Here is a 57,388-nt window from a genome sequence, read left to right on the forward strand (position 1 = left end):
GCCAGTGGCGAGCTGGATCGGTGTTACGCCGCGGGTGAACTGCGCGGGCACATCGCTGCAGCTGCTCAGGCGGCGCAGAGCGAGGACGAGCTGGCGCGCAACCTGCGCCGCGAGCGCAACCGCCAACAGCTGCGCATCATCTGGCGCGACATCACGCGCCAGGCCGCATTGGGCGAAACCTGCCGCGATCTGTCCGACCTGGCCGACGCCGCCATCGACGAAGCCTACCAATGGCTGTACCCGCGCCACTGCCAGCAGTTCGGCACGCCTGTCGGCAACCGCAGCGGCCAGCCACAGCACATGGTGGTGCTGGGCATGGGCAAGCTGGGCGCGGTAGAGCTGAACCTGTCGTCGGACATCGACCTGATCTTCGCCTTCCCCGAAGGCGGTGAAACCGAAGGTGTGAAGCGCTCGCTGGACAACCAGGAGTTCTTCACCCGCCTGGGCCAGCGCCTGATCAAGGCGCTGGACCCGGTCACCGTCGACGGTTTCGTTTTCCGCGTGGACATGCGCCTGCGCCCGTATGGCTCGGCCGGCGCGTTGGTGCTCAGCTTCAATGCCCTGGAGCAGTACTACCAGGACCAGGGCCGTGACTGGGAGCGCTATGCGATGATCAAGGCGCGGGTGGTGGCCGGCGACCAGGCGGCCGGCGCGCAGCTGCAGGAGATGCTGCGGCCGTTCGTGTACCGCCGCTACCTGGACTTTTCCGCGATCGAGGCGCTGCGCACCATGAAGCAGCTGATCCAGCAGGAAGTGCGGCGCAAGGGCATGGCCGACAATATCAAGCTGGGTGCTGGTGGCATTCGCGAGGTGGAATTCATCGCCCAGGCCTTCCAGCTGATCCACGGCGGGCGCGACCTCAGCTTGCAACAGCGGCCGCTGCTGAAAGTACTGGCCACCCTCGAGGGCCAGGGCTATCTGCCGCCAGCCGTGGTCGCCGAGTTGCGCGAGGGTTATGAGTTTCTGCGCTATACCGAACACGCCATCCAGGCCATCGCCGACCGCCAGACGCAAATGCTGCCGGACAGCGAGACCGACAAGGCGCGGGTGGCCTACATGCTCGGTTACGCCGACTGGCAAAGCTTCCATGACCAGCTGACACACTGGCGTGGCCGCATTGACTGGCACTTCCGCCAGGTGATCGCCGACCCGGATGATGAAGATGGCGAGGGCGAGCTGGTGGTGGGTGGCGAATGGTCGCCGCTGTGGGAGCAGGCGCAGGATGAAGATGCCGCTGGCCGTCAGCTGCAGGAGGCCGGTTTCCAACAGCCCGCCGAAGCCCTGCGGCGCCTGGCCGCGCTGCGCTCCAGCCCACAGCTGCGTTCGATGCAGCGGATTGGCCGTGAACGCCTGGATGCCTTTATCCCGCGGTTGCTGGCCCAGGCTGTGGAACATGACAACCCCGACCTGGTGCTCGAGCGCGTGCTGCCGCTGGTCGAGGCCGTGGCACGGCGTTCTGCCTACCTGGTGCTGCTCACCGAAAACCCTGGCGCCTTGCGTCGCCTGCTGACCCTGTGCGCCGCCAGCCCCTGGATTGCCGAGCAGATTGCCCGCTACCCGCTGCTGCTCGACGAACTGCTCAATGAAGGCCGCCTGTTCAGCCCGCCACTGGCGCCGGAGCTGGCCAGCGAACTGCGCGAACGCCTGACGCGCATCCCCGAGGACGATCTGGAACAGCAAATGGAGGCGCTGCGCCACTTCAAGCTGGCCCACAGCCTGCGTGTGGCCGCCTCGGAAATCAGCGGCAACCTGCCGCTGATGAAAGTCAGCGACTACCTGACCTGGCTGGCCGAGGCCATCCTCGACCAGGTGCTGGCCCTGGCCTGGCGCCAGACCGTGGCCCGCCATGGCCAGCCCAAGCGCAGCGACGGCAGCCTGTGCGACCCGGGTTTCATCATCATCGGCTACGGCAAGGTAGGTGGCCTGGAGCTGGGTCATGGCTCGGACCTGGACCTGGTATTCATCCATGACGGCGACCCGCAGGCGGAAACCGACGGCGCCAAGCCGATCGACAGTGCGCAGTTCTTCACCCGCCTGGGCCAGCGCATCATTCACCTGCTGACCACCCAGACCAACTCGGGCCAGCTGTATGACGTGGACATGCGCCTGCGCCCGTCGGGTGCCTCGGGGCTGCTGGTGAGTTCGCTGGGAGCGTTCGAGCGCTACCAGCAGAACGAGGCCTGGACCTGGGAGCATCAGGCCCTGGTGCGGGCCCGGGTGCTGGTGGGCTGCAAGCAGGTGGGCACGGCGTTCGAAGGCGTGCGCGCCAAGGTGCTGGGCCAGGCCCGCGACCTGGAAAAACTGCGCAGCGAAGTGAGCGAAATGCGCGCCAAGATGCGCGACAACCTCGGCACCAAGGCCACCGCAGCCGGTACCGCGGCCAACGCCTTCGAGGCCGGCGTGCCGTTCGATATCAAGCAGGATGCCGGCGGTATCGTCGATATCGAATTTATGGTGCAATACGCCGCTTTGGCCTGGTCCCACGACCACCCGGCCATACTCCGATGGACCGATAACATCCGCATTCTGGAAGAGCTGGAGCAGGCGGGTTTGATGCCGGCCAGTGACGCGGTGCTGTTGCGTGAAGTGTACAAGGCTTTCCGCTCGGCCTCGCACCGCCAGGCCCTGCAGAAGCAGGCCGGGGTGATCGATGCGGCGCAGTTTGCCGATGAACGCCGTGAGGTACGGCGGATCTGGGGTGAATTGGGTTTGACTTGAGATTGCTGGGGCCGCCTTGCGGCCCATCGCGACACAAGGCCGCTCCTACAGGAGATCGCATTCCCTTGTAGGAGCGGCCTTGTGTCGCGATGGGCTGCAAAGCAGCCCCAAAGGCTCATGCCTCACCACCGGTGGTACACTGTCCGCCACATAGCCTGAATATAAAGAGGGGAGGCCAGGCTGTACCGCAGCCTGTAGCCTCCCCGAGCGTTTCTGGACTAAGCATGAGAATACTGATCATTGGCCCCAGCTGGGTCGGCGACATGGTGATGGCGCAGACCCTGTTCCAGAGCCTGAAACAGCAGCACCCCGACTGCGTGATCGATGTGCTGGCCCCCGAGTGGAGCCGGCCGATCCTCGAGCGCATGCCCGAGGTCCGTCAGGCCCTGAGCTTCCCGCTCGGCCACGGTGCACTGGAACTGGCCACGCGGCGACGCATCGGCAAGTCCCTGGCCGGCCAGTACGACCAGGCCATCCTGCTGCCCAACTCGCTCAAGTCGGCGCTGGTGCCATTCTTTGCCGGTATCCCCAAGCGCACCGGCTGGCGTGGCGAAATGCGCTTCGGCCTGCTCAACGACGTGCGCAAGCTGGACAAGGCCCGCTACCCGCTGATGATCGAGCGCTTCATGGCCCTGGCCTACGCGCCCGGCGCCGAGCTGCCGCAGCCGTACCCGCGCCCCAGCCTGCAGATCGAAGCGCAAAGCCGCGATACGGCGCTGGCCAAGTTCGGCCTGGAGCTGGACCGCCCGGTGTTGGCGCTGTGCCCTGGTGCCGAGTTCGGCGAGGCCAAGCGCTGGCCGGCCGAGCACTACGCCACCGTGGCCGATGCGATGATCCGCCAGGGCTGGCAGGTGTGGCTGTTCGGCTCGAAGAACGATCACCCGGTCGGTGAGCAGATCCGCGACCGGCTGATCCCGGGCCTGCGTGAAGAATCGTCCAACCTGGCCGGCGAAACCTCGCTTGCCGAGGCCATCGACCTGATGTCCTGCGCCCATGCCGTGGTGTCCAACGACTCGGGCCTGATGCATGTGGCCGCCGCGCTGAACCGCCCGCTGGTGGCGGTGTACGGCTCGACCTCGCCAGGCTTCACCCCGCCGCTGGCCGAGCACGTGGAAGTGGTGCGCACCGGCATCGAGTGCAGCCCGTGCTTCGACCGCACCTGCCGCTTCGGCCACTACAACTGCCTGCGCCTGCTCGAACCGGGCAAAGTCATTGCTGCCCTGCACAGCCTGACCGGGCCGGACCTGATCGATACCGTGGCCGAGGTCGACTAAGTGCGGGTACTGATCATCAAGACTTCGTCGCTGGGTGATGTGATCCACACCTTGCCGGCGCTTACCGATGCCGCCCACGCCATCCCGGGCATCCGCTTCGACTGGGTGGTGGAAGAAGGCTTCGCCGAAATCCCCAGCTGGCACCCGGCGGTCGACCAGGTGATCCCGGTGGCCATTCGCCGCTGGCGCAAGAACCTCTGGCAAACCATCAAGAGCGGCGAGTGGAAGACGTTCAAGCAACGTGTACGCGAGCGCAAGTACGACCTGGTGATCGACGCCCAGGGCCTGGTCAAGTCGGCCTGGCTGACCCGCTACGTGAAGGCTCCGGTGGCCGGCCTGGACCGCTACTCGGCCCGCGAAGGCTGGGCCAGCCGCTTCTATGACCGGCGCCTGTCGGTTGCCACCGGCCAGCATGCGGTGGAGCGGGTGCGCCAGCTGTTCGCCATGGCCCTGGCCTACGACCTGCCGGAAGGCATCGGCAACTACGGCCTCGACCTCGAGCGCCTGCAACTGCCGCCGGCCGCCCCCTATGTGGTGTTCCTGCATGGCACCACCTGGGCGACCAAGCACTGGCCCGAAGCCTACTGGCGCGAACTGGCCGAGCGCATGGGCCGGCGCAAGCTGGAGGTGCGCCTGCCGTGGGGCAACCCGGCCGAGAAGGCGCGGGCCGAGCGCATCGCCCAGGGCTTGAACAACTGCCAGGTACTCCCCAAATTGAACCTTGCCGGCGTCGCACGCGTGTTGGCGGCGGCAAAAGCCTGTGTGGCGGTCGATACGGGCCTCGGTCACCTGGCGGCGGCACTCGATGTGCCCACCATTTCGCTGTTCGGCCCGACCAACCCGGGCCTGACCGGCGCCTACGGACGGACCCAGATTCACCAGGCCAGTGACTGGCCCTGCGCGCCCTGCCTGCAGAAGAAGTGCACCTACAAACCGAGCGCCGACGACCTGCGCCGGTTCGATCTGAAACGCGAGTGGCCGCTGTGCTTCACTCGCCTGAATCCCGAGCATGTAGCGAGCCGCTTGAGCGCGTTGCTGCTGGCTGAGGATGTCCGTTGATGCAACTGGCTTTCGTGCTTTACAAATATTTCCCCTTCGGCGGCCTGCAGCGTGACTTCATGCGCATTGCCCTGGAATGCCAGAAGCGGGGCCATCAGATCCGTGTGTACACGCTGATCTGGGAGGGTGACATTCCGCCGGGCTTCGAAGTGCTGGTGGCGCCGGTGAAGGCGATTTTCAACCATCGCCGCAATGAAAAGCTCAGCGCCTGGATGGCCGCCGACCTGGCCAGGCGCCCGGTCGACCGCTTGATCGGCTTCAACAAGATGCCAGGGCTGGACGTGTACTACGCCGCCGACGGCTGCTTCGAGGACAAGGCGCAAACCCTGCGCGGCGGCCTGTACCGCCGCTGGGGCCGCTACCGGCACTTTGCCGAGTACGAACGAGCGGTGTTCGCCAAGGACGCCCATACCGAAGTACTGATGATTTCCGAAGTGCAGCAGCCGCTGTTCATCAAGCACTACGGTACCCCGGTGGAGCGGTTCCACCTGCTGCCGCCGGGCATTTCCCAGGACCGCCGCGCGCCGGCCAACGCCGACGAGATCCGCGCAGAGTTCCGCAAGGAATTCAACCTGGGCGATGACGACCTGCTGCTGGTGCAGATTGGCTCGGGCTTCAAGACCAAGGGCGTCGACCGCAGCCTCAAGGCCCTGGCTGCACTGCCGTCGGCCCTGCGCAAGCGCACCAGGCTGATGGTGATCGGCCAGGATGACCCCAAGGTGTTCCAGCTGCAAAGCGCTACCCTGGGCCTGGGCGAGCAGGTGCAGTTCCTCAAGGGCCGCAGCGACATCCCGCGTTTCCTGCTGGGCGCCGACCTGCTGATCCACCCGGCGTACAACGAGAACACTGGCACGGTGCTGCTCGAGGCGCTGGTGGCCGGCCTGCCGGTGCTGGTCTCCAAGGTGTGCGGCTACGCCCACTACATTGCCGAGGCCGACAGCGGCCTGGTGCTGGATGAGCCATTCGAGCAGGAACAGCTCAATGGCTACCTGCAGCGCATGCTGGAAGACCAACAGGCCCGCGCCAGCTGGTCGCGCAACGGCCTGGCGTTTGCTGAAACCGCCGATCTGTACAGCATGCCGCAGCATGCCGCCGATGTGATCCTGGGGCAGGAGTCCGCATGAAGCTGATACTGGCCGAACCGTTCAAGCGTCTGTGGGCCGGGCGTGATGCCTTCGATGCCGTGGAGGCGCTGCAAGGCGAGGTCTATCGCGAACTGGAAGGGCGCCGCACGCTGCGCACCGAGGTCGCTGGCGAGGGCTTCTTCGTGAAGATCCACCGCGGCATTGGCTGGGGCGAGATCTTCAAGAACCTGCTTACCGCCAAGCTACCGGTGCTCGGTGCCGGCCAGGAATGGCAGGCCATCCAGCGACTGCACCAGGTTGGCGTGCCGACCATGACTGCCGTCGCCTATGGCGAGCGTGGCAGCAACCCGGCCGCGCAGCACTCGTTCATCATCACCGAAGAACTGGCGCCGACCATCAGCCTGGAAGACTTCAGCATCGACTGGGTCAGGCAGCCGCCCGAGCCGCGCTTGAAACGCGCGCTGATCGCCGAAGTGGCGAAGATGACCGGCGGCATGCACCGCGCGGGGGTCAACCACCGCGACTGTTACATCTGCCACTTCCTGCTGCACACCGACCGCCCGGTGACAGCGGACGACTTCAAACTGTCGGTGATCGACCTGCACCGAGCGCAGACCCGGGCGAAAATCAGCCGTCGCTGGCGCGACAAGGACCTGGCCGCGCTGTACTTCTCGGCGCTGGACATCGGCCTGACCCAGCGCGACAAGCTGCGCTTTCTGCGTGGTTACTTCCAACGCCCGCTGCGGCAGATCCTGAAGGATGAAGCCGCGCTGCTCGCGTGGCTGGAGCGCAAGGCGCAGAAACTCTACGACCGTAAGCAACGTTATGGGGATGCACTCTGATGGCGGGGTGGACACTGGCGCCGGGCTACGAACACCTGGCGGCGGACTTCGGCAGCCTCGATGCGGTATTTGCCCTGCAAGGCGAGCGCCTGACCCGCGACCCGCTCAGCGAGGTGGTACGTATCACTCGTGACGGGGTCAATTACTACATCAAGCGTTACACCGGGGCTGGCAAGCACATGCGCCGTTACCTGGGCCGGCCGCGGATCAAAGCCGAATGGCAGAACCTCAAGCAGTTCGACAAGTGGGGCATCCCCACTGCCGAAGTGGTGGCCTGGGGCCTGGAGCGCCATGGTCTGGCCTTTGCCCGGGGGGCCATGATCACCCGCGAACTGCCGCGCACAGAAGACCTGTCGGCGCTGGCCGAGCGCAACGATGCCCGCCTGGCCGATCGCGCCTGGGTCGGGCATGTCAGCAGCCAGCTGGCGCGCCACACCCGGGTGATGCACCAGCACCACTTCGCCCACAACGACCTGAAATGGCGCAACCTGCTGGTCGACGACCAGGGCACGCTATTCTTCATCGACTGCCCCACCGGCGATTTCTGGCGCGGCTTCATGTGGCGGCACCGGATGATCAAGGACCTGGCGTGCCTGGACAAAGTGGCCAAATACCACCTGTCGGCAACCCAGCGCCTGCGTTTCTACCTGCAATACCGTGGCCGCGACCGGCTGAATGTGCGTGACAAGAAGCGCATTCGCCAGGTGGTGAGCTTTTTTGAGGGAAGGGAATGACCGATTACCTGGCCAGCGCGGACCTCGCGCTGCTCAAACGCCATGGCCTGGACGACTTCGAGGCGCTGTGGGCACTGCAGCTGGATGCAGTGGACGAACCAAACACCGGCCGCGGTGGCTGGAGCAGCGTGTTCCGCCTGGAGCTAGAAGGCAAGGGCTACTATCTCAAGCGCCAGAGCGATTACCTGACCCGTACCCTGCACCGGCCATTTGGCGAGCCAACCTTCGCCCGCGAGTTCCGCAACATCAGCCGTTACCAGAAGCTGCAGATTCCGGCCTTGCAGGCGGTGTTCTATGGCGAGCGAAAGAAGGGCGGCACGCATCGGGCGATCCTGATGACTCGCGCCCTGGACGAGTGGGCCGACCTCGACAGCCTGCTGGCCCGCTGGCCACAACTGAGCGATGCTGAACGCAATGGCGTCCTGCAGGCCTGCGGCCAGCTGGCGCGCACCCTGCACAGCGCCGGCCAGGTGCATGGTTGTTTCTACCCCAAGCACATCTTCCTGCGCCAGCGCCGCGAAGGCTGGGACGCGCAACTGATCGACCTGGAGAAGACCCGCCCCCTGCTGTTCGGCATGCGTGACCGTCTCAAGGACCTGGAGCCGCTGCTGCGTCGCGCCCCGGTCTGGAGCGAGCGTGATGTACGTACCTTGCTGGCCAGCTACCTGGCGCAGCCTGCCGATGGCACGCTGGTCGATACATGGCTGCAACGCCTGACGCAACGCCGTCGTGAAAAAGAGGCCCGCTGATGCGTTTGTCTGAATTGAAAGAGGCCGGGCGCAACCCCGCGTTGCCCCTGAGCATCACCCTGGCCGATGCCGCCGGCACGGCTGACCTGCAATTGCTCAGCCTGCTGCGCGTGCTGCCGGGCCAGCGCTATGTGGGCGCCGGCGTGTGGCGCGGTACCCCGGTGCTGGCCAAGCTGCTGGTCGGTGGTAACGCTGCGCGGCATTTCCAGCGCGAACTGCAAGGCGTGAAGCTGCTGGCCGAGCAGGGCCTGACCACGCCGAAGCTGCTGGCCGACGGCCTCAAGGAAGGCGAGGGTGGTTGGCTGCTGTTCGAATTCCTCGACAGCGCCGAAAGCCTGGCCGATGCCTGGGCGGCAGTGGAAAGCTTGCCGGTGCTGGCCGACGAGCAGCACCTGGTGCTGGGCGAGGCGCTCACCGCAGTGGCGCACATGCACGCCCGGGGCCTGTGGCAGGAAGACCTGCACCTGGACAACCTGCTGCGCCACGGCGGCAAGCTGTACCTGATCGATGGCGCCGGCATCAAGGCCGAAACGCCTGGCCAGCAGCTGTCGCGCCCACGTGTGCTGGAAAACCTTGGGGTGTTCTTCGCCCAGCTACCCAAGCGTCTGGAGCCGTTCATCGAAGAACTGCTGGTGCACTACCTGCTGGCCAACGCCGAGCATGCACTGCCGATGGAAGCCTTGCAGAAGCAGGTGGACAAGGTGCGCAGCTGGCGCCAGAAGGATTACCTGGAAAAGGCTGGCCGTGAATGCAGCCTGTTCAGTGTCGAGCGCAGCCTTTCGGGTCTGCGGGCGGTCCGCCGCGACGAGGTCGAAGCCATGCTGCCGGTGCTGGAGCAGGCTGACGCGTTGATCGACCAAGGCCACCTGTACAAGACCGGTGGTGCGGCCAGTGTGGCGCGCATCGAGGTTGGCGGCCGCACGCTGGTGCTCAAACGCTACAACATCAAGAACACCGCGCACTGGTTCAAGCGCTTCTGGCGCCCGAGCCGGGCCTGGCATTCCTGGATCGAAGGCCACCGCCTTGAATTCCTCGACATTGCCACGCCGCGTCCACTCGCGGTGCTGGAGCAGCGAGTGATGGGGCTGCGAAGCCGTGCCTACCTGGTCACCGAGTATGTCGATGGCCCGGACCTGGCCGAATGCTTCGCGCCCTACGTGGATAACGGCGATGCGCCCGAGGAGCAGGTGGATGCCTTGGTGCATGTGATGCAGCAACTGATTCGCGAGCGTATCAGCCACGGCGACTTCAAGGGCCACAACCTGTTCTGGCACAACGGCCAGTGGTCGTTGATCGACCTCGACGCCATGTGCCAACACGCCACTCAGCTCAGCTTCGCACCCGCCTACGCCCGTGATCGGGCGCGGCTGCTGCGCAACTGGCCGAGTGGCAGTGCGTTGCATCAGCGGCTTGACCGGCTGCTGCCCAAGCTGGCCGAGTAAACCGCCGGCAGTGCCAGCCAGTCGCTGCTGCGGCCTGGCTGGCGCACTCGGATGCGCCACTGGCCTTCCAGCTGGCGTAGCACGGCCCAGGCGTGGACTGCACCCAGGGCCTTCTCGGGCAGTTGCAAATGGTAATGACCGGCAAGCAGGTGCCGACGGACCGGCAACTGATGAGTGCCTAACTGCAGATAGAGTTGCCCCCCGGCATCGTACAGGTTGGTCTCACCTGCCACCGCTTCGCCCTCAACCGCAGGTTGAAGGCGTACGTCTTCCAACAGCTGGGCTACGTCAGGTAACCCGTCATGCCATAGCACGATGGAATCGACTACCCAGTTGCCATTGCGCAGACGCTTGATAGGCAACTGTACATAAGCGTCCGGTTGCCTGGGGTCGAGCACACGCCAGCGATGGCCGTCGAAGTGGACGTTGTACAACCGCCCCTGGCTGTCCTTGACGAAGTAACGGTCCGGGCTTGGCGTGCTGTTGATCTGTTCGTACACTTCCTCGCCATGAACCCCGTCGATCCGGTAGCGCAGCTTGCTCACGTCCACGGCCGCTTCGTGGGTTTTCGGCAGTGGGCGCGGGGGTTGCGGTGGCAGGCCGCGCATCGCCCTGCGCATGAGGGGCGAGCCAGCGAAACTGGACAACCCGTCGGCGCTGTGGCTCAAAGCGGCCATGGCGTGGTGGAAGGTTGCTGCATAATCCTCTTTTTCCAGGGCTTCGAAGCCGTCCCACAGCGAAATCGACATACGGCCGAAAGCCAGGGCTGACATTGTCGGGGCTGGTAGCACGAGGCTTACCATGTCGAGAACCAGGCGCAGCGTCGACAGCCCGTACTCGCCGAGCAGCTCGCGGTTGCTGCGGCTGTTGGTATCGGCCTCGGCGATCATGGCGTGGACCTGGGCCTTGTAAAGGGCATCGAAGAGGTTGCCGTTGATTATTGGCCTTTGCACATATGGCCCGAGGCGGCCCTTGCGCACCAATTTGTCGAGCCGCTTGCCATCAGCCAGAGGCGCGCGCTGGATCATGTATTTTCGCAAGGACGGCGTGCTGCGAAGGGTTTTGAGCAGCGCCCGGGTATCGGAGTATTCACGCCATGCGCGCCGATCGGGTGCGTCCGGCGTATACAGCACCAGCGACGGGTGGTTGTCGCTCTCGGCATTGAGCAGCAGTACCCCTTGCAGCGTGTGCCCGTCGATGATCAGCTGGCGCACCGCGATACGATGCTCGTCGATGGTAGGGCGCCAATTGTTGTCGGGGTGGTCGGTGACGGCTTTGACCCAGCGATAGCCTCGCTCGAGGGTATCGTTCAGAAAGTGCCCGGCATAGCGGGCCTTGGCCGCCTCGGCGCGCATGCGGGCGCGGTGTATGTTGCCGTGGCATTGCATACGCCAGCGCGCACCGGGAGACTCCAGCAGGTGGGTTCGCAGGTAGCGGATGTAGCCACTGCCGGCGTCAAGCTCACGCACCAGGCGCTTTACCCCTTCCGCGGATATTGATTCCAGCGTGGAACCGTCTTCATGGTGTATTCGGGCAGTCAGCCAGTAATCGACGTCGAACCAGCCGATGTTCAACAGGGCCAGCTCGTCCAGGCGGTAGGTGGTGGTTACCAGCTCGATGGTGCCACCGACATGGCGACGGTTGGCAACGGCCACGTAACCCGAAGGTGCCAGCGGGTTGATCAGCGGGCCGGTGCGGTGTGCAAGCGTGACGGTTATGCAGACTTTTTCGGCAGGCAATTCGATGGAGAATTCGCGCCGCAGCGCCTTGCAAAGGCGTTCGCGCACCCATGCCTGCAGGTGGTGACGATTGCCGAATGCCTCCAGGGTCAAAAGGCCGGGTGCAGCAGCCTGGGTGATGGCCCCGGCGAGCTCCTGGATCGTTTGCATTATGTGCGTAAGGCTTTGCGTGGAGCTCTGGCGCAGCCAGGCGGGCAGGTGTCTTTCCAGCAGCAGCGCATAACGGGTGGACAACGCATATTGGCTGCCCATGAGATCAGTCAGTGACTGCTGTTTGGCAAGGGCGGTTTTCAGCGCCGGCAGATCCGGGTTCTGGTCAAGCGCCCAGGCGGCGTGCCAGGCGATGGTGAGCCTTTGATGCTGCGCGTCGATCACGTCAGTGGCCTGTTGTTCGACCAGGTCGCCGGTAAACCACTCGTAGCGCAGCCGGTCGGCACACCGGACCAGTTGCTGGTCCTGCAGGCGGGGAAGCAATTGCAGCATTGGCCGGCTTTGCATGGGGTCGTCCAGGCGCTCACACAGCTCCCTATGCAGTTCGGCCAGGTTAGCGAAGCCTTCAATGCCATGAGAAACGCTGCACAGCAGTGCCTGGCCCGTGGCTGTTGCAGGCTCGGCAACGGCCCCTTCTGGTGCGTCTGCCACCAATACCAGCACGCCGGGTAACGGCAACCGGCCATGGGGGCTTGAACGGTTGAATACCGGCCGATAAACCTGGGCCCGGTGGGTGTCTGGCAGGTGGTTGCGCTGCCAGGGTAGCGGCAGCTCCAGGGAGGTGCGCAGCAGGCTGATGTGGCTGTAGTCCAGGGTCTGGTCGGCGAGGCGCAGTTCCAGTTCGGCCAGAAGTTGCTCATGACGCAGTTCGCGCAGTTGCCGGATGCGGCTGTGGCCTGCTTCGACAGGGTCGTTCCAGAACGCTGCCAGATCACCAAAAAAACGCTGACGCATGGCGGCCGGTTCCGTTTCGCCCGCCAGTTCGGGTTTGCCTTGCTCAAGGGCGATGAGTTGTTGATCGAGCGCTTCGAGGCGCTGCAAAGGTGTCATGGTATGGCTCCTTGGAAAATGGGAGCCAACCATGTCGCGGCAAAAGAGGGCGCGGGTATTACTCGGTTACTGCCGTTGACGAGGGTAGAAACCTTGCAGGCCGAGAGCCGCCGACACCCCCAGGCCGAGCCAGGCCAGGCTGTCCCAGACCCCGTCCCCCAGCAAGGCGGCAAACAGTCCCACGGCAGTGAGCAAGGCCACGACCATCGGCCAGATGAAGATGCGCCAGGTCGGCTGTGACTTGTGGCTCATGCCCGCGCCTCCCGCTTCGTGCGTTGTTTGCCCCACCACAGGTACAAGCCGCTGCCGAGGACGATGATGGTCAGCACATCGAGTAGCGCCCACAGGATTTGCATTGGCCGGCCGCCGTAGTCGCCGAAGTGCAGTGGTTGCGACAGGCCCATGGCATCCATGTACCAGGGGCGTTCGCCGACGGCGGTCACCGCCAGTGTTCGCGCATCGATCAGCACGGGCGTGAGCAGGTGCGAGGTCAGGTGCGTGTCGCCCTTCATGAACACCGCATAGTGGTGCTCACTGGAAAAGCGTGTGCCGGGGAAGGCGATGAAGTCCGGGCGCATGCCGGGGGCGGCTTGTTCGGCGATGGTCAGCAGGCGGGTGGCCGGGGCGCGTTCGGTGAGTGGTGGGGCATCACGGTATGGGGCAACCATGGCGGCCAGGCTGTCGTTGCGCCAGGCGGCGATAACCAGGTCCGACAGTGCGCTGATCACGCCAGTCACGCCTACCGTCAGAGCCCAGGCCAATGTGACCACACCGATCAGGTTGTGCAGGTCGAGCCAGCGCAGGCGTCGTGATTTGCCGTGGCGCACCGTGCCGAAGTCCAGGCGGCGCATGAACGGTGCATAGAGCACGGTGCCGGAGATGACCGCCACGACGAACAGCACGCCCATGAAGGCCAGTAGCAGCTTGCCGGGCAGGCCGGCGAACATGTCCACGTGCAGGCGCAGCATGGTCATCATGAAGCCGCCGTTGGCGGCCGGCATGGCCACGGCTTCGCCGGTGCGGGCGTCGAGCATGAAGGTGTGCGACGAATTGGGTTCGGTGCCGGCAGTGGCGGCGGTTATCGCCACTACGCCGTTGGCTTCGTCCTCGTCGTAACCGAAGTACTGCATGACCTCGCCGGGCCGGTGCTGCTCGGCCTTGATCACCAACTGCTGCAGGTCGAGGTGTGGCGTATCGGCCGGCATTTCCCGCAGTTCGGGGGCATCACCGAGCAGGTGTTCGAGTTCGTGGTGGAAGATCAGCGGCAGGCCGGTGACTGCCAGCAACAGCAGGAACAGGGTGCAGACCAGGCTGCTCCAGGTGTGGATCACCGACCAGCGGCGGATGGTTGGGCTTTTCATCACGGTACCGAATTTTGCCTGTTGGAAGCTGGGGCTGTTGCGCAGCCCTTTCGCAGCGCAAGGCTGCTCCTACAGGGACCGTGCTGGCCGTTGTAGGAGCAGCCTTGTGCTGCGAATGGCCCGGCTTACTCAGAACTTGTAATTGACACTGGCCACCACGTTGCGCTCGTCGCCGTAGTAGCAGTAGTACCCGTCACAGGTAGACAAGTAGTCCTTGTTGAACAGGTTCTTCGCATCCACGGCTACGGTCACTCCGTTGAGGGTGCTGTTCAGGCGGCCCAGGTCGTAGTGCACCGATGCGTCGTAGACGGTGTAGGACCCCACATGGCCCCAAGCGGTGTTGGTGGTATTACCGTAGGTGTCGCCCACGTAGCGCACGCCAACGCCGACCCCAAACCCATCCAGTGGTCCGCTGTGCCAGGTATAGTCAGCCCAGGCAGTGGCCTGGTTGCGCGGCACCTGCGCCATGCGCTTGCCTTTCTCGTCACTGGTGCCTTTGATGATTTCGCTGTCGTTGTAGGTGTACGAGCCCACCAGTTTGAGGTTCTCGGTCACATCCGAAGTAGCCTCCAACTCCAGGCCTTTGACACGCACTTCGCCAACCTGACGGGTCACACCACCCTCGGTTACCGACATGTTCTCCTGCGTCAGGTCGAACACAGCAGCGGTGAACAGGCTGTTGCTGCCTGGGGGCTGGTATTTGATGCCCAGTTCGTATTGCTTGCCTTCGGTCGGTTTGAAGGCATCGGTGCTGTTGACGGTGGAACCGGTGGCAGCCTGGAACGACTCGGCATAGGAGATGTAAGGCGTCAGGCCGTTATCGAATACATAGCTGAGTGCTGCGTTACCACTGAACTTCTTGTCGCGCTGAGTATTGGTGGCGTCGCCTTGGTTGTGAAAGGTGGTGCCGGTGTGCACCCAGTCCTCACGACCACCGAGGGTCAGGCGCCAGTTGCCCAGGGCCATCTGGTCCTGGATATACAGGCCGGTCTGCTGGGTTTTCTGGTCGTAGTCGTACATGTCGAAGTACTGAACGTTCGAGAAATCCTGACCGTAGATTGGGTTGTGGATATTGCTTGGTGGCACACCAGCCGAGCCCCAGCGCCAGCGGGCATTGCTGTCCGAGCGCTGGTGGTCTAGCCCAAGCAGCAGGGTATGGGCAACCTGGCCGGTCTGGAAGTCGGCCTGGAAGTTGTTGTCCAGGGCGAACTGGGAGATATCCTCCTCGACGATACCGGCGGTGCGTTGCACAGTGCCATCGGCGCTTACAGCTTCGTCCGGGCCGGCTGGCCAGATCGAACCACCGGCGGTAATACCCTTGAAGTCCAGTTCGTTACGCGCGTAGCGCAGGTTCTGACGGAACTGCCAGGTATCGTTCAGGCGAGTCTCGAACGCATAGCCCAGGTGGTAGTAGGTGCGGTCGTAGGACTCCCAATCCGGGTCGCCCAGGTTCTTGTGGTGCGAAATCTTGCCTGCGGGGCTATCCAGCTTGGTGCCCTGCAGTGGCAGGAACTGACCGGTGATGCCGGTATCATCGCGGGTATATTGGCTGATGAAAGTCAGCTTGGTGTCGTCGTTTATGTTCCAGGTCAGGCTGGGCGCGATGTTGTAGCGCTTGTCCGGGATGTGGTCGACTGGCGAACCGCTGTCACGCACGGTGCCGCTCACTCGGTACAGGTACTGGCCTGCATCGTCGAGCTTGCCGGTGCTGTCGAAGTTGATCTGCTTGTGGTTGTTGCTGCCAACCTGGGCTTCAATTTCGTGGCTGCTTTCCAATTGAGGCCGACGGCTGGTCATGTCCAGCAGGCCGCCTGGTGGGGTCTGGCCGTAGACCGAAGAGGCCGGGCCGCGCAGCACGGCGATGCGCTCCAGGTTCCAGGGTTCGATCTTGGGGGTGGCGTAGTTGCCCTTGGGCAATGGCAGGCCATCGAGGAACTGGGTAGGTACAAAGCCACGTACCAGCAACCAGTCGCTTCGCGAGTCGGACCCATAGCCGCTGCTCTGCACGCCAGCGGTGTAGCGAAGGGCATCGTTCAGGTTGAGCACCGGCCGGTCTTCCATCTGCTTACGGGTGATCACGCTTACCGAGCGGGGCAGTTCAGCGATGGCTGTGTCGGTCTTGGTGCCTGCTGCTGTCCGGGTAGCGGTGTAACCCTCTACCGGCCCCCAGGCGCTTTCATAGTTGGAAGTCGCATTGATCGCAGTCTCCGGCAACGCCAGTGTCCCTTCCGGCGTAGCCACCAGGCTGTAGCTGCCCACGCTGCTTTGCTGCAACTGCAAGCCGGTGCCGCGCAGGGCAGCCTGCAGGGCACCGAGGCCATCATACTGCCCGCTCACCGGGGCCGAGGTGCGGCCGCTGACCAGTGCCGGGTCGATGGCCAGGGTGATGCCGGACTGGCTGGCGATCTGGTTGAGGGTGGTGGCCAGCGGGGCGCTGGGCAGGTCGTACGTGCGCTGAGCGGATTGCTCGGCGGCGAACAGGGCAGGGCTGGCCAATGGCGCGGCCACGGCGATGGCCAGGGCCATCAGGCTGGGGCGCAGGATACGATCAACAGCACGGGACATGCAGCGGCTCCTCGACGGATAAGTGCTTACTGCTTCCTTGCCGAGCGAGATTTCAAAAGTGACAGGGCGAATCTGAAAAAAATTGAGAATTATTTGGAGTTGGTTTTTGCCTGTATCGGCCCTTTCGCGGGTAAACCCGCTCCCACAGGGATCGCAGGGGCTTCGAGGCTGGTGCAATTCTGTGGGAGCGGGTTTACCCGCGAAGAGGCCGGTGCAGGCCTACTTGGGACCGACGGTCACCCACCACTGGGTATGCCGCTCGACCTTCACCGGCAGCGCGGGCACCAGCGACGACAGCGCCAGATCGGTGTCGGTCAGCGGGAAGCTGCCGGTCACCCGCAGGTTGGCGACCTTGTCGTCTACTCCGAGGTAACCGCTGCGGTACTGGCCGAGCGCGGCCAGCAGGTCAGCCAGGCGTACGTTGTCCACCACCAGCATGCCGCGGGTCCAGGCGTCGGCACCGGCTGGCACCGTGCCGATTCGGCCAAGGCCGTTGGCGTTCATCAGCACCTGCTGACCTTCGCGCAGCACCTGTTCGTCGCCGCTGTTCAGCGGCATGGCGGCTACCGAGGCTTGCAGCACTTCCAGGCGCGTGCCGTCGTCCTCGCGGCGCACCAGGAAGCGCGTGCCCAGTGGGCGAAGGCGGCCATCGTCGGTGCGCACCAGCAGCGGGCGCGGGTCCTGATGGCCGGTTTCGACCGAAATCTCGCCCTGATGCAGCACGATCACCCGTTGCTCGCCGGCGTAGTCGATGTCCACGGCAGTGTGGCTGTTCAGGCTCAGCAAGGTGCCGTCTTCCAGGCGCAGGGTACGCAGTTCGCCGGTGGCGGTACGCTGGTCGGCCAGCCAGTAGCTCGGTGCCAGCGATGGTGCGCCGACCCAGGCCAGCAGCGAGCCCAAAAGAAACATGCCGGCCAGCCCGCCGCCGACCTTGCCGATGCGTCGGCGCAGGCCGGCGCGCGATTGCAGCAGGGCCTGGCGTGCCGGGCCGGCAGCGGCGCTCACGCGCTGGTCCATGGCGCCGAGCTGGCGCCAGGCGCGGGCGTGCTCCTCGCTGGCGGCATGCCAGCGCATGAATTCGCTGCGCTCGTCAGGTGTGCCGCTGCCGTTGTCGAGGCTGAGTTTCCAGGCAATGGCGGCTTCCAGCACCCGGGACGAAACCGGTGCACTGCTCACGTAGGCTCCCCGTACAGGGCCACGTAGCACTGGCGCATGCCCTGGGCGATGTACTGGCGTACCCGCGACACCGAAACCCCCATGCGCTCGGCGATTTCGGCATGGCTCATACCGTCCAGGCGATTGTGCAGGAATGCTGCGCGGGCCTTGCTCGACAGCTTGCCGAGCAGGCGGTCGATGGCCTTGAGGTCCTCAAGGATCAGATGTTGCACTTCCGGGGAAGGTTGTTCGGCTTCCGGCATCAGGGCCAGTTCGGCCAGGTAGGCCTGTTCCAGCGCTGCGCGGCGGAAGTGGTCGAACATCAGGCCCTTGGCCACGGCGGCCAGGAACGCGCGGGGTTCGCGGGGCGTATCCAGTTGTGCACGGCCAAGCAGGCGCACGAAGGTGTCCTGGCTCAGGTCTTCGGCACGTTGGCGGCAGGCCATGCTGCGTTGCAGCCAGGCGAGCAGCCAGCCGCGGTGGTCGCGGTACAGCGCACCGACCAGATCGGCGTGTGGGCTCTGTGCAGAAGACAAGCAGCGTCCCCCCGGAACGAATGCATTAACTAACGATAATTATTCGCGATTGTTGCAGAGGGGAGGGGGTGGGTGCAATGGACGCTTATCGGATGGCCATCATGGAAAAGGCAAGTGGCCAATCGCCGGCAAGCCAGCTCCCACATGAAACGCATTGATTCTGGAACTTGTGCAGTACCTGTGGGAGCAGGCTTGCCGGCGATTGGGCCTGTCAGGTCAATACCAATCTATAGGCCGTGGTTGTGCACGTTGCGCCTGCGCCACCCGCGCAAGCGCTGCTCCAGCTGCAGCGGGCTGTCCAGCTGCTGGCGCCGGGCCTGGCTGAACAGGATCAGCGCCAGCTCGGCCGTAACCAGGGCATCGGCGCTGGCGTGATGGCGCTCCTCGACCTGCAGGCCAAACCGCGCCACCCAGTCATCCAGCCCGGCCTCGCGCAGCACTGTGTCGGGGTTGAGCATCGGCGCCAGCTCGGCAACATCCAGGAAGGGTGACTGCAAGCGATAGCCCAGGCTTTCCTTCAGCGCGCGGGCCAGCATGCGCTGGTCGAACGGCGCATGGAATGCCAGCACCGGGCTATTGCCTATGAAGTCGAGCAGGTCGAGCAAGGCCTCGGCCGGGTCGCAACCGGCAGCCAGGGCACTTGGGCCCAGGCCGTGGATCAGCACGCTGGCGTTGGTCTTCTGCAAAGGCCGGTGCAGGGTACGTTCGAACTGCTGGGCAAAGTCGATGGCGCCATCTTCGATGGCCACGGCGCCCACCGACAGCACTTGGTCACGGTTGGGGTTGAGGCCGCTGGTCTCCAGGTCGAGCACTACCCAGCGCTGCTCGCGCAGGGTACACACCCCCAGTGGCAGGGCCTTGGGCAGCCGGGCCAGGCGCTGGCGCGTGGCATGGTCCAGTTCGGGCGCACTGGGGCGCAGCCAGGCGAACAGGCTCATAGCTGGTACCGCAAGGCCAGGCTGCTTTGCAGGCGCTGGGCCTGGCGCAGGGACTCGCGCAGGATGCGCCGGTCCAGGTGGTTGAGGCTGTCCGGGTCCAGGCGGTTGGAATAGGGCAGGTTGTCGCGGGTCTGGCGCTGGTGCTGCTGCATGCGGGTTTGCTGGATGAAGTGGTAGGCCTCTTCATACGCTGCGCCGTCCAGTGCCTCGATCACGCCCTTGGCCACCAACTGGCGCAGGCGTTCCAGGGTATTACAGGCCCCGATGCCGTTGGCCAGGGCCAGCAGCCGGGCACCATCTACGAAGGGCGTCAGGCCTTGGACCTTGAGGTCGAGGGTGGCGGCCTTGTCGTTGCCCTGGCGGGTCAGCACGAACTCGCGCAGGCGGCCCACCGGCGGGCGCTGGCGCAAGGCGTTGTCAGCCATCATGCGCTGAAAGATGCGGTTGTCGGCCACCTGCTCCAGCAGGCCCTGGCGCAGCTGCTCGCAACCTTGCTCGTCGCCCCACACCACGCGCAGGTCGAAATAGATGCTCGAGCCCAGCAGGTTCTCCGGGCTGGCTTCACGGACAAAACCGGCAAAACGCCGCGCCCATTCACTGCGCGACAGGCATAGCTCGGGGTTGCCGGCCATGACGTTGCCCTTGCACAGGGTGAAGCCACACTGGGCCAGGCACTGGTTGATGTATTGCGCCAGCGGCAGCAGGCGCGTGCGGATAGCGTCGGCTTCGGCGCTGTCGGCGGCTTCGAAGAGGATGCCGTTGTCCTGGTCGGTATGCAGGGTTTGTTCACGTCGTCCTTCGCTGCCAAAGCACAGCCAGCTGAACGGCACGCCCGGGTCACCGCGCTCGGCCAGCGCCAGTTCGATCACCCGGCACACGGTGTGGTCGTTGAGCAGGGTGATGATCTGGGTGATCTGCGTGGAGGACGCGCCATGGGCCAGCATGCGCTCGACCAGTTGGCTGATTTCGCCGCGCAGCGAGACAAGGGTATCCAGACGTGGCGCATGGCGGATGGTGCGTGCCAGGTGCACCAGGTCGACCCGCTGCAGGGAGAACAGGTCGCGCTCCGAAACCACACCGCACAGGCGCCGGTTTTCCACCAGGCATACGTGGGCGATATGCCGTTCGGTCATGGCCATGGCTGCGTCGAAGGCGCTGGCCTGGGGGCTGAGGTAGAACGGCTGCTCCGTCATGTGGCGGACGATGGGCGCGCCCAGGTCGGCATCGGCGGCGGCCACCACCTGGCGCAGGTCGCGCAGGGTGAAGATACCGGTGGGGTAGCGCTGCTGGTCGACCACCACGATGCTGCCAACCTGCTGCTCGTGCATCAGCCGCACGGCGTCGCGCAGGGGCGTGTCGGGGCTGCAGACCACCGGGTGGCGCATGGCCAGTTCACCCAGTGGCGTGTTCAGCGAATACTGGGTGCCGAGGGTTTCCACCGCGCGCTGGCGTACCTGTTGGTTTACCTGGTCCAGCAGGCTGCTGACTCCGCGCAGGGCAAAATCCCGAAACACTTCCGACATCGAGAACACGCGGATGAACGCGGCCTTGTTCAGCTGCAAGCAGAAGGTGTCCTCACCGGCCAGGTGCTCGGTACGGGTCGCTCGCTCGCCGAGCAGGGCAGCCAGCGGGAAGCATTCGCCGCTGGTGATTTCGAAGGTGGTCTCCACACCAGGTTTGACCAGATGCTGGCGCTCACCCACCACGCGGCCCTGCTTGACGATGTAGAAGTGCTCGACCGGCCCATCGGCAGGTTTGACGATGCTTTCGCCGCTGGCATAGAAGCGCAGCTGGCACTGTTCGACCAGGTAGGCCAGGTGGCTGTGTTCCATCTGGTTGAACGGCGGAAAACGCTGCAGGAACTGCAGGGTGCCCTGGATGTTCTGTAGCACTGCTGTCCTGCCCGCCTGGCTGTAGGCGTCCTTTTTGCTCATGAAACTGACCGTATCGCTATGCCGAACTATATATATCTATATATAGGTGCCGGCCATGTTGTTCTCTGCCTCCATGGTCGGCTTGCGGCGGGGTGGTGCCCATTGGACGTAAGTCTATGAGCGCCCCTGTCAAAGACCCGACGAAAGGCAAGCCGGGTTACGCAAGTTCTGCGGTCCTAATGCTGAAGCGGAATTTTTTTGACGAGATGAGCATGCCAGAGCAACACGACATCCTGAGCGACGCCGAGCGCGAGGCATTGGCCGTGGCCGTGGGGAGTGCGCCTGTGGCAGCCAAACCGCTGGTGCTGGTAGTGGATGACAATGCGGTGAACCGTGAGGCGTTGATCCTGTACCTGAAAAGCCGGGGGATCGACTGCGTCGGAGCGGATGGAGCCGAGGAGGCCAGGCTGTACCTGCACTACCAGCCGCGGATTTGCTTGATGATCACGGATTTGCGCATGCAGCCCGAGGATGGCCTGGACCTGATCCGCACGGTTCGCGAATCAGAGCGGGCGGCGTTGTCGATCATCGTGGTGTCGGGTGACACCGATGTGGAAGAGGCGGTGGACGTGATGCACCTGGGGGTGGTGGATTTTCTGCTGAAGCCGGTCGATCTGGACAGGCTACTGGAGCTGGTGAAGAAAGAATTGAAGATCGAGTAGTGCAGGAGTGGGGCTGCTTTGCAGCCCTTTCGCGACACAAGGCCGCTCCTACAAGTACCGCGCCAGACCTCAGCCTTGCGCGGGACTTGTAGGAGCGGCCTTGTGTCGCGAAAGGGCCGCAAAGCGGCCCCCTGTCGCAGATGTCGCTTACAGCCCGTTACGCGCCTTGAACTCGCGGCGACGGCGGTGCAGTACCGGCTCGGTATAACCGTTCGGCTGCTTGCCACCTTCCACCACCAGCTCTACCGCAGCCTGGAATGCGACGTTGTCGTCGAAGTTCGGTGCCATCGGGCGGTACAGAGGGTCGCCGGCGTTCTGCTGGTCGACCACCACGGCCATGCGCTTCAGGCTTTCCAGCACCTGCTCCTGGCTGACCACGCCATGGCGCAGCCAGTTGGCCAGCAGCTGGGCCGAGATGCGCAGGGTGGCGCGGTCTTCCATCAGGCCGACGTTGTTGATGTCCGGCACCTTCGAGCAACCCACACCCTGGTCGATCCAGCGCACCACGTAGCCGAGGATGCCCTGGGCGTTGTTGTCCAGCTCGTTGCGGATCTCTTCGGCCGACCAGTTGGTGTCGGCGGCCAGCGGGATGGCCAGGATGTCGTCCACCGACGCCGGGGTACGCGAAGCCAGTTCACGCTGACGCGCCTGTACGTCCACCTTGTGGTAGTGCAGGGCATGCAGGGTGGCGGCGGTCGGCGACGGCACCCAGGCGGTGTTGGCACCGGCCAGCGGGTGGGCGATCTTCTGTTCGAGCATGGCTGCCATCAGGTCGGGCATGGCCCACATGCCCTTGCCGATCTGCGCACGGCCTTGAAGGCCGGTGGCCAGGCCGACATCAACGTTGTTGTTCTCGTAGGCACCGATCCACTTCTCGTTCTTCATGGCGCCCTTGCGCACCACGGCGCCGGCTTCCATCGAGGTGTGGATTTCATCGCCGGTGCGGTCGAGGAAGCCGGTGTTGATGAACACCACGCGCTCGGCTGCGGCCTTGATGCACGACTTGAGGTTGACCGTGGTACGGCGCTCCTCGTCCATGATGCCGACCTTGACAGTGTTGCGCTTCATGCCCAGCAGGTCTTCGACCTGGCTGAAGATCTCGGCGGCGAAGGCTACTTCCTCCGGGCCATGCATCTTCGGCTTGACGATGTACACGCTGCCGCTGCGGGTGTTCTTGCGGCTGGTGTTGCCATTGAGGTTGTGCAGGGCGATCAGGTTGGTGAACAGGCCGTCCTGGATGCCTTCGGGGATTTCGTTGCCTTGGGCGTCGAGGATCGCCGGGTTGGTCATCAGGTGGCCAACGTTGCGCACGAACAGCAGCGAACGGCCGTGCAGGGTCACGCTGCCGCCGTTGGGCGCGGCGTACTCGCGGTCCGGGTTCATGGTGCGGGTGAAGGTCTTGCCACCCTTGCTCACGCTTTCGGCCAGGTCGCCTTTCATCAGGCCCAGCCAGTTGCGGTAGACGATCACCTTGTCGTCGGCGTCGACGGCGGCAACCGAGTCTTCGCAGTCCATGATGGTGGTCAGCGCCGATTCCATCAGGATGTCTTTCACGCCGGCGGCGTCGGTGCTGCCGACCGGGGTGCTGGCGTCGACCTGGATTTCGAAGTGCAGGCCGTTGTGCTTGAGCAGCACCGCAGTCGGCGCGGCGGCATCGCCATGGAAGCCGATCAGCTGGGCGTCGTCACGCAGGCCGCTGTTGCTGCCGCCTTTCAGGGCAACTACCAGCTTGCCGCCTTCGATGCGGTAGCCGGTGGAGTCGACGTGCGAGCCGGCCGCCAGTGGCGCGGCTTCGTCGAGGAAGGCGCGGGCGAAGGCGATGACCTTGTCGCCACGTACCTTGTTGTAGCCTTGGCCTTTCTCGGCGCCGCCTTCATCGCTGATGGCATCGGTGCCATACAGCGCGTCGTACAGCGAACCCCAACGGGCGTTGGCGGCGTTAAGGGCGAAGCGGGCGTTCATCACCGGTACGACCAGCTGTGGGCCGGCCATGTGGGCGATTTCTTCGTCCACGTTCTGGGTGGTGGCCTGGAAATCGTCGGCTTGTGGCAGCAGGTAGCCGATTTCCTGGAGGAATGCTTTGTAGGCTACGGCGTCATGGGCCTGGCCTTTGCGTGCCTGGTGCCAGGCGTCGATCTTGGCTTGCAGCTCGTCGCGCTTGGCGAGCAGGGCTTTGTTCTTTGGAGCGAGGTCATTGATGATCTTCTCTGCACCCGCCCAGAACTGCTCGGCGACGATGCCGGTCCCTGGGATGGCTTCGTTGTTCACGAAGTCGTACAGGACCTTGGCGACCTGAAGGCCACCGACTTGAACGTATCCAGTCATTGCTTGCCTCACTCTGCTCAGCTATTTCGCTCTTCTGTATTAAGCCTGTAGCGCTTCTCTAAACACGGCACCAGTGCATGCCCCCGAGTTAAGCCCCGAGCGCGGCTGGGTGCGGCCTGCCAGACAGGCTGGCAGACAGTGTGCGTATTTTCACAGGCGCCTTGGCAGACATCCAAACGACGTTTTGTAGTCCGCGCCACGGGATACTACATGAAGCAGTAGGCGGGGCAAAATCAGACTAAAAGCGCCGTTATGCGACCCGTTGGTCGCGTATGGTCACGCTGGGAGTAAGTATGTTCGCAAAAAACAGGTGGATTGTTCCAGATAAATCTTGAAACAGTACACGATTTGTTGTGCCGATTGCCCTGCGGCAGGTTGCCGCGCCTTGCCTATACTGAGTCGACCCCCCGATTTTCTGCCGCACGGCGCGGTCCGACACGAGGAAGGGCTTGTGGATCATCTTGTACTGACTGTGATTGCCCCTGACAAGGCCGGCCAGGTCGAGCGCATTGCCCAGTGCATTGCTGACCACAGTGGCAACTGGCTGGAAAGCCGCATGTCGCGTATGGCCGGGCAGTTTGCCGGCATCTTGCGGGTGGCGGTGCCGGCGGAAAACTATGACGAACTGGTGGCTTCGCTGCAGGGGTTGGTCCGATATGACATTCGCGTGCTGATCGCCGAGAGCGGCATCGAGCCGTCGTGTACCTGGAAGCCGATTGCCATGGAGCTGGTAGGTAATGACCGGCCGGGGATCGTGCGTGATATCACCCGCCTGCTGGCGGATCTGGGGGTGAACCTTGAGCGGTTTACCACAGAGGTGCGGCCGGCGCCCATGAGCAGCGAGCCACTGTTCCATGCCGATGCCTTGCTGGCATTGCCGTTAACCCTGTCGCTGGAGGAATTGCAGCAGAAGCTGGAGAGCCTGGCGGACGACTTGATGGTGGAGTTGAAGCTGCGGCCGGAGGAATGATCCGAGATTGCCGGGGCCGCTTCGCGGCCCATCGCGACACAAGGCCGCTCCTACAAGGGTTACGCGTTCCCCTGTAGGAGCGGCCTTGTGTCGCGATGGGCTGCAAAGCAGCCCCCTGCGGTTATCCCGATATCACGGGGAAGGCCCTGTGGATAACCTGGGGGTTCCCCTCTCCAGCCCAGACCGCGCGCGCCTTCCACGGCTTTGCTCAAAAAACACTCAAAAATCAGCAGCTTGTGCACAAAGCACGGGGACGAGGGTGTGGATAACCTTTGGAGATGTCTCTGCAGGCCACGAATCATAAGGCCTGCAGATTTGTGATCATTTTTTGATCAGCTGCGCTTGCGCAAACTGAACCACGCATCGACGCTGTAAATCGCCAAACCCGCCCAGATGAACATGAACGCCACCAAGTTACTCGACGACAAGTGCTCATCGAACAGCAGCACCGCCTGCAGCAGCACCAGGGTCGGCGCCAGGTACTGCAGGAAGCCCAGCGTGGTATACGGCAAGTGCCGCGCGGCAGCGTTGAAGCACACCAACGGCACCAGTGTCACCGGCCCCGCGGCCATCAGCCACAACGCTTCGCTGCTGGTGTAGAACGCGCCCTGGGCACTTGTCGCCGCCGGGTGCAGCAACAGCCAGCCTAGTGCCAGCGGTACCAGCATCCAGGTTTCCACCACCAGGCCAGGCAATGCCGCCACCGGTGCCTGTTTGCGAATCAGCCCATAGAAGCCGAAGCTCAGCGCCAGCACCAGCGACACCCACGGCAGGCTGCCCACCTGCCACACCTGCTGGGCCACCCCCACGGCGGCCATGGCCACCGCCAGCCACTGCAGGCGGCGCAGGCGCTCGCCGAGAATCAGCATGCCCAGCAGCACATTGATCAGTGGGTTGATGTAGTAACCCAGGCTGGCCTCGAGCATGCGCCCGTTGTTCACCGACCATACGTAGGTCAGCCAGTTGCCTGCGATAAGCGCCCCGCTCAGGGCCAGAATGCCCAGCCGGCGCGGGTTGTCACGCAGTTCACGCCACCAGCCGGGGTGTTTCCACACCAGTAGCAGCAGCGAGCCGAACAGTGCCGACCAGAGCACCCGGTGGACAATGATCTCCACCGCCGGGACGCTCTGGATTGCCTTGAAGTACAGGGGGAACAGCCCCCAGATGATGTAGGCGCTGAGGCCCAGTAGGTACCCGCGACGCGGGTTTGCGGCGTGCATGCAGAATCCTTGCTTAGGTAGCTAAATAAAGCGACGCCTATTGTAGACAGAGGCGGGCGCGCTTCTAGAACAATTTCAGCGGTGCTTCATCCAGTGCTGCCATTTGTTCGCGCAGGGCGAGAATCTGGTCTCCCCAGTAGCGTGGCTGGCCGAACCAGGGGAAGCTGGGCGGGAATGCCGGGTCGTCCCAGCGCCGCGCCAGCCAGGCGCTGTAGTGCAGCTGGCGCAAGGCGCGCAGGGGCTCGATCAGGGCCAGCTCGCGCGGGTCGAAATCGTGGAACTCGTTATAGCCGTCGATCAGTTCGGCCAGTTGCCCCAGGCGCTCCTCGCGGCTGCCGGCCAGCATCATCCACAGGTCCTGCACCGCCGGGCCCATGCGGCAGTCGTCGAGGTCGACCACGTAGTACACCTCGTCCCGGTGCATCAGGTTGCCGGGGTGCAGGTCACCATGCAGGCGGATGAGCTGGTGTGGCGTGCGGGCATAGATGTCCTCTACCCGCTTGAGCAGGTCGCGTGCCACCGATTCGAACGCTGGCAGCAGTTCGCGAGGGACGAAGTCGCCTTCCAACAGGGTATTCAGCGATGCATGGCCGAAGTTGTCCACAGCCAGCGCTTCGCGGTGCTCGAACGGTTTGCTGGCGCCCACGGCGTGCAGGCGGCCGAGCAACTGGCCGAGGCGGTAGAGCTGGTCGAGGTTGCCCGGCTCTGGCGCGTGGCCGCCGCGGCGGGGGAACAGGGTGAAGCGGAAGCCCTGATGTTCGAACAGGGTGCGGCCGTCGTGCTGCAGCGGGGCGACCACCGGCACTTCGCAATCGGCCAGTTCGGCGGTGAAGCTGTGCTCTTCGAGGATGGCCGCGTCGCTCCAGCGGCCTGGGCGGTAGAACTTGGCGATCAGCGGTTGCGCGCCCTCGATGCCCACCTGGTAGACGCGGTTTTCGTAGCTGTTCAGCGCCAGCACCCTGGCATCGCTGAGAAAGCCCAGGCTTTCCACGGCGTCGAGGACCAGGTCGGGGGTGAGGGTGTCGAAGGGGTGGGACATGGTGGCTCCGAGGGTAGGCGGCGTGGGGGCCATGGTAGCGCGTTATGCCTGTACCGGCCTCTTCGCGGGTAAAGCGCGGCCAGGCTATGCAGGAATCCCAAGCAATACATAAGAGGGATGAAATTGAACCCGCACCGAACTGCCTGCTGCCACCCGCTGCCCAGCCAACCAATCCGTCTCGGCAAACGCACACAACGTCTGGCCATTCCCCAACGCCAACCGGACCTCAGCAGGCCCATCAGCCTCCGCCAGTACCTCCTCCACTGTCGCCTGCAGGCAATTGCTACCCGCTTCGGCCTCTTCCTCGTCGCCCAGCAACCTCACCCACCCTGCCTTGAGCAGCGCCACTACTATCGTCCCCAGCGTCAGCTCCAGCCGTGCGGTGCTGTCGTGGGTGATCAACGCCTCGATCTCCAGCCCACCACCCAACGCGAGGCTGACGCGATCATGCCGTCCCTCGCGGCGCAGGCCGCTGACTTGGCCCTGCAACTGGTTGCGCGCGCTGGTACGTAGCATCAACCGGCCGAGCAGGTCGAGGTCGCTCGACTCCTCGGCCGCTTCGAGGATTTGCGCCTGAAGGGCCTGCAGCCTCTTATACAGGCGCAGAACCCGCTGGCCTTCCGGCGACAGACGGGCACCACCGCCACCACGCCCGCCGGTACTGCGTTCGACGAGGGGCTGGCTGGCCAGGTTGTTGAGTTCGTCGATGGCGTCCCAGGCGGCCTTGTAGCTGATGCCCGCAGCCTTGGCGGCGCGGGTGATCGAACCCTCTTCGGCAATGTGCTGCAGCAGCGCGATACGCTGGGGGCGGCGGGCGATGTGCTGGGTTAGGTGTGGGGGCAGGGGCATGGGCATTTGGTCTTGTGGGGGCCTGAGGGTGGATAGTGTGTAGGAGCGGCCTTGTGTCGCGAAAGGGGCGCGAAGCGGCCCCACGATTCACGCCTTGGCAAATATTGCTGGGGCTGCTGCGCAGCCCGATTGCGACACAAGCCCGCTCCTGCACTGGGCGATCCGCGCTTGTTCATACATACCCAGGCTTGGGCGTACGCGCCAGGCAATACACATCCACCCGCCGCGCACCGGCCTTGCGCAGCACTTCGGCAACCGCCTGCGCGGTAGCACCGGTGGTCAACACGTCATCGACAATGGCGACATGCTTGCCCGTCAGTTTGCCTGTTACCGCAAACGCCTGGCGCAGATTGTGTCGCCTGGCCTTGGCGTCCAGTTGTTGCTGTGCAGGTGTCTCCCGTGTACGCAGCAGTAGCCGCTCGTCGCAACATACTCCCGCATGCGACGACAGCCAGCGCCCGAGCATCCCCGCCTGGTTGAACCCCCGCTCCCGTAGTCGACGTTTGGACAAGGGTACAGGCAACAACAGGTCGGGGCGCGGCAGCCCTTCGGTAAAGCGGTGCAGCAGCCCATGCCCGAACAATTCGGCCATCAGTCGCCCCAGGGGCCACTGGCGGTTGTGCTTGAAACGGCTGATCAGCGTGTCCACTGGAAAGCCGAAATGCCACAGTGCAACCACCTGCTCGAAGGCCGGTGCGCGGCGCTGGCACTGGGCGCAGGTCAGGCCGGCCATCGCCAATGGAAGGGCGCAGCGCAGGCACTGATCGCCCAGCCAAGGCAGTTCCTGCTCGCAGGCGACGCACAGCGGGTAGGCCTGCTCGGCTGGTTCATCACACAACAAACACATCTGATTAATAAGTGAGCACTTGTAAACCAGTCTTTTCCAGTGTGGTTGACAGTTCATAGGCCTTCCATGACTATGCGAGCTATCCGTGATGCGCTGGTGGGCTTTCCTGTCCCGGCGCCTGCTTCAGCCTAAACAAGGAAACACCAATGAGCGCCAGCACAACTGCAACAACACGTCACGACTGGTCCCTGGCCGAGGTCAAGGCGCTGTTCCAGCAACCGTTCAATGACCTGCTGTTCCAGGCGCAGACTGTGCACCGCGCGCATTTCGACCCGAACCGCGTGCAGGTTTCGACCCTGCTGTCGATCAAGACCGGCGCCTGCCCGGAAGATTGCAAATATTGTCCACAGTCCGGCCACTACAACACCGGGCTGGAAAAACAGAAGCTGATGGAAGTGCAGAAGGTGCTGGAAGAAGCCGCCCGCGCCAAAGCGATCGGTTCTACGCGCTTCTGCATGGGCGCGGCGTGGAAGCACCCTTCGGCCAAAGACATGCCCTACGTGTTGGAGATGGTCAAAGGCGTCAAGGCCATGGGCCTGGAAACCTGCATGACCCTCGGCAAGCTCGACCAGGAGCAGACCAAGGCCCTGGCGCAGGCCGGCCTGGACTACTACAACCACAACCTCGACACCTCGCCGGAGTTCTACGGCAGCATCATCACCACCCGCACCTACAGCGAGCGACTGCAGACCTTGGCCTACGTGCGTGATGCCGGGATGAAGATCTGCTCTGGCGGCATTCTCGGCATGGGTGAGTCGCTGGACGACCGCGCGGGCCTGCTGATCCAGCTGGCCAACCTGCCCGAGCACCCGGAATCGGTACCGATCAACATGCTGGTCAAGGTGGCTGGCACGCCGCTGGCCGAGGAAGAGGACGTCGACCCGTTCGACTTCATCCGCATGCTGGCCGTGGCCCGTATCCTCATGCCTAAGTCGCACGTGCGCCTGTCCGCCGGCCGCGAGCAGATGAACGAGCAGATGCAAGCCCTGGCCTTCATGGCCGGCGCCAACTCGATCTTCTACGGCGAAAAACTGCTGACCACCGCCAACCCGCAGGCCGACAAGGACATGCAACTGTTCGCACGCTTGGGTATCAAGCCCGAAGCGCGTGAAGAGCACGCCGACGAAGTGCACCAGGCGGCTATCGAGCAGGCGCTGGTCGAGCAGCGCAGCAGCGAGATGTTCTACAACGCCGCGACAGCCTGAAATGGCCTTCGACCTGACGGCGCGCCTGGCCGAACGGCGCGCCGCAGACCTGTATCGGCAGCGGCCACTGCTGGAAAGCCCGCAGGGGCCGGAAGTGGTCGTCGATGGCCAGCGCTTGCTGGCCTTCTGCAGCAATGACTACCTGGGCCTGGCCAACCACCCCGGGGTGATTGCTGCCTGGCAGGCCGGCGCCGAGCGCTGGGGTGTCGGTGGCGGTGCCTCGCACCTGGTTATCGGTCACAGTACGCCGCACCACCAGGTGGAAGAGGCCTTGGCCGAACTTACCGGGCGACCGCGCGCGCTGCTGTTCTCCACAGGCTACATGGCCAACCTGGGCGCCATCACCGCACTGGTGGGGCAGGGTGACACGGTGCTGCAGGACCGCCTGAACCATGCTTCTCTGCTGGATGGCGGGTTGCTCAGCGGTGCCCGTTTCAACCGCTACCTGCACAACGACCCGGCCAGCCTGGCCAGCCGCCTGGACAAGGCCGTCGGCAATACCCTGGTAGTGACCGATGGCGTGTTCAGCATGGACGGCGACCTGGCCGACCTGCCGGCGCTGGCCGATGTCGCGCGCGCGCGCGGTGCCTGGCTGATGGTCGACGACGCCCATGGCCTGGGCACCTTGGGCACTCAGGGCGGCGGTATAGTCGAGCACTTCGATCTGGGCGTTGAAGATGTGCCGGTGTTGATCGGTACGCTGGGCAAGGCCTGTGGGACCGCCGGCGCCTTTGTGGCCGGCAGCGAAGAGCTGATCGAGGCGCTGGTGCAGTTCGCCCGCCCGTATATCTACACCACCAGCCAGCCACCGGCGCTGGCTTGCGCCACCCTCAAAAGCCTGGAACTTCTGCGTCGCGAGACCTGGCGCCGCGAGCACCTTGCCGCGCTGATCCATCAGTTCCGTGAAGGTGCGCAGCAGATTGGACTGCAGCTGATGGATAGCCCGACGCCGATTCAGCCGATCGTCATCGGCGACAGCGCGCAGGCCCTGAGCCTGTCACGCATGCTGCGCGAGCGCGGCTTGTTGGTGACGGCCATCCGCCCGCCCACTGTGCCGGCGGGCAGCGCACGCCTGCGGGTGACATTGAGCGCCGCGCACAGCGAGGCGCAGGTGCAGCTATTGTTGAATGCATTGGCCGAGTGTTATCCACAGTTGGAGAGCGCCGATGCGTAATCGACTTGTACTGTTGCCCGGCTGGGGCCTGGGCACTGCTTCCCTGGAGCCGCTGGCCGCCAGCCTGCGTGCCCAGGACGCCCGCCTGCAGGTAGAGCTGATGCCATTGCCGGAACTGGCCCACAGCGATGTGCAGGCCTGGGTCGACCACCTCGACCGCAAGCTGCCGAGCGATGTCTGGCTGGGCGGCTGGTCGTTCGGCGGCATGCTGGCCAGCGCGTTGGCGCACAAGCGTGGCGACCATTGCTGTGGCCTGCTGACCTTGGCCAGCAACCCCAGTTTCGTGGCTCGCCCGGACTGGCCCCACGGCATGGCCAAAGACACTTTCGTCACCTTCCTCGACGGCTGTCGCAGCCATACCCAGGTCACCCTGAAGCGCTTCCGTACCTTGTGCAGCGATGGTGCCCAGCAGCCGCGTACCCTGCTGCGCCAGCTGGGTGTCGGCGTGCCGGACACCGACCCACTGTACCTGGCCACCGGCCTCGAGGTACTGGCCAAGCTGGATACCCGCGAAGCTCTGGAGGCCTACGGTGGCCCGCAGCTGCACCTGTTCGCCGGCAGCGATGCGCTGGTACCAGCATCTGCGGCGAAAGCGCTGAGCGAGCTGCTGCCCGATGTGGAAGTGGGCCTGGTCGAAGACAGTTCCCACGCCTTCCTGCTGGAGTACCCGCAGGAACTGGCGGCGGGCATCAAGAGTTTCCTGCATGAGAGTGGCGATGACTGACCTTTCCCGTCCGACCCCGCCCGGAGCGCTGCCCGACAAGCGCCAGGTAGCGGCCTCGTTCTCCCGCGCCGCAGCCAGCTACGACAGCGTGGCAGCCTTGCAGCGTGCGGTGGGTTCGAGCTTGCTGGAGCTGTTGCCGGAGGGCCTGCAGCCGTCGCGCTGGCTGGACCTGGGCAGCGGAACCGGTCATTTCAGCCGGGCGCTGGCCGAGCGTTTCATCCAAGCCAGCGGCGTGGCGGTGGATATCGCCGAGGGCATGTTGTGCCATGCTCGCAACGAACAGGGCGGGGCGCTCTATCACGTGGCCGGCGACGCCGAGCGTTTGCCGCTGCGTGATGCCAGCGTCGACCTGGTGTTTACCAGCCTGGCCGTGCAGTGGTGCGACCAGTTCGCCAGTGTGCTGGCAGAAGCGCTGCGAGTGCTGCGCCCGGGCGGCGTGCTGGCCTTCAGCAGCCTGTGTGTGGGTACCCTCGATGAACTGCGCGCCAGTTGGCAGGCGGTGGATGGCCTGGTGCATGTGAACCGCTTCCGCCGTTTCGAGGACTATCAGCGCCTGTGCGCAGCCAGCGGTTTCGAACAGCTTGTGCTGCAGCGCTGCCCGCACGTGCTGCACTACCCGGATGTACGCAGCCTGACCCATGAACTCAAGGCTCTCGGCGCCCACAATCTGAACCCTGGCCGGCCTTCCGGGCTTACCGGTCGGGCACGCATGCAGGGCTTGCTGCAGGCTTATGAGGCGTATCGCCAGCCTGAGGGGCTGCCAGCCACCTATCAGGTGGTCTATGGTTTGTTGCGCAAGCCACAGGTGTAAGGGGAGCGAGATGAGTCAGGCCTATTTCATTGCCGGTACCGATACCGATGTTGGCAAGACCACCATCGCTGCCGGGCTGTTGCATGCGGCACGGTCGCAAGGCTTGAGCACGCTGGGGGCCAAGCCGGTGGCCTCCGGTTGCACGATGACGCCGAAAGGCTTGCGCAACAGCGACGCTCAGGCGCTGATCGATGAAAGCACGATCAAGCTGCCCTACGAGCAGGTCAACCCGTTTGCCTTCGAACCGGCTATCGCACCCCACGTGGCAGCGCGCGAGGTAGGGGTGACGCTTGCCGTGTCGGAGCTGTTGGTAGCGATGCGCAGTGTGTTGCAACAAAATGCCGATTTCACCCTGATCGAGGGGGCTGGTGGCTGGCGCGTGCCATTGTCGGGGCAAGACAACTTGTCCGATCTGGCCATTGCCTTGAAGTTGCCGGTGATCCTGGTGGTGGGAGTACGTCTGGGGTGCATCAGCCACGCCTTGCTCAGCGCCGAGGCGATTGCCCGTGACGGGCTACAGTTGGCGGGATGGGTGGCGAACATCATCGAGCCGCGTACTTCGCGCCTGGAAGAGAACCTGGCCAGCCTGGCCGAGCGTTTGCCGGCGCCTTGCCTGGGGCGGGTGCCCAAATTGAAGCAGGCAAGTGCCGACATGGTGGCTGAACACCTTCAGCTGGATCTACTGGACTAGCGTTTGCAGGCCTGGCCCTTTCGCGGGTAAACCCGCTCCCACAGGTACTGCACAAGTCTCAAAAAATGTGGAGATCCTGTGGGAGCGGGTTTACCGCGAAGAGGCCAGTGCAGGAATACCCAAGGCCTATCAAATGGCACCAGGCCATTAGGGATTTAAACGGGCCTTTTCGCCTTTGGCCTGCTTTAATTGGGCCTGTTCGTCATCCAGCGTCAATGGAGTCCTGACATGGAAATCACCGGTAGCTCCGCCTATTACGCGGGCCTGAGCGCAATTCAGACCGGCCAGAACCGCGTCGATCAGGCCGCCAGCCAGATCGCCAGCACCACCGCCGAACGTAGCGCCACCAGCCAGTCCAGCGATTTTCAGGCCGAACGCCTGCGCGCGGTCGATCGCAGCCAGCAGATGGACCTGGCCACCAGCACCGTGCAGCTGGCCGTGGGCAAACTTGAAGTCGAACTGGGCGCAAAGGTCGCCAAGGCATCCGACGAAATGCTCGGCCGGATCATCGACACCTACGCCTGACAGGGCGCTCACCCGATTTATACGCAGCCCCTGTGGGAGCGGGCATGCCCGCGAATGCGTCAGATCAGGTACCTCTACTGCCTGGCCTGACCCTTTCGCGGGCACGCCCGCTCCCACAGGGGCGTCTTTATTTTTCAAGGCTTGGCATGAATGCCATTTTTCGTGGCGCAAATGGCACCATAGTCCATCCTTGACATAAGGCGGAGCTAAACGTAAGTTTCAAACAACTGTTTGATCGACGGCCGCCAAGTGCGGGTCACCCCCACAGAACTCACCTAGAGGTTCATCGCAATGCCTGATTACAAAGCCCCCTTGCGTGATATCCGCTTCGTTCGCGACGAGCTGCTCGGTTATGAGGCGCATTATCAGAGCCTGCCGGGTTGCCAGGACGCCACGCCCGACATGGTCGACGCGATCCTCGAAGAAGGCGCGAAGTTCTGTGAGCAGGTGCTGTCGCCGCTGAACCGCGTGGGTGACCAGGAAGGCTGCACCTGGAGCGAATCGGGCGTGAAAACCCCTACCGGCTTCAAAGAGGCCTATCAGCAGTTCGTCGAAGGTGGCTGGCCGAGCCTGGCGCATGACGTCGAGCACGGCGGCCAGGGCCTGCCGGAATCGCTGGGCCTGGCCCTGAGCGAAATGGTCGGCGGTTCGAACTGGTCGTGGGGCATGTACCCGGGCCTGTCGCACGGCGCGATGAACACCATCTCTGCGCACGGTACTGCCGAGCAGCAGCACACCTACCTGACCAAGCTGGTATCCGGCGAGTGGACCGGCACCATGTGCCTGACCGAGCCGCACTGCGGTACCGACCTGGGCATGCTGCGCACCAAGGCCGAGCCACAGGCCGACGGCAGCTACAAGGTGTCGGGCACCAAGATCTTCATTTCGGCCGGTGAGCACGACATGGCCGACAACATTGTCCATATCGTCCTGGCCCGCCTGCCGGACGCACCGGCTGGCACCAAAGGCATCTCGCTGTTCATCGTGCCGAAGTTCCTGCCCAACGCCGAAGGCGGTGTGGGCGAGCGCAACGGCGTGAGCTGCGGCTCGATCGAACACAAGATGGGTATCCACGGCAACGCCACCTGCGTGATGAACTTCGACGGCGCTACCGGCTACCTGATCGGCCCGGCCAACAAAGGCCTGAACTGCATGTTCACCTTCATGAACACCGCCCGCCTGGGTACCGCGCTGCAAGGCCTGGCCCACGCCGAAGTAGCGTTCCAGGGTGGCCTGAAGTACGCTCGTGAGCGCCTGCAAATGCGTTCCCTGACCGGCCCGAAAGCACCGGACAAGGCTGCTGACCCGATCATCGTCCACCCGGACGTGCGCCGCATGCTGCTCACCATGAAGGCCTTCGCCGAAGGCAACCGCGCGATGGTGTACTTCACTGCCAAGCAGGTGGACATCGTCAAGTACAGCCAGGATGAAGAAGAGCGCAAGAAGGCCGATGCCCTGCTGGCGTTCCTGACCCCGATCGCCAAGGCGTTCATGACCGAGGTCGGTTTCGAAGCCGCCAACCATGGCGTGCAGATCTACGGTGGCCACGGCTTCATCGCCGAATGGGGCATGGAGCAGAACGTGCGCGACAGCCGCATTTCCATGTTGTACGAAGGCACCACCGGCATCCAGGCCCTGGACCTGCTCGGCCGCAAGGTGCTGATGACCCAAGGCGAAGCGCTGAAGGGCTTTACCAAGATCGTGCACAAGTTCTGCCAGGCGCAGGAAGGCAACGAAGCGGTCAAAGAGTTCGTCGAACCGCTGGCGGCGCTGAACAAGGAATGGGGTGAGCTGACCATGAAAGTCGGTATGGCCGCCATGAAGGACCGCGAAGAAGTGGGTGCGGCCTCGGTCGATTACCTGATGTATTCCGGCTACGCCTGCCTGGCTTACTTCTGGGCCGACATTGCCCGCCTGGCGGCCGAGAAACTGGCTGCCGGCACCAGCGAAGAAGCGTTCTACACCGCCAAGCTGCAGACTGCGCGCTTCTACTTCCAGCGCATCCTGCCGCGTACCCGTACCCACGTGGCGACCATGCTGTCGGGTGCCAACAACCTGATGGCGATGGACGAAGAGCACTTCGGCCTGTCGTACTGATTCTGCCGTTGTAAAGCAAACCCGCCTGCCTTCACCGGCAGGCGGGTTTTTTTTTCTTCAGGTCCAGCGCGGTCCCCTTGTAGGAGCAGCCTTGTGTCGCGATGGGCTGCAAAGCAGCCCCGGCGATCTTTGCTGTGGCAGAAATCCTGGGGCCGCTTCGCACCCCTATCGCGACACAAGGCCGCTCCTACAAGGAATCGAGTCTGATTCGAAATTCAACTGTTCATGTGCACTGCCGATGAAGTAAGGGCACAATGCCACCATTGATCTGCCGGGTTGGAGATTACCCTTGTTTCGTTTTAACGCTGTTCGCGCGAGCCACTTCCTGCCTTCGCTGATTCTTTTGCTGGCAGGCCTCGCCGCGGCCTATGTGAGAGACCTCAGTGTCTTTTTCACGTCGCTGTTCAATGTCCTGCCCACCTTGGTTTTGCTGCTGGGGGGCGCCTACTGTGCGGTGTACCGTCGCCAGCGCGAGCTATTCCTGATGCTCACGGTGTACATCGCCTACTACCTGCTCGACACTCAGACCGACTTCTACCGTGACCATGGCCGCGTTCGCGAGGACGCGGCGGTGATCTTCCATCTTGTGTGCCTGCTGCTGCCCGCCCTGTTCGGGCTATATGGTGCATGGCAGGAGCGTACCCACCTGCTGCAGGACCTGGTCGCCCGCGGCGCCGTGCTGTTTGCCGTGGGCAGCGTGGCAGTGGCCCTGGAGCAAAGCTACCCCGAAGCGCTGTTGACCTGGTTGGCGGAAATCCGCTGGCCAACCTTGCATGGCAAGTGGATGAGCCTGATCCAGATGGTCTACCCGCTGTTCCTCGGCGTGTTCATCCTGCTGGTGGTGCAATACCTGCGCGCGCCACGGCCGCTGCACGCTGCGCAGGTGATGGGGCTGCTGGGTATCTTCTGGATGCTGCCGCAAACCTTTATCCTGCCGTTCACCCTGAACATCATGTGCAGCCAGGTAATGCTGATGATCGCCGCAGCGGTGGCGCACGAGGCCTACCAGATGGCCTTCCGCGACGAGCTGACCGGCCTGCCTGGGCGCCGTGCGCTGAACGAGCGTATGCAGCGCCTGGGGCGCAACTATGTGATCGCCATGACCGATGTCGATCACTTCAAGAAATTCAACGACACCCACGGCCACGACGTTGGCGACCAGGTGCTGCGCCTGGTTGCCAGCCGCCTGTCCAAGGTCACCGGGGGTGGCCGCGCCTACCGGTATGGCGGCGAGGAATTCGCCCTGGTGTTTGCCGGCAAGACTGCCGAGGAGTGCGTGCCGCATGTGGAAGCCGTGCGCGAAATGATCGCCAACTACGTGATGCACCTGCGAGACCAGCACAACCGCCCGCAGGACGATACCGCCGGGCGCCAGCGACGGGCGGGCAGCAGCGGAGGTACGGTGTCGGTCACCATCAGCATCGGCGTGGCCGAGCGCCAGGCCGATCATCGTGACCCCGAAGCGGTGCTGAAATCCGCCGACCAGGCGCTGTACAGCGCCAAGGGCGCAGGGCGCAATTGTGTCATGGTACATGGGCAACAAGCACAGCGAGGGGCAGTGCGTACAGCGTGACCAGAATTGACTATGTGGTCTGTTGATGACCCTATGTCTCGTAAAAGTTGTTCGGTTACACTGCCTGTAACCCAGTGTCGCGGTTCCCCGAGACCGCCCCGACCCGACTAGCGAGAGGTTGTCATGGCTGAATATAAAGCGCCCCTGCGCGACATGCGCTTCGTACTGAATGAAGTCTTCAACGTGGCTGAGCAGTGGGCGCAGTTGCCCGGGTTGGCCGAGGTTGTCGATGCCGACACGGCCATGGCGGTGCTGGAGGAAGCCGGCAAGGTCACTGCCAGATCCATTGCACCGCTCAGCCGCGCCGCAGATGAAGAGGGCTGCCACTGGGACAACGGCGCGGTGCGTACACCGGCCGGTTTCACCGAGGCCTACAACACCTACGCCGAAGGCGGTTGGGTGGGCGTGGGCGGCGACCCGCTGTTCGGCGGCATGGGCATGCCCAAGGTCATCTCGGCCCAGGTCGAGGAAATGGTCAATGCCTCCAGCTTGTCCTTCGGCCTGTACCCGATGCTGACTGCCGGCGCCTGCCTGTCGATCAATGCCCACGCCAGTGAAGCGCTGAAGGAAAAGTACCTGCCGAACATGTACGCCGGCGTGTGGGCCGGTTCCATGTGCCTGACCGAGCCGCACGCCGGTACCGATCTGGGCATTATCCGCACCAAGGCCGAGCCCCAGGCCGACGGCAGCTACAAGGTCAGCGGCACCAAGATCTTCATCACCGGCGGCGAGCACGACCTGACCGAGAACATCATCCACTTGGTGCTGGCCAAGCTGCCGGATGCACCGGCGGGGCCGAAAGGCATTTCGCTGTTCCTGGTGCCGAAGTTCCTGGTCAATGAAGACGGCAGCCTGGGGGCGCGCAACGCGGCCACCTGTGGTTCGATCGAGCACAAGATGGGTATCCAGGCCTCGGCCACTTGCGTGATGAACTTCGACGAAGCGGTCGGCTATATCGTCGGTGAGCCGAACAAGGGCCTGGCGGCCATGTTCACCATGATGAACTACGAGCGCCTGGGCGTTGGTATCCAGGGCCTGGCTTCGGCCGAGCGCTCCTACCAGAACGCCGTGGAGTACGCCCGCGACCGCCTGCAGAGCCGCGCCCCGACCGGGCCACAAGCCAAGGACAAGGCCGCTGACCCGATCATTGTCCACCCGGATGTGCGCCGCATGCTGCTGACCATGAAGGCGCTGATCGAGGGTGGCCGGGCTTTCTCCAGCTATGTGGCCATGCAGCTGGACAGCGCCAAATACAGCGAAGACGCCGCCGTGCGCAAGCGCAGTGAAGAGCTGGTGGCACTACTGACGCCGGTGGCCAAGGCCTTCCTCACCGACCTGGGCCTTGAGTGCGCGGTGCACGGTCAGCAGGTGTTCGGCGGGCATGGCTACATTCGCGAGTGGGGGCAGGAGCAATTGGTGCGCGATGTGCGCATTACACAGATCTACGAAGGCACCAACGGTATCCAGGCCCTCGACCTGATGGGGCGCAAGGTGGTGGCCAGTGGTGGGGCGTACTACCGGCTGTTCTCCGACGAGATTCGCCAGTTCATTGCTGGTGCGGGTAGCGAACTGAAAGAATTTTCCAAGCCGTTGGAAAACTATCTCGATCAACTCGACGGGCTGACCGAGTGGGTCCTTGAGCAGGCCAAGGGCAACCCGAACGAGATTGGCGCGGCTTCGGTCGAGTACCTGCATGCGTTTGGTTATGTCGCCTATGCCTACATGTGGGCATTGATGGCGCAGGCGGCGCAGGCGGGTGAGGGGGATGAAGCGTTCTATGCGGGCAAGCTGGGTACGGCGCGGTTCTTCTTTGCGCGGTTGCTGCCGCGGGTGGATTCGCTGGTGGCTTCGGTGAAGGCAGGGAGTGAGTCGTTGTACCTGCTGGATGCCGAGCAGTTCTGAGAGACTTTGGGGGCTGCAATGCGGCCCTGCCGTGTAAGCTTTTTCCTACACGACGTGGTGACGTTTCACCACTGTTCTCAGATTGGATCCACGGCTATTCTTTACCACATGGACGTTGCGCAGGAAGCGCAAAGGACAGATCACGGATGACGACGAAGGAACACCTGCCAGGATGGCGGGGCGATACGGATGTCACAGGGAAACAGTCTGGAAAACCCCGCTTAGGCGGGGTTTTCTTTGTGCGCGTGTTTTTTCAGCCCAGCACATCCAGCGGTGATGAGCCCAACAGGCGGGCGTCCGTCTCTTCCTCCAGCAGCGTGCGCAGCAGCTCCACAGAGGCTTGCTGGCGCTGGGCATCGCGAAACACCAAGCCAACCTTCAATGGTACCCGTGGCTCGCTCAACGGCTTCCACAGCAGCCCCTGATCATCCTCGGCAGCTTCCTTGGCCCGCCCCGGCAGGATGGTGGCCAGTGCGGTATGGGCCAGGCTGTCGAGAATCCCCGCCATGTTGTTCATCTCTGCCTGCACCTGCGGCCGACGGCCTTGGCTGGCCAGTTGCGCCTGCCAGATCTGGCGAATCTGGAATTCCTCGCCCAGCATCAACATGGGCAGTTCGGCGGCCTGGCGAATGGACACCTTCTTGAAATCCTTCAGCGGGTGGGTGGCCGGGATGACCAGCTGCAGCTCATCTTCGTACAGCAGCAGGCCATGCAGCCCTGGCTGGCGTGGCGGTAGGTAGCTGATACCGATATCCAGGCTGCCGTTGAGCAGGCGCCGTTCGATCTCCTGCCCCGACAATTCGTAGATCTGCACCACAAGGTGCGGCTGTGCCCTGCGCAGCCGTTCGAGCAGCTGCGGCACCAGGCTTGGCCGCACGGTCTGCAGCACGCCAATGGCCAAGGTACGCAGCGACTGGCCCTTGAAGTTGCGCATCGCTTCGTGGGCTCGCTGCAGCCCATCGAGCAGCGGCAGGGCGTGGTTGTACAGGGTATGGGCGGCCAGAGTTGGCAGCAGCCGCTTGTTGCTGCGCTCGAACAGGCTCAGGTCGAGGCTGTGCTCCAGCTGACGGATCTGCTGGGAAAGCGCTGGCTGCGACAGTGAAAGGCGCTCGGCGGCGCGGCCCACGTGGCCTTCTTCATACACCGCGACGAAATAACGCAGTTGGCGGAAATCCATAAGCAACACTTATCGAAAATGCTGGAAAAACGAAATGGTCGAAAACCCTCGCGAGGCCTAGTCTATCGCCGTATTCCAACGGGTTACAGCGATCAATCAAGCGATTGTTACCCCGAATGAAAAACACTTTTGATAGGCAAGGCAAAATACCGAGTAGCGGCACCCAGACCGCACCGTGGCCGCGCCTGTCGTGATTGGTTGGAGCCTTGATGAACCTGTTCAACCTGCGCCGCCCGGCCCCTGCCGCCGTCGCCGAGCCCAAGCGTGCGCCGGTGATCGTGCCGGAAGCGCCGCCGTTGTCGCGTGAGCGCCTGATGCCCAGCACCGAACGTGCAGCACAGGTGTTCGTGCGTGGCCAGGGTTCCTGGTTGTGGGACAACGAAGGGCATGCCTACCTGGACTTCACTCAGGGTGGTGCAGTCAACAGCCTGGGCCACAGCCCCAGTGTTCTGGTGAAGGCGCTGGGCAATCAGGCCCAGGCGCTGATCAACCCGGGCTCGGGCTTCCACAGCCGTGGCCTGCTGGGGCTGGTCAACCGCCTGTGCCAGAGCACCGGCAGCGACCAGGCCTACCTGCTCAACAGCGGTGCCGAAGCCTGCGAAGGCGCGATCAAGCTGGCGCGCAAGTGGGGCCAGATGCACCGCAACGGCGCCTATCACATCATCACCGCCACCCAGGCCTGTCATGGCCGCAGCCTGGGCGCGTTGTCGGCGTCCGACCCGCTGCCATGCAACCGCTGCGAGCCCGGCCTGCCGGGCTTCAGCAAGGTGCCGTTCAACGACCTGGCGGCGCTGCACGCCGAGGTGGACTCGCGCACCGTGGCGATCATGCTCGAGCCGATCCAGGGCGAGGCGGGTGTCATCCCGGCCACGCAGGAATACCTCAAGGGTGTGGAAACGCTGTGTCGCGAACTTGGCATCCTGCTGATCCTCGACGAGGTGCAGACAGGCATCGGCCGTTGTGGCGCGCTGCTGGCCGAGGAAACCTACGGCGTGCGCGCCGACATCATCACTCTGGGCAAGGGCCTGGGCGGTGGCGTACCGCTGGCGGCCTTGTTGGCCCGGGGCACGGCATGCTGCGCCGAGCCTGGCGAACTGGAAGGCAGCCACCATGGCAACGCGCTGATGTGCGCCGCCGGCTTGGCCGTGCTGGATACCGTGCTGGAGCCTGGCTTTTTCGCCCAGGTGCAGGACAACGGCCGCCACCTGCGTGAAGGCCTGAACCGGCTGGCCGGGCGCTATGGCCAGGGCGAAGTGCGTGGGCAAGGCCTGCTCTGGGCCCTGCAGATGAAAGAAAACCTCGCCCGCGAACTGGTGGCGGCAGCACTGCACGAAGGCTTGCTGCTCAACGCACCGCAGGCGGATGTGGTGCGTTTTTCGCCAGCGCTCACCGTGAGCAAGGGCAACATCGACGAAATGCTGCTGCGCCTGGCTCGCGCCTTCGCCCGCCTGCATGCCCAGCAGCAGGCCCGCCGCGAAATGCCAGCCTAGCGGCCTGGTGACATCGAGAATTCTACGAACCGTCTGGCGTTCCTGCGCATCGCCCTTGGCCTGTTTCATTCGGCCCGGGGCGTTTTTTTTGCCGGTTGAACCTCTGTGGCGGACGGCTAGTCTCTGATGTAACCCCTTCAGGAGAGACTCGCATGGACTTCATACGCATCATCATCGCCATCATTCTGCCGCCGCTGGGCGTGTTCCTGCAGGTGGGGTTTGGCGGGGCGTTCTGGCTGAATATCCTGCTGACCTTGCTGGGGTACATTCCGGGGATCGTGCATGCGGTGTATATCATCGCCAAGCGTTAAGCCATCTGGGGCTGCTTTGCAGCCCATCGCGACACAAGGCCGCTCCTACAGGAGGTCGCGTTCCCCATGTAGGAGCGGCCTTGTGTCGCGATGGGCCGCAAAGCGGCCCCAGAATCTCAGCCCCCCAACACCCGGCAATAGAATTTCCATTCTTCTTCCAGTGCATGCGCCAGGTTCTCCGCCTTGCGGAACCCGTGCCGCTCCCCGGCATAGAAGTGCCCTTCAGCCTCGATCCCGTTAGCCTGCAACGCCGCCAGCATCGACCGCGTCTGCTCCGGCACCACCACCGCATCCAGTTCGCCCTGGAAGAAAATCACCGGCACCTTGATCTGCCCAGCATGCAGCAGCGGTGTACGCTGGCGATAGCGCTCGGCGTCCTGCAGCGGGTCGCCGATCAGCCAGTCCAGGTAGTCCCCTTCGAACTTGTGGGTGGCCCGGCCCAGGGCAATCGGGTCGCTGACCCCGTACAGGCTGGCGCCGGCACGGAAAACATTATTGAACGCCAGGGCACATAGGGTGGTGTAGCCGCCCGCGCTGCCGCCACGGATGAACGCCTTGTGGCGGTCGATCATCCCCTGTTCGGCCAGGTAATCCACCGCTGCGCAAGCATCGGCCACATCGCTTTCACCCCAGCGCAGGTGCAGGGCCTGGCGGTATTCACGGCCATAGCCGGTGCTGCCTCGGTAGTTGAGGTCGGCGACGGCGAAGCCGCGTTGGGTCCAGTACTGGATGCGTGGGTCGAGCACGGGATAACAGGCTGAAGTCGGGCCGCCATGGATGAATACCACCAGCGGCGCGGCCCCTTGCGAGCGGGCGGCCGGGTAGAAGAAACCGTGGGCGAGGTGACCGTCACTGCCGTAGTGGAACGACTGCGGCAGGCTGATATGCCTTGCCGGCAGCACTTCGGCGCCACCAGCCAATACGCTGACCTCGTGGTTGCCGCGGGCGATGGCGATGACCGCCGGAGGGCTGATCGGCGAGGCGGCAATCGCGTACAGGTGTTCGGCATCCATGGCCAGGCTGCGAAAACGCGTGTAGGCGCTGGCGAAACGCTCCAGGCGGCCATCGGCAGTGCGCAGCCCCAGTTGCCCGAAGCCGTCTTCGAACCAGCTGGCCAGATAGCTTTGCGGCCCCAGCGCCAACCAGGTACTGGCGCCCAGTTGCCAAGGTGCCGCAGCGTGGTCCGCGGGCTCGGCAGGCAGGGCCTGCCAGCAGCCATTGATCTCGCCCCAGGGTTGCCAGAAGCCATTGCGGTCGGACAGACAGTAGAGTCGGCCTTCGCTATCGAAGCGCGGCTGCTGCAGCGATTCGTCAGCGCCGGCCACACATAGCGCGGGCCCCCATCCACTTGCATCACGTGTGCGGCACATCAGCCTGGTGAAGGTCCAAGGTTGTGCCGGGCGGTCCCATTCGACCCACGCCAGGCGCTGGCCGTCGGCACTCACCGTAGGCGATGCATAGAAGTCGGCCCCCTCGGCGAGCACTTCGCGGGTTTGTTCACCCAGGGCGACCAAGCGATGCTCGACCCGTTCGCCATGCTGCTCCTCGACCGCCAGCACCAGGCCGTCGTGCCACTGCACATCGCCGTAGCGGCAGCTGGCATCATCGGTCAGGGCGCGCGGTGCTGCGCCTTCCAGGGCCTGGGTATAGACCTGCTGGTCCTTTTCGTTGACGAACAGCAGCCCGTCACCACCCAGGCAGAAACTGCCACCGCCGTATTCGTACACCCGGCTACGCACGCTGAAGCCATCAGGTGTCAGGCAGCGGGCCTGCTGGTGCTGCCAGTGCCAGATGCGACAGGCACCGTCGGCCGGGCGAAACTCGTTCCAGAACAGCCCCGCAGCACTGACCTTGAGTTCGGCGAAGTCGGTGCCGGCGGCAACTGCCTGGGCCGCGCTGAACTCAGCCGCGGACGATGACACGGGAGTTTCGTTCATTGCGGAAGGTCATCTCTTCAATGGTGAGCTGGGCGCTTTCCGCCTCGTCGCGGGCCTTGAGGATGATGCCGTGGTCGGCCGACTTGGCGCACACCGGATCGGCGTTGCTGGCATCGCCGGTGAGCACGAAGGCCTGGCAGCGGCAGCCGCCGAAGTCCTTTTCCTTCTCGTCGCAGGAACGGCAGGGTTCGGGCATCCACTCATAGCCGCGGAAGCGGTTGAAGCCGAACGAGTCGTACCAGATGTGGTGCAGGTCGTGGTCGCGCACATTGGGGAACTGCACCGGCAGCTGGCGCGCGCCGTGGCAGGGCAGGGCGGTGCCGTCCGGGGTGATGGTGAGGAACAGGCTGCCCCAGCCATTCATGCAGGCCTTGGGGCGCTCCTCGTAGTAGTCCGGGGTGACGAAGATCAGCTTGCACGGGTTGCCCTCGGCCTTGAGCCTGTCCCGGTACTCGTTGGTGATGCGTTCGGCCCGTTCCAGCTGCGCGCGGGTCGGCAGCAAGCCCAGCCGGTTGAGGTGGGCCCAGCCGTAGAACTGGCAGGTGGCAAGCTCGACGAAGTCGGCTTCCAGTGCGATGCACAGCTCGATGATGCGGTCGATCTTGTCGATGTTGTGCCGGTGGGTGACGAAGTTGAGCACCATCGGGTAATCATGGGCCTTCACCGCACGGGCCATTTCCAGCTTTTGCGCAAAGGCCTTCTTCGAGCCGGCCAGCAGGTTGTTGACCTGCTCGTCGCTGGCCTGGAAGCTGATCTGGATGTGGTCCAGGCCGGCCTTCCTGAAGTCGGCGATACGCGCTTCGGTCAGGCCGATGCCCGAGGTGATCAGGTTGGTGTAGTAGCCCAGCCGGCGGGCCTCGCCGATCAGTTCGGCAAGGTCCTGGCGTACCAGCGGTTCTCCGCCGGAAAAGCCGATTTGCGCGGCACCCATTTCCCGAGCTTCGGCCATCACCTTGAACCACTGTGCGGTGCTCAGCTCCTGGCCCTGGGCTGCGAAGTCCAGCGGGTTGGAGCAGTACGGGCACTGCAGTGGGCAGCGGTAGGTCAGCTCGGCCAGCAGCCACAGCGGCAGGCCGACTGCGGGCGTGGGCGGTAACTCAGGCGAGGACGATCCAGTGTTCGGCACGGGCCACCTCCATGAACTGCTCGATGTCATCGGCCACTTCCGGGACACCGGGGAACTGTTTTTCGAGTTCGCTGATGATCGCAGCAACGTCGCGTTGGCCGTCGATCAGGCCACCGATCAGGGCCGCGCTGTCGTTGAGTTTGATCATGCCCTCTGGGTACAGCAGCACATGGCCCTTTTGCGCCGGCTCGTACTGGAAGCGGTAGCCGGGGCGCCAGTTCGGCACTTGATTACGGTCGAAACTCATAGGGTGATCCCTTTGTGCCACACACGTTCCTGGGTGACGGAGTGATAGGGCGGGCGGTTCAGCTCGTAGGCCATGCTCATGGCGTCGAGCATGCTCCAGAGAATATCCAGCTTGAACTGCAGTATCTCCAGCATACGCTCCTGGCCCGCGCGGGTGGTGTAGTGCTGCAAGGTAATCGCCAGGCCGTGCTCCACGTCACGCCGGGCCTGGCCCAGGCGGGTGCGGAAGTATTCGTAGCCGGCCGGGTCGATCCACGGGTAGTGCTGCGGCCAGCTGTCCAGGCGCGACTGGTGGATCTGCGGGGCGAACAGCTCGGTCAGCGAGCTGCTGGCCGCTTCCTGCCAACTGGCCCTACGGGCGAAGTTGACGTAAGCGTCCACGGCAAAGCGCACACCGGGCAGTACCAGTTCCTGAGAGCGCAGCTGGTCAGGGTCCAGGCCCACGGCCTGGCCCAGGCGCAGCCAGGCCTCGATACCACCGTCCTCGCCGGGTGCACCATCGTGGTCGAGCAGGCGCTGGATCCATTCGCGGCGCACTTCGCGGTCCGGGCAGTTGGCCAGGATCGCGGCATCCTTCATCGGGATGTTGACCTGGTAGTAGAAGCGGTTGGCCACCCAGCCCTGGATTTGTTCGCGGGTGGCGCGCCCCTGGTACATCGCCACGTGGTACGGGTGATGAATGTGATAGTAGGCGCCCTTGGCGCGCAGGGCCTGCTCGAATTCGGCAGGGGACATTGGCAGTGCGTCGCTCATTCGGCTGGCTCCTGTATAGCTGAGTCTCGGCTCACCTCGCCCCCTGTGGGAGCGGGCGTGCCCGCGAACACCGGCGAAGCCGGTGCCATACACCGTGTCGGATTTTTCGCGGGCATGCCCGCTCCCACAGGGGGTTGTGTCAACTCGCAGACCTTTTTACAACTCGATACTCATGCCATCGAAGGCCACTTCCACACCCCGGCGCAGCACTTCGGCACGCTCGGGCGAGTCTTCGTCGAGGATCGGGTTGGTGTTGTTGATGTGGATAAGTACCTTGCGCTGGCGTGGGAAGCCATCCAGCACCTCCAGCATGCCGCCGGGGCCGTTCTGCGCCAGGTGGCCCATCTCGCGGCCGGTACGGGTGCCCACGCCACGGCGCTGCATTTCATCATCTTCCCACAAGGTGCCATCGACCAGCAGGCAGTCGGCGCCGTGCATCATCGTCAGCAGCTTGTCGTCCACCTGGCCCAGGCCCGGGGCGTAGAACAGCTTGCCGCCGGTGCGGGTGTCCTCGACCAGCAGGCCAAGGTTGTCGCCCGGGTGCGGGTCGAAGCGGTGCGGCGAGTAGGGCGGCGCGGCGCTGCGCAAGGGGAACGGGGTGAAGCGCAGGTTGGGGCAGGCGTCGATCACGAAGCTGCCTTCCAGCTCGATGCGGTTCCACTGCAGGCCGCCGTTCCAGTGGCTGAGCATGTTGAACAGCGGGAAGCCGGTGGTCAGGTCCTGGTGGACCATGTCGGTGCACCACACCTGGTGCGGGCAGCCTTCGCGCAGGCTGAGCAGGCCGGTGGTGTGGTCGATCTGGCTGTCCAGCAGGATGATGGCGTTGATGCCGGTGTCGCGCAGGGCACGGGCCGGCTGCATCGGCGCAAAGGCCTGGAGCTGGGCGCGGATATCGGGCGAGGCATTGCACAGCACCCAGTGCACGCCGTCGTCGGACAGGGCGATGGACGACTGGGTGCGTGGCGTGGCACGCAGGGTGCCGTCACGCAAGCCCTTGCAGTTGTCGCAGTTGCAGTTCCACTGTGGAAACCCGCCACCGGCGGCGGAACCGAGAACCTGGATGTACATGGCCACTCTCTCTGCAGAAACCGTAGCGAAAAAACGAAAACGCCCCGGCAGGCCGAGGCGTTGAACCGTAAGCCGGGCTTAGCGGTTGGCGAAGTACATGGTGACTTCGAAGCCGATGCGCAGATCAGTGTATGCAGGTTTGGTCCACATGGAATTACTCCTTCCGGATGAGGGGGGGGTTTGTCAGCTACTACTTGGGTACCGCCATTGGCTGGAGGTTCCCTTGGCTGGGATTGCGCTATCTTACAAGAAAAATTTGTACCGAAAGGTTAATTATTCGAAAACTCCATTGCGGTTTTCGTAACAATCATGGGGTTGAGCCCAGCCAGGAAGCATCTGGTGCGGCAGCGTTGGCCAAGCATAGCCAAGTGGAACCTGTACCGAGCAGGTGGCTCAGCAGGTGGTCCAGATCCGTCTGCCGCGTAGTCAGGATAGACCTGCGCAGCCTATCCAGCCTGCCGGGTTGTGTAGCCAGGTATGTCTGCCACGCCCATTCGGCGACTTCGGCATTACCCATCGCCGGTTCATCGAATTGCCCGGCCAGAGCCTGGCGAGCGACAGGGGCGAGGGTAACGCCCTGGCGCAGCAAGGTGAGCAGGTGGTCGAGGATCTGTACCTGGCTGGCGTGAGGCGACTGGACCCCGAACAGCAGGCCGCCGACACCCTCGACCTGACGAAAGGTACTGAATACCGCATAGCCGAGTTGCAATTCTACCCGCAGCCGTTGGTAAACCGGCCCTTGCAGCAACTGCGCGAGTAGGCGGCCAGCGGCTTCCATGGGCGCTGGCAGTGGGCAGAACAGCAGCAGGGCATGCTCACTGCCGAGTACTTCGGCATGTTGCCAACGGTGGTTGGCCCAGGCGGGCAGAGGGCCAGGCGCCGAGCCTTGGCCAGGGCACTTCTGCAGCACGGTGCCCAATGCGTCCAGGGCGGTATCGTCGAAGCCGGCAGCCAGGCCGTGCCAGCTTGCGTGCTGCCACAGGCTGTCGAGATGCGTCTGTGCCAGGGTGCAGGCCGGAGCAGGTGCAGGCGCGGCGCCCAGCACGGCGTCGGGCAGCTGCTTGAGCAGGGCCCGGATGGGGATCAGCGCCGGAGGCTGCGTCGAGCAGGGCAGCCAGCTGCCTGCCGGGGGCTTGCGCATCAATGCCAAGGCCTGTTCCACAGTGCGCAGCACCGCTGCCGGTAGCCCGGCGCAGCGCAGTTGCCAGTATTCGCCAGCGGCACTGAACTGCAACTGCACCGATACGCGCTCGCAGCGCTCCTGCATGGGGTGCAGGGCACGTTCGAGCAGCGCGTGCAGGCGCTGGCGCAACGGTGAAGGGACATGCCAGCGCAGGTACAGCGCTGCGTACTGACGAGTGCCAGGCAGCTGATCGCTGACTTTCAGTGCTGCTGGTAGGGGGTGCGGACTGGCATCAGGCAAGTCGGCCAGGAGCAAGGGATCGACGCCGGGCAGTTGCCAGTGCCCATGTTCTCGGCCCGGCAGGCCTTCCAGCAGGGCACGAAGGGCGTGCAAGCCTTGTGTGTCCAAACCGCTGAACGGCTGGCCGGCGCTGTCCCGGCGGGCCAGTTCAAGCGCGCTGGCACTGCGTTCGCGGCTTCGCTGCAGCAGCTCGAATTCGGCACTCAATTGCTCAGGAGCGGCCTGGCGGATGAAGCCGAACCAGCCATGCAACAGGGCACCGGCTTCCTCCGGGCAGGCATCCTCGCTCAGCTTCAGATCAATGTGCCACAGCAACTGCCCGGCGAAGGCATACAGTGCCTCGGCCTTGAAGCCCTGCAGCCAGCCGCGCTGGCGAAGCGCATCCAGCCAGGTGCCCGGGCGGCTATCGCCGAGGCAGGCGATCAGCAACTCAAGGGCCTGCTCGGCACCTGCCGGCAGGTTTTCGTGGCTGAACAGCAGGTGCGTGTCGGTCGTCGCTAAGGGCGGCGGCAGAGCTTGTGGCACCCGTTCACCCGTTGCGAACAGCTTGGCATGCTGCCGGCCCAGCAATTCCAGCTCATCCAGCGATTGCGGGCCGCACAGGCTCAGGGCGACCTGGCCGCCTTGGTAGAAACGCTGGTGAAAGCCACAGAGCGCTTGCTGGAAGGCGGGATTCTGCAAGGCCAGGGTGTGCCGGTTACCAGCATGAAAAGCGGCCAATGGATGGCCGGGCGCCGCGGCTTGCAGCAAGGCGAACTGCTGCTGGGCCTGAGGGCTGCGTGACCAGGCAATGAACTCGGCATGGATTACTTCGCGTTCGCGGCGTTGGCGCTCGATGCCCAGGTCTGGCTCGGCCAACATCTGGCACAGGCGCTCCAGCCCCCCGGCCAGGGCGCTGGGCGGGACCTCGAAGAAGAAGTCGGTGGTGCGTTCGCGGGTGCTGGCATTGACCTGGCCGCCGAGGGCCTGCACGTAGTGCATCAGGCCGTCGTCCAGCGGGAAACGCGAGGTGCCGAGGAAGAACAGGTGCTCCAGGAAGTGGGCCAGGCCGGGCCACCTGGTCGGCGCGTCGTGACTGCCCGCGTGCACCCGCAGGGCGGCGGCCGAGCGCTTCAGGCGCGGGGCGTGGCGCAGGGTCAGCTGCAGGCCGTTGGCGAGGGTGAGGTGGCGGGTGGCGTCAGGCATGGGGGCTCCGGTAACTGCTGTCCATGCTAACCCATTTGTTTGCAGGGCCGGCCTCTTCGCGGGCGCGCCCGATCCCACAGGAATGGCGCAGGTATGAAAGGCAGCGCAGACCCTGTGGGAGCGGGCGTGCCCGCGAAAGGGCCATCAGCCCTTACGCAGATGCAACTCCTGGCGCAAATCGGTGAGGTAAGGAAACGCCCCGCGCCCCTGCACCACCCGCTCATGCTCCAGCTCTGCCAGCAACTGGCACTCGTCCCGCCCGGCCATCGCCAGCAGGCTGCCATCCGGGCCGATGATACTGCTCTGCCCGCAATACTGGATCTCGCCTTCCGAGCCGCAATAGTTGGCATACACCAGGTAGCACTGGTTCTCCTGCGCCCGCGCCCTCACGGTCACCTGGCAGATGAAGTCGTACGGCGACATGTTCGCCGTCGGCACCAGGATCAGCTCGGCACCGTCCAGCGCCAGGCGCCGGGCATTCTCCGGGAACTCGATGTCGTAGCAGATCAGCAGGCCGACCTTCCAGCCATCCAGCTCCACCACCGGGAAGTGATCGGCACCTGCGCTGAACATCGAGCGGTCCAGCTCGCCGAACAGGTGGGTCTTGCGATAGTTGCCAAGGCTGCGGCCATGCGCATCGATCAGCTGCACACTGTTGTAGATGGCTCCATCATCGCCACGCTCCGGGTAGCCGTAGACGATAGCGATACGGTGCGCCTGGGCGATCTCCACCACCTCCATGGCCGCCGGACCATCGACGGCCTCGGCCAGGCGCTCGACCTGGGGCAGGCCGATGTTGTAGCCGGTCAGGAACATCTCCGGGCACACCAGCAAACTGGCGCCACGTTCGGCCGCCAGTTGCGCCTGGTGGCGCAACCGTTGCAGGTTGCCGGGCACGTCCAGTGGCTTGGGTGCGCCCTGAAACAGAGCGATGCGCATGCTGCCTCCTTGTCTCAGTCCGGCAGGGCGATCGGGCCGATTTCGTCGAACACGTCGCCTGGGCCGGGGTTGTCCGGGTGGGTGCGGCCACCGAAGTGATTCATGATACCCCACACCGCATTCAGCGATGTCTGTACCGCGCCTTCCACCCAGGCCGGCGTCCACGACACATCGTCACCGGCGATGAACATGCCGCGCTGCTCGGCAGGCATGTCCTGCTGCATGAAGTGCGCGTACATGCGCTGGTTGTAGCGGTAGTGCCCAGGCAGCGCGCCCTTGAAGGCGCCAAGGAAGTGCGGGTCGGCCTCCCAGGAAACGGTGATCGGGTCGCCGATGATGTGCCCGGCGATGTCGGTCTTCGGGTAGATCTTCTTCAGTGCGTCCAGGGCCAGTTGCACGCGTTTTTCCACCGGATGCGGCAGCATCTTCAGCGCATCGCTCATCCACGAGTACGACAGGCAGATCACCCCCGGCTTGTCGTTGCCGTTGTCGAACAGGTAGGTGCCACGGGTGAGGCGATCGGTGAGGGTCATGCTCATCAGGTCGCGGCCGGTTTCCGGGTCCTTGTCCTTCCAGAACGGCCGGTCGACCATGACGAAGGTCTTCGACGACTGCATGTAGCGGGTGCGGTCCAGGGCCATCCACATCTTTTGCGAGAACAGCGATTCCTCGCAGTCGATCTGGGTGGTCAGCAGCCAGGTCTGGCAGGTGGCGAGCACGGCACTGTAGTGACGGGTGTCGCCCCAGTTGTCGGTGACCGCCAGGCGGCCATCGGCGGCGCGGGCGATGCGCTTGACCCCGGTACGCGGCGCGCCGCCATGCAGCCCGCTCAGGCTGGTGCCTTCCGGCCAATGCACGCAGCGTTCCGGTACATGGCGCCAGATGCCCTGCGGTACCTGCTCCACACCGCCGACCACCAGGTGTTGGTGGTCGTCGCAGTTGGTCATTACCACGCGGAAGATTTCCAGCATCGAGTTGGGGAAGTCCGAGTCCCAGCCGCCGGTGCCGAAGCCGACCTGGCCGAACACTTCGCGGTGCTGGAAGCTCAACTTGGCGAACGAGCGCGAGGTGGCGACGAAGTCGTAGAACGTGCGGTCGTCCCAAAGCGGTACCAGCTTGTTCCACAGTTCTTTCAGGCGCGGCACGTCACGGTCACGGATGGCTTGCTGGATGTCAGCGAACTGCGCACCGCTTTCCAGCGCATCGGCCCAGGCATCGGCCACTTCGTGGAACAGTTTGGGCAGGTCGGTGGGTTTTTCGGCGTAGTAGGTCTGGCCTTCCAGGTCGATCACCGTGCTGCCCGAGGCCGGGGTCAGCGGGTTGGGGAACGGTTTGGTCTCCAGGCCCAGCTTGTCCACGTAGTGGTAGAAGGCAGTGGACGACACCGGGAAGCGCATGCCACCCAGTTCGGCAATGATCCCGTCGGTGCCGTTGAAGGTTTGCGAGCGCAGCCGGCCACCCAGTTTGGAGGCTTCGTACACCACCGGCTTGAGGCCCAGCTTCATCAGCTCGTAGGCCGCTACCAGGCCGGCGATACCGGCGCCCACGATTGCCACTTCCTCACCATGGCGCTCGGCCGGGATGCTACCCAAGCCTGCGGGGTGTTCCAGCCAGTCGTCGAAGGCGAAGGGGAAGTCCGGGCCGAAGATGGTGACGGGTTTTTTACCATCGGCTGGGTGGCGGTTTTTCTTGTTCATGAAGTGACCTTGCCAGAGAGGCTGCGCAGCGGGCGGAGCCTGAGTATAGGAGATGCCTGGGGGCCATTTTAGGGGGTGTGATGTTCGTTATTAAGGCGCAGAGTGTTGTCTGAATGTAGCTTGTATCGTCGAAATATATAAACAAGATAACTTTATGACGAACAGGAAGCCTACCCGTCTCAAGCACAGCATCGGCCCCCGGTGGGAGCGGGCGAGCCCGCGAAGAAGCCCCCGCGGTGTATGGCACGGGCTGCGCCCGTGTTCGCGGGCACGCCCGCTCCCACAGGGTGTGATCAGACAGTTCCTACACCCATGCCATGAATTAAAGAATTACCCTACGCCCGCTATAGCCTCGGTCTGGCTGCGTGGGAAACGCCTCATCGTTAACTTCACTGAGTCGCCGCTGTTCGGGCGACTGGGTGTGAGAACCCATCTCCAACTTCGCACCAAGGCTTATGTCATGGCAGCTGTGCGCGGGCAGGCTTTCGCCTGGCCGGATTTCCAAGTTGGCCGGTTCTCACCCCGTGCATGGCTGCCACCTATTTCCCGTGAGAAGGAGTTGGTAGGCGGTTTCCTCAAGACTCAATTTGGAAATTGCATCATGAAGACGACAGATTCTGACCAACCCGAAAAACTGAAACCCACCGCAGAAAAACCCTTTTGCAACTGCGAATCCAGCCACCCGCCATTATTCGCCATACGCCCCGGCATCGACGCCGCAGACGCTCTGGTCCATGCCTGCCTCCTGGCCCGTGGTCTCAATCAGATCGCCACCGACTACGCCCAGCACCACGCCCCCGAGCGCAGCCGTGACATCGTCTGGTCGATGCAGCATTCCGCCGAAAGCCTTTCGGCAATTCTGGAAGGCCTGCTCGACGGCCAGGAAGCCTGACCGCCAGCCGAGTTCAGAGCGGCTGCCCGCGGTCCACCTTGCTGCTGAGAATGATCGACGTGGTGGTCTTCTCCACCCCGTCGACACTGCCGATCTGGTCGAGCAGCTGGTCCAGTTGCTCGGGCGAATCCGTACGCAGCCAGGCCACATAGTCGAACTCGCCGCTCACTGCGCACAGCTGCTGCACCTGGCCCATCGCACTCAGGCGCCGCACCACCTCCTTGCCCGAGCGCGGCTGCACCTTGATCCCCACATACGCCTGCAGCCCCCCACCCATCACCCGCTGGCCCAGGCGTACGCCATAGCCGGAGATGACCTTGTTCTTCTCCAGCCGCTCCAGGCGCGAGTTAACGGTGGTGCGGGCGATGCCCAACTGACGGGCGAGGGTGGCGACGCTTTCGCGGGCGTTGATCTGCAGCAGGGCGATCAGCTGGCGATCGATTTCATCCAGCGTAATGGAGCGGGAATCCGACATGGCGAGTCTCTACGGTTGGCCCGCTAGCCTAGCCAGCCTGCGGTAAGCAGGGCAAGGGTAGACAGTTGGCCATGCTGACGCGCCCCCGTTGTAGAAGCGGCCTTGCGTCGCGAAAGGGCTGCGCAGCAGCCCCAGCAATATTTGCTCAGCGCCGAAATCCCGGGGCCGCTTCGCGGCCCTTTCGCGACGCAAGGCCGCTCCTACAGCTGCCGTGTCGGCCTGGCCCAGGATGTAAACATCGGCCGTAGCTTTTTCATCCGGCAGAACTGCCGAAAAGAAAAAGGCCTACGTTCTGCAACGTAGGCCTTTGATTATCTGGTGGGCCCACACGGACTCGAACCGTGGACCAAAGGATTATGAGTTCGCCAATGACACCGCTACGCTAGGTTTCATTGGGTTACAGGAGGAAACGGTACAGTACGCGAAAGTACAGGGCAATCAGTACGTTAGCGAACGGTAGGTTACAAGTGAGGACCTTCGTGCTGTACCGCTAGTGTACCTGGGAGAGTGGATTGTTTTGTACCGTCGATCCGGCGTCCCTGCCGGCGCTGGTGTCCAGGCCCCGGGCAAAAAGCCGCCCGGGGCCTGGCTCGGCATCCATGCCTCACCAGCTCTTCCGCCGTTTCCCCCTCCCTGTATTAGACAGAAGTGGTATTGAGAACTGAGTGCTGGCAGAGTGCTATAGTCTAATTTTTGAGCCAAGGAGGGGCCATGGCTAAGTTTCCGCAGCATCCGCGTTACGTTCCCATCATCAAGTGGCAGTCGTGGGAGCAGCGTGCTCTCGAAAAGGTCGAAGCAGCACACGTACACCGCGTGCAGCCATGCATTGAGGTGCGTACTTCCAAGCAGCATCTGAACCTTCTTGGAAAGCTCCAGGCCGTATGGCCTCATGACGTCTTGGTAGATTATGCAAATCCTAGCGGGCAATTGACGCATGTCCGCCAGAATGAGCTTCTAGATTTCATGCAGCATGCGGTTCAGCAAAAAATTCCAGCTTCGCCGGTCTTAGGACCTGCGTACGTTGCGAGCATGGGCGCCAAATTTATGAAATTGGCTACCTCACTTCCTTCAGTAGTCATCCGGCTGCGTTTGGATGCCCTTGCCGTTCCTAACGATAAACTGCAATTGGTGCAAGGGGCTTATACCTATCTGAAGTCAGCAGGGATCGACTCGGCATTGATTGTCGACCTAGGGGTCAGTCCGAAGGAGTGGCTGCCAGGCCAGATCGCCAGTTTCAGTCAAGATCTACGGTCGCTTAGCGCCATTGGTTATAAGTCGGTGCATGTTGTTTCGGGCGCATACCCTGCTAGTTTGGCATCTGTCAAAACCGGTTCGGCTACATTCAAGCGTTCGGATTGGGCATTTTGGAGCGACGTAAACGCTAGTGTGCCGGACTTGAAAGTCGGATTTGGCGATTATGGAACCCTTTCTCCAGGTTGGACGGAGGACATCCTGGAGCTTCGTAGCAATCGTATCGCGATCCGCTACACCCGAGGCAACGATTGGTTGATCCTGCGAGCGGATGGGAAAACCACCAATGACTCCATTGCGATTTCCGAAATCTTGGTAAGCACCTACCCTCAGGATTTCAAAGGAGCTGGATACTCATTCGGGGACGAGATCTTGGCTGAGCGAGCTGATCCCAATTTTCCAGTGAAGAAGAAGCGTTGTGGGCACTATCACATCACCGAAGGGTGGAGTCACCACATTGCATACGTGCTCAAGGAGCAGTACTGATAGCGCGTCTAGCCCGCTCGATCAGGCGTAGACGAACTTTCGCTTTAAGGTCCTCCAGAGAAAGCATCTCAGCGACCTTGGCTTGAATAACGTAGAGGCTCTTGCTCTTGAAGCCGCGAGTGATCCCAAGCTCTTCGAGAATCTGCAGGGCCTCTTCACGCTTCAGCAGGGTGACCAAGACGTCGGGTTCATGTCTTTTGTTAGGTTTGGCCTTTCGTACCTGCTTGAAGGTTTTGCCGGCCTCGTCTGGCACAACCATAACCCCCCACCAAGGAGGCAGCATTGGCATCGCTTTCTTGAGGTGGCATTCCGCAGTGACAAGCGTTACCTGATCGAATGCGCGAGCATAGCGTGAACCCTGCCCAACAAGGCGTGTTAGAGAGTCCGCTGCGCTTTTGATCTCATAGCAGTGCATGTCTAAAACCTGCACCAGGTCCGCACGGATCTCTCCGCCATTCAGCTCAACCTCCTCTAGGAAGTGAGACGAAACGTTAGGCATACCTGCTGCTAGGTGATGTGTTAAGGCAATTTTGATATCAGTTTCGCGCATGGAGGAGAATCTCAGGTAGGCGCCAATGATGCCGCAAATGGAGCTTTTTTGCGTGACTTTCCGACCTGATGGACAAGCTTAGCTGGTAGAGAGGGCTATGCAAATATGCTAAGATATTTGCATGAATCAGCAGAAGCCGTTATCCCATGTTGTTGCCGAGCTATTGGAGCATTTTGCTGCAAGGGGAATGGTCACTAGCTCAGCTATCGCAAGAGATACAGGGATAAATCAGTCACAGATCTATAGAAACCTTTTCGCAGCTCCTAAGCGGTTCACTAAGACTCATCTCAGGTTATGCGAATATGCAAATATTGATGTGGGCCGTGACGCGTCCGACCCCCGTTCCAGCGAGATTTTGATGAACGCTCTCGCCTCCGTTTGGGACGGATCTGAGGAGCACGCTCGTCGGCTAGCTGAGCTGCTTTTTGCGCACAGTCGGGCGGGCATGAGAACATGAGAACTGGAAGAGCGTTAGAGGAGGTTGCATATGCATGACGCAAAGACTCCTATAACCGTTAAATCTGCCTTTGAGAGCCTTCAGGCAGCGGGTTATCCGCGAACGTATGTCACGAAGCTCCTTCCTGATTGGTGGGACA

The 57,388-nt window shown here is 63.5% G+C and carries 49 protein-coding genes (2 of these 49 cut by a window edge); 24 read left to right on the top strand and 25 right to left on the bottom strand.

Translation table 11 applies throughout. The features are described from left to right. The 8 genes from glnE to V3314_RS05415 form a co-directional block, all read left to right on the top strand. A protein-coding gene (gene glnE, locus V3314_RS05380) for a bifunctional [glutamate--ammonia ligase]-adenylyl-L-tyrosine phosphorylase/[glutamate--ammonia-ligase] adenylyltransferase (protein ID WP_338459991.1) crosses the window boundary here: on the top strand, nt 1–2,718 show its 3' portion. Its footprint begins 216 nt before the window's first position; only the last 2,718 of its 2,934 coding nucleotides appear in the window; its start codon lies off the left edge, out of view; it ends in the stop codon at nt 2,716–2,718. A gap of 224 nt (nt 2,719–2,942) precedes the next feature. Then, nucleotides 2,943–3,992, top strand: a complete 1,050-nt coding sequence (gene waaF / locus V3314_RS05385; RefSeq protein WP_046614463.1) for a lipopolysaccharide heptosyltransferase II — start codon at nt 2,943–2,945, stop codon at nt 3,990–3,992. Further along, a complete protein-coding gene (gene waaC, locus V3314_RS05390) occupies nt 3,993–5,051 on the top strand; it encodes a lipopolysaccharide heptosyltransferase I (protein WP_322493403.1) in 1,059 nt (352 codons plus the stop codon). It abuts the gene before it with no gap. Continuing rightward, nucleotides 5,051–6,175 (top strand): glycosyltransferase family 4 protein, encoded by a 1,125-nt coding sequence (locus V3314_RS05395; protein WP_046614462.1) that lies wholly within the window; start codon nt 5,051–5,053, stop codon nt 6,173–6,175. Before waaC ends, V3314_RS05395 begins: the two co-directional genes overlap by 1 nt. Beyond that, complete coding sequence (gene rfaP, locus V3314_RS05400; RefSeq protein ID WP_085600036.1) at nt 6,172–6,978, top strand: lipopolysaccharide core heptose(I) kinase RfaP; 807 nt, start codon at nt 6,172–6,174, stop codon at nt 6,976–6,978. Before V3314_RS05395 ends, rfaP begins: the two co-directional genes overlap by 4 nt. Continuing rightward, nucleotides 6,978–7,712 (top strand): lipopolysaccharide kinase InaA family protein, encoded by a 735-nt coding sequence (locus V3314_RS05405; RefSeq protein WP_046614460.1) that lies wholly within the window; start codon nt 6,978–6,980, stop codon nt 7,710–7,712. The genes rfaP and V3314_RS05405 overlap by 1 nt, the downstream gene beginning before the upstream one ends. After that, entirely contained in the window at nt 7,709–8,461 is a 753-nt protein-coding gene (locus tag V3314_RS05410) for a lipopolysaccharide kinase InaA family protein (RefSeq protein WP_085600038.1), read from the top strand. Before V3314_RS05405 ends, V3314_RS05410 begins: the two co-directional genes overlap by 4 nt. After that, on the top strand, nt 8,461–9,903 hold the full coding sequence (locus V3314_RS05415) for a lipopolysaccharide kinase InaA family protein (protein ID WP_338459993.1): 1,443 nt from the start codon (nt 8,461–8,463) through the stop codon (nt 9,901–9,903). Before V3314_RS05410 ends, V3314_RS05415 begins: the two co-directional genes overlap by 1 nt. Here V3314_RS05415 and V3314_RS05420 read toward each other — a convergent pair. The 8 genes from V3314_RS05420 to V3314_RS05455 form a co-directional block, all read right to left on the bottom strand. Next, nucleotides 9,864–12,683 carry a DUF6543 domain-containing protein gene (locus V3314_RS05420; RefSeq protein WP_338459994.1) on the bottom strand — a complete coding sequence of 940 codons (2,820 nt, stop codon included), beginning with the start codon at nt 12,681–12,683 and terminating at the stop codon, nt 9,864–9,866. The genes V3314_RS05415 and V3314_RS05420 overlap by 40 nt on opposite strands. A gap of 66 nt (nt 12,684–12,749) precedes the next feature. Then, nucleotides 12,750–12,935: a hypothetical protein gene (locus V3314_RS05425; RefSeq protein ID WP_046614456.1), complete on the bottom strand. Its 186-nt coding sequence runs from the start codon at nt 12,933–12,935 to the stop codon at nt 12,750–12,752. Then, nucleotides 12,932–14,044: a PepSY-associated TM helix domain-containing protein gene (locus tag V3314_RS05430; RefSeq protein ID WP_046614455.1), complete on the bottom strand. Its 1,113-nt coding sequence runs from the start codon at nt 14,042–14,044 to the stop codon at nt 12,932–12,934. The genes V3314_RS05425 and V3314_RS05430 overlap by 4 nt, the downstream gene beginning before the upstream one ends. A gap of 129 nt (nt 14,045–14,173) precedes the next feature. Continuing rightward, nucleotides 14,174–16,609, bottom strand: a complete 2,436-nt coding sequence (locus tag V3314_RS05435; RefSeq protein WP_338459995.1) for a TonB-dependent siderophore receptor — start codon at nt 16,607–16,609, stop codon at nt 14,174–14,176. 219 nt (nt 16,610–16,828) lie between these two features. Beyond that, nucleotides 16,829–17,785 (bottom strand): FecR family protein, encoded by a 957-nt coding sequence (locus V3314_RS05440; RefSeq protein ID WP_046614453.1) that lies wholly within the window; start codon nt 17,783–17,785, stop codon nt 16,829–16,831. After that, nucleotides 17,782–18,300 (bottom strand): RNA polymerase sigma factor, encoded by a 519-nt coding sequence (locus V3314_RS05445; protein ID WP_015268687.1) that lies wholly within the window; start codon nt 18,298–18,300, stop codon nt 17,782–17,784. Before V3314_RS05445 ends, V3314_RS05440 begins: the two co-directional genes overlap by 4 nt. Before the next feature lie 227 nt (nt 18,301–18,527). Continuing rightward, nucleotides 18,528–19,238, bottom strand: a complete 711-nt coding sequence (locus V3314_RS05450) for a 3'-5' exonuclease (protein WP_046614452.1) — start codon at nt 19,236–19,238, stop codon at nt 18,528–18,530. Then, a complete protein-coding gene (locus V3314_RS05455) occupies nt 19,235–21,172 on the bottom strand; it encodes a DUF294 nucleotidyltransferase-like domain-containing protein (RefSeq protein ID WP_046614451.1) in 1,938 nt (645 codons plus the stop codon). Before V3314_RS05455 ends, V3314_RS05450 begins: the two co-directional genes overlap by 4 nt. A 116-nt stretch (nt 21,173–21,288) precedes the next feature. On the opposite strand from V3314_RS05455, the gene V3314_RS05460 reads away from it, so the two are divergent. Next, a complete protein-coding gene (locus V3314_RS05460; RefSeq protein WP_046614450.1) occupies nt 21,289–21,834 on the top strand; it encodes a response regulator in 546 nt (181 codons plus the stop codon). A 147-nt stretch (nt 21,835–21,981) separates the two neighbouring features. Here V3314_RS05460 and V3314_RS05465 read toward each other — a convergent pair whose 3' ends face one another. Beyond that, nucleotides 21,982–24,159 (bottom strand): malate synthase G, encoded by a 2,178-nt coding sequence (locus V3314_RS05465; protein ID WP_046614449.1) that lies wholly within the window; start codon nt 24,157–24,159, stop codon nt 21,982–21,984. Nucleotides 24,160–24,610: 451 nt separating this feature from the next. Here V3314_RS05465 and V3314_RS05470 point away from each other — a divergent pair, with 451 nt between their 5' ends. Next, nucleotides 24,611–25,129 (top strand): ACT domain-containing protein, encoded by a 519-nt coding sequence (locus V3314_RS05470; protein ID WP_046614448.1) that lies wholly within the window; start codon nt 24,611–24,613, stop codon nt 25,127–25,129. A gap of 332 nt (nt 25,130–25,461) precedes the next feature. Here the strand turns inward: V3314_RS05470 and rarD are convergent, their stop codons facing one another. The 4 genes from rarD to V3314_RS05490 form a co-directional block, all read right to left on the bottom strand. Beyond that, entirely contained in the window at nt 25,462–26,349 is an 888-nt protein-coding gene (rarD, locus tag V3314_RS05475; RefSeq protein WP_046614447.1) for an EamA family transporter RarD, read from the bottom strand. 64 nt (nt 26,350–26,413) lie between these two features. Next, nucleotides 26,414–27,388, bottom strand: coding sequence for a serine/threonine protein kinase (locus tag V3314_RS05480; RefSeq protein ID WP_046614446.1), 975 nt, complete (start codon nt 27,386–27,388; stop codon nt 26,414–26,416). An 84-nt stretch (nt 27,389–27,472) separates the two neighbouring features. Beyond that, nucleotides 27,473–28,237 carry a TOBE domain-containing protein gene (locus tag V3314_RS05485; protein ID WP_046614445.1) on the bottom strand — a complete coding sequence of 255 codons (765 nt, stop codon included), beginning with the start codon at nt 28,235–28,237 and terminating at the stop codon, nt 27,473–27,475. A gap of 172 nt (nt 28,238–28,409) precedes the next feature. Continuing rightward, complete coding sequence (locus V3314_RS05490; protein ID WP_046614444.1) at nt 28,410–29,141, bottom strand: ComF family protein; 732 nt, start codon at nt 29,139–29,141, stop codon at nt 28,410–28,412. An 89-nt stretch (nt 29,142–29,230) separates the two neighbouring features. Between V3314_RS05490 and bioB the strand changes: the two genes are divergently transcribed. The 9 genes from bioB (at nt 29,231) to V3314_RS05535 (ending at nt 39,786) form a co-directional block, all read left to right on the top strand. Continuing rightward, nucleotides 29,231–30,289 carry a biotin synthase BioB gene (gene bioB, locus V3314_RS05495; RefSeq protein WP_013970556.1) on the top strand — a complete coding sequence of 353 codons (1,059 nt, stop codon included), beginning with the start codon at nt 29,231–29,233 and terminating at the stop codon, nt 30,287–30,289. A gap of 1 nt (nt 30,290) precedes the next feature. Next, a complete protein-coding gene (bioF, locus tag V3314_RS05500; RefSeq protein ID WP_338459996.1) occupies nt 30,291–31,463 on the top strand; it encodes an 8-amino-7-oxononanoate synthase in 1,173 nt (390 codons plus the stop codon). Next, complete coding sequence (locus V3314_RS05505; protein ID WP_046614442.1) at nt 31,456–32,187, top strand: alpha/beta fold hydrolase; 732 nt, start codon at nt 31,456–31,458, stop codon at nt 32,185–32,187. The genes bioF and V3314_RS05505 overlap by 8 nt, the downstream gene beginning before the upstream one ends. Beyond that, nucleotides 32,180–32,998: a malonyl-ACP O-methyltransferase BioC gene (gene bioC / locus V3314_RS05510; protein WP_046614441.1), complete on the top strand. Its 819-nt coding sequence runs from the start codon at nt 32,180–32,182 to the stop codon at nt 32,996–32,998. Before V3314_RS05505 ends, bioC begins: the two co-directional genes overlap by 8 nt. Before the next feature lie 10 nt (nt 32,999–33,008). Further along, the gene (gene bioD, locus V3314_RS05515) at nt 33,009–33,689 is read left to right on the top strand and encodes a dethiobiotin synthase (protein WP_046614440.1); all 681 of its coding nucleotides are present in this window, start codon (nt 33,009–33,011) and stop codon (nt 33,687–33,689) included. Nucleotides 33,690–33,917: 228 nt separating this feature from the next. Continuing rightward, complete coding sequence (locus V3314_RS05520) at nt 33,918–34,214, top strand: hypothetical protein (RefSeq protein ID WP_003258614.1); 297 nt, start codon at nt 33,918–33,920, stop codon at nt 34,212–34,214. Between the two features lie 291 nt (nt 34,215–34,505). Beyond that, on the top strand, nt 34,506–36,311 hold the full coding sequence (locus V3314_RS05525) for a phenylacyl-CoA dehydrogenase (protein ID WP_025337435.1): 1,806 nt from the start codon (nt 34,506–34,508) through the stop codon (nt 36,309–36,311). 289 nt (nt 36,312–36,600) lie between these two features. After that, complete coding sequence (locus V3314_RS05530; protein WP_046614439.1) at nt 36,601–37,884, top strand: GGDEF domain-containing protein; 1,284 nt, start codon at nt 36,601–36,603, stop codon at nt 37,882–37,884. Between the two features lie 123 nt (nt 37,885–38,007). Then, nucleotides 38,008–39,786 (top strand): acyl-CoA dehydrogenase C-terminal domain-containing protein, encoded by a 1,779-nt coding sequence (locus V3314_RS05535; RefSeq protein ID WP_046614438.1) that lies wholly within the window; start codon nt 38,008–38,010, stop codon nt 39,784–39,786. A gap of 253 nt (nt 39,787–40,039) precedes the next feature. Here the strand turns inward: V3314_RS05535 and V3314_RS05540 are convergent, their stop codons facing one another. After that, the gene (locus tag V3314_RS05540; RefSeq protein WP_338459997.1) at nt 40,040–40,963 is read right to left on the bottom strand and encodes a LysR family transcriptional regulator; all 924 of its coding nucleotides are present in this window, start codon (nt 40,961–40,963) and stop codon (nt 40,040–40,042) included. Nucleotides 40,964–41,172: 209 nt separating this feature from the next. Between V3314_RS05540 and V3314_RS05545 the strand changes: the two genes are divergently transcribed. Together V3314_RS05545 and V3314_RS05550 are read left to right on the top strand one after the other, a co-directional pair. Then, nucleotides 41,173–42,453: an aminotransferase class III-fold pyridoxal phosphate-dependent enzyme gene (locus tag V3314_RS05545; RefSeq protein WP_338459998.1), complete on the top strand. Its 1,281-nt coding sequence runs from the start codon at nt 41,173–41,175 to the stop codon at nt 42,451–42,453. A 152-nt stretch (nt 42,454–42,605) separates the two neighbouring features. After that, nucleotides 42,606–42,764: a YqaE/Pmp3 family membrane protein gene (locus tag V3314_RS05550; protein ID WP_009681539.1), complete on the top strand. Its 159-nt coding sequence runs from the start codon at nt 42,606–42,608 to the stop codon at nt 42,762–42,764. Nucleotides 42,765–42,880: 116 nt separating this feature from the next. Here the strand turns inward: V3314_RS05550 and V3314_RS05555 are convergent, their stop codons facing one another. The 9 genes from V3314_RS05555 to V3314_RS05595 form a co-directional block, all read right to left on the bottom strand. Beyond that, nucleotides 42,881–44,701: a S9 family peptidase gene (locus tag V3314_RS05555; protein ID WP_338459999.1), complete on the bottom strand. Its 1,821-nt coding sequence runs from the start codon at nt 44,699–44,701 to the stop codon at nt 42,881–42,883. Further along, a complete protein-coding gene (gene pqqE, locus V3314_RS05560; protein ID WP_338460000.1) occupies nt 44,667–45,827 on the bottom strand; it encodes a pyrroloquinoline quinone biosynthesis protein PqqE in 1,161 nt (386 codons plus the stop codon). The genes V3314_RS05555 and pqqE overlap by 35 nt, the downstream gene beginning before the upstream one ends. Further along, complete coding sequence (pqqD, locus tag V3314_RS05565) at nt 45,799–46,074, bottom strand: pyrroloquinoline quinone biosynthesis peptide chaperone PqqD (protein ID WP_085600078.1); 276 nt, start codon at nt 46,072–46,074, stop codon at nt 45,799–45,801. The genes pqqE and pqqD overlap by 29 nt, the downstream gene beginning before the upstream one ends. Further along, nucleotides 46,071–46,826 (bottom strand): pyrroloquinoline-quinone synthase PqqC, encoded by a 756-nt coding sequence (pqqC, locus tag V3314_RS05570; RefSeq protein WP_003255592.1) that lies wholly within the window; start codon nt 46,824–46,826, stop codon nt 46,071–46,073. The genes pqqD and pqqC overlap by 4 nt, the downstream gene beginning before the upstream one ends. A 156-nt stretch (nt 46,827–46,982) precedes the next feature. Then, nucleotides 46,983–47,894: a pyrroloquinoline quinone biosynthesis protein PqqB gene (gene pqqB / locus V3314_RS05575; RefSeq protein ID WP_085600082.1), complete on the bottom strand. Its 912-nt coding sequence runs from the start codon at nt 47,892–47,894 to the stop codon at nt 46,983–46,985. A gap of 78 nt (nt 47,895–47,972) precedes the next feature. Next, complete coding sequence (pqqA, locus tag V3314_RS05580) at nt 47,973–48,044, bottom strand: pyrroloquinoline quinone precursor peptide PqqA (RefSeq protein ID WP_003243383.1); 72 nt, start codon at nt 48,042–48,044, stop codon at nt 47,973–47,975. Nucleotides 48,045–48,201: 157 nt separating this feature from the next. Beyond that, nucleotides 48,202–50,502, bottom strand: coding sequence for a pyrroloquinoline quinone biosynthesis protein PqqF (pqqF, locus tag V3314_RS05585; protein WP_338460001.1), 2,301 nt, complete (start codon nt 50,500–50,502; stop codon nt 48,202–48,204). Between the two features lie 144 nt (nt 50,503–50,646). Then, nucleotides 50,647–51,441: a carbon-nitrogen hydrolase family protein gene (locus tag V3314_RS05590; RefSeq protein WP_046614430.1), complete on the bottom strand. Its 795-nt coding sequence runs from the start codon at nt 51,439–51,441 to the stop codon at nt 50,647–50,649. Nucleotides 51,442–51,455: 14 nt separating this feature from the next. Then, nucleotides 51,456–53,138, bottom strand: coding sequence for an NAD(P)/FAD-dependent oxidoreductase (locus V3314_RS05595; protein WP_046614429.1), 1,683 nt, complete (start codon nt 53,136–53,138; stop codon nt 51,456–51,458). Nucleotides 53,139–53,598: 460 nt separating this feature from the next. On the opposite strand from V3314_RS05595, the gene V3314_RS05600 reads away from it, so the two are divergent. After that, entirely contained in the window at nt 53,599–54,030 is a 432-nt protein-coding gene (locus tag V3314_RS05600) for a DUF3077 domain-containing protein (protein WP_230384929.1), read from the top strand. A 13-nt stretch (nt 54,031–54,043) separates the two neighbouring features. Here the strand turns inward: V3314_RS05600 and V3314_RS05605 are convergent, their stop codons facing one another. Next, the gene (locus tag V3314_RS05605) at nt 54,044–54,505 is read right to left on the bottom strand and encodes an Lrp/AsnC family transcriptional regulator (protein WP_015268712.1); all 462 of its coding nucleotides are present in this window, start codon (nt 54,503–54,505) and stop codon (nt 54,044–54,046) included. A gap of 711 nt (nt 54,506–55,216) precedes the next feature. On the opposite strand from V3314_RS05605, the gene V3314_RS05610 reads away from it, so the two are divergent. Beyond that, a complete protein-coding gene (locus tag V3314_RS05610) occupies nt 55,217–56,242 on the top strand; it encodes a hypothetical protein (protein WP_338460002.1) in 1,026 nt (341 codons plus the stop codon). Here V3314_RS05610 and V3314_RS05615 read toward each other — a convergent pair. Continuing rightward, entirely contained in the window at nt 56,226–56,792 is a 567-nt protein-coding gene (locus V3314_RS05615; RefSeq protein ID WP_338460003.1) for a sce7726 family protein, read from the bottom strand. The genes V3314_RS05610 and V3314_RS05615 overlap by 17 nt on opposite strands. A 487-nt stretch (nt 56,793–57,279) precedes the next feature. Between V3314_RS05615 and V3314_RS05620 the strand changes: the two genes are divergently transcribed. Continuing rightward, nucleotides 57,280–57,388 carry the start of an ImmA/IrrE family metallo-endopeptidase gene (locus V3314_RS05620; protein WP_338460004.1) on the top strand. 929 nt of this gene lie beyond the right edge of the window, so 109 of the gene's 1,038 nt are visible here — the first part of the coding sequence; the start codon lies at nt 57,280–57,282; the stop codon falls past the right edge of the window.

The sequence above is a fragment of the Pseudomonas sp. TE3-3-F2023 genome (assembly GCF_036784815.1).
Classification (GTDB): Bacteria; Pseudomonadota; Gammaproteobacteria; order Pseudomonadales; family Pseudomonadaceae; genus Aquipseudomonas; species Aquipseudomonas pudica.

What these genes read in the sequence shown, in the direction of transcription:
- bioB (WP_013970556.1), top strand. Translation starts at nt 29,231, where the DNA reads ATGAGCGCCAGCACAACTGCAACAACACGTCACGACTGGTCCCTGGCC.
- pqqC (WP_003255592.1), bottom strand. Translation starts at nt 46,826, where the DNA reads ATGAGCGACGCACTGCCAATGTCCCCTGCCGAATTCGAGCAGGCCCTG.
- bioD (WP_046614440.1), top strand. Translation starts at nt 33,009, where the DNA reads ATGAGTCAGGCCTATTTCATTGCCGGTACCGATACCGATGTTGGCAAG.
- V3314_RS05595 (WP_046614429.1), bottom strand. Translation starts at nt 53,138, where the DNA reads ATGAACAAGAAAAACCGCCACCCAGCCGATGGTAAAAAACCCGTCACC.
- V3314_RS05465 (WP_046614449.1), bottom strand. Translation starts at nt 24,159, where the DNA reads ATGACTGGATACGTTCAAGTCGGTGGCCTTCAGGTCGCCAAGGTCCTG.
- V3314_RS05605 (WP_015268712.1), bottom strand. Translation starts at nt 54,505, where the DNA reads ATGTCGGATTCCCGCTCCATTACGCTGGATGAAATCGATCGCCAGCTG.
- V3314_RS05455 (WP_046614451.1), bottom strand. Translation starts at nt 21,172, where the DNA reads ATGAGCAAAAAGGACGCCTACAGCCAGGCGGGCAGGACAGCAGTGCTA.
- rfaP (WP_085600036.1), top strand. Translation starts at nt 6,172, where the DNA reads ATGAAGCTGATACTGGCCGAACCGTTCAAGCGTCTGTGGGCCGGGCGT.
- V3314_RS05540 (WP_338459997.1), bottom strand. Translation starts at nt 40,963, where the DNA reads ATGGATTTCCGCCAACTGCGTTATTTCGTCGCGGTGTATGAAGAAGGC.
- V3314_RS05600 (WP_230384929.1), top strand. Translation starts at nt 53,599, where the DNA reads ATGGCAGCTGTGCGCGGGCAGGCTTTCGCCTGGCCGGATTTCCAAGTT.
- pqqF (WP_338460001.1), bottom strand. Translation starts at nt 50,502, where the DNA reads ATGCCTGACGCCACCCGCCACCTCACCCTCGCCAACGGCCTGCAGCTG.
- pqqD (WP_085600078.1), bottom strand. Translation starts at nt 46,074, where the DNA reads ATGAGTTTCGACCGTAATCAAGTGCCGAACTGGCGCCCCGGCTACCGC.
- rarD (WP_046614447.1), bottom strand. Translation starts at nt 26,349, where the DNA reads ATGCACGCCGCAAACCCGCGTCGCGGGTACCTACTGGGCCTCAGCGCC.
- bioC (WP_046614441.1), top strand. Translation starts at nt 32,180, where the DNA reads ATGACTGACCTTTCCCGTCCGACCCCGCCCGGAGCGCTGCCCGACAAG.
- V3314_RS05410 (WP_085600038.1), top strand. Translation starts at nt 7,709, where the DNA reads ATGACCGATTACCTGGCCAGCGCGGACCTCGCGCTGCTCAAACGCCAT.
- V3314_RS05525 (WP_025337435.1), top strand. Translation starts at nt 34,506, where the DNA reads ATGCCTGATTACAAAGCCCCCTTGCGTGATATCCGCTTCGTTCGCGAC.
- V3314_RS05545 (WP_338459998.1), top strand. Translation starts at nt 41,173, where the DNA reads ATGAACCTGTTCAACCTGCGCCGCCCGGCCCCTGCCGCCGTCGCCGAG.
- V3314_RS05505 (WP_046614442.1), top strand. Translation starts at nt 31,456, where the DNA reads ATGCGTAATCGACTTGTACTGTTGCCCGGCTGGGGCCTGGGCACTGCT.
- V3314_RS05615 (WP_338460003.1), bottom strand. Translation starts at nt 56,792, where the DNA reads ATGCGCGAAACTGATATCAAAATTGCCTTAACACATCACCTAGCAGCA.
- V3314_RS05415 (WP_338459993.1), top strand. Translation starts at nt 8,461, where the DNA reads ATGCGTTTGTCTGAATTGAAAGAGGCCGGGCGCAACCCCGCGTTGCCC.
- V3314_RS05405 (WP_046614460.1), top strand. Translation starts at nt 6,978, where the DNA reads ATGGCGGGGTGGACACTGGCGCCGGGCTACGAACACCTGGCGGCGGAC.
- V3314_RS05450 (WP_046614452.1), bottom strand. Translation starts at nt 19,238, where the DNA reads ATGAGCCTGTTCGCCTGGCTGCGCCCCAGTGCGCCCGAACTGGACCAT.
- V3314_RS05550 (WP_009681539.1), top strand. Translation starts at nt 42,606, where the DNA reads ATGGACTTCATACGCATCATCATCGCCATCATTCTGCCGCCGCTGGGC.
- V3314_RS05590 (WP_046614430.1), bottom strand. Translation starts at nt 51,441, where the DNA reads ATGCGCATCGCTCTGTTTCAGGGCGCACCCAAGCCACTGGACGTGCCC.
- V3314_RS05435 (WP_338459995.1), bottom strand. Translation starts at nt 16,609, where the DNA reads ATGTCCCGTGCTGTTGATCGTATCCTGCGCCCCAGCCTGATGGCCCTG.
- V3314_RS05610 (WP_338460002.1), top strand. Translation starts at nt 55,217, where the DNA reads ATGGCTAAGTTTCCGCAGCATCCGCGTTACGTTCCCATCATCAAGTGG.
- V3314_RS05490 (WP_046614444.1), bottom strand. Translation starts at nt 29,141, where the DNA reads ATGAACTGTCAACCACACTGGAAAAGACTGGTTTACAAGTGCTCACTT.
- V3314_RS05460 (WP_046614450.1), top strand. Translation starts at nt 21,289, where the DNA reads ATGAGCGCCCCTGTCAAAGACCCGACGAAAGGCAAGCCGGGTTACGCA.
- bioF (WP_338459996.1), top strand. Translation starts at nt 30,291, where the DNA reads ATGGCCTTCGACCTGACGGCGCGCCTGGCCGAACGGCGCGCCGCAGAC.
- V3314_RS05395 (WP_046614462.1), top strand. Translation starts at nt 5,051, where the DNA reads ATGCAACTGGCTTTCGTGCTTTACAAATATTTCCCCTTCGGCGGCCTG.
- pqqB (WP_085600082.1), bottom strand. Translation starts at nt 47,894, where the DNA reads ATGTACATCCAGGTTCTCGGTTCCGCCGCCGGTGGCGGGTTTCCACAG.
- V3314_RS05520 (WP_003258614.1), top strand. Translation starts at nt 33,918, where the DNA reads ATGGAAATCACCGGTAGCTCCGCCTATTACGCGGGCCTGAGCGCAATT.
- V3314_RS05430 (WP_046614455.1), bottom strand. Translation starts at nt 14,044, where the DNA reads ATGAAAAGCCCAACCATCCGCCGCTGGTCGGTGATCCACACCTGGAGC.
- V3314_RS05420 (WP_338459994.1), bottom strand. Translation starts at nt 12,683, where the DNA reads ATGACACCTTTGCAGCGCCTCGAAGCGCTCGATCAACAACTCATCGCC.
- V3314_RS05485 (WP_046614445.1), bottom strand. Translation starts at nt 28,237, where the DNA reads ATGCCCCTGCCCCCACACCTAACCCAGCACATCGCCCGCCGCCCCCAG.
- V3314_RS05555 (WP_338459999.1), bottom strand. Translation starts at nt 44,701, where the DNA reads ATGAACGAAACTCCCGTGTCATCGTCCGCGGCTGAGTTCAGCGCGGCC.
- waaF (WP_046614463.1), top strand. Translation starts at nt 2,943, where the DNA reads ATGAGAATACTGATCATTGGCCCCAGCTGGGTCGGCGACATGGTGATG.
- V3314_RS05480 (WP_046614446.1), bottom strand. Translation starts at nt 27,388, where the DNA reads ATGTCCCACCCCTTCGACACCCTCACCCCCGACCTGGTCCTCGACGCC.
- V3314_RS05535 (WP_046614438.1), top strand. Translation starts at nt 38,008, where the DNA reads ATGGCTGAATATAAAGCGCCCCTGCGCGACATGCGCTTCGTACTGAAT.
- V3314_RS05425 (WP_046614456.1), bottom strand. Translation starts at nt 12,935, where the DNA reads ATGAGCCACAAGTCACAGCCGACCTGGCGCATCTTCATCTGGCCGATG.